43 protein-coding genes are annotated in these 57671 nt (G+C 69.2%); 18 read left to right on the forward strand and 25 right to left on the reverse strand.

Annotated features, from left to right (window positions below):
- Positions 1–193: 193 nt before the first annotated feature.
- From FQ330_RS00510 to FQ330_RS00525, 4 genes are all read right to left on the reverse strand, one after another.
- A complete protein-coding gene (locus FQ330_RS00510) occupies positions 194–1816 on the reverse strand; it encodes an SIR2 family NAD-dependent protein deacylase (RefSeq protein WP_146354323.1) in 1623 nt (540 codons plus the stop codon).
- A gap of 9 nt (positions 1817–1825) precedes the next feature.
- Complete coding sequence (locus tag FQ330_RS00515) at positions 1826–2569, reverse strand: N-formylglutamate amidohydrolase (protein ID WP_192575790.1); 744 nt, start codon at positions 2567–2569, stop codon at positions 1826–1828.
- A 77-nt stretch (positions 2570–2646) separates the two neighbouring features.
- The gene (locus FQ330_RS00520; RefSeq protein ID WP_146354325.1) at positions 2647–3366 is read right to left on the reverse strand and encodes a TY-Chap2 family putative peptide chaperone; all 720 of its coding nucleotides are present in this window, start codon (positions 3364–3366) and stop codon (positions 2647–2649) included.
- A complete protein-coding gene (locus tag FQ330_RS00525; protein ID WP_146354327.1) occupies positions 3363–4787 on the reverse strand; it encodes an ADP-ribosylglycohydrolase family protein in 1425 nt (474 codons plus the stop codon). The genes FQ330_RS00520 and FQ330_RS00525 overlap by 4 nt, the downstream gene beginning before the upstream one ends.
- A 91-nt stretch (positions 4788–4878) precedes the next feature.
- Here FQ330_RS00525 and FQ330_RS00530 point away from each other — a divergent pair, with 91 nt between their 5' ends.
- Positions 4879–5511: an NUDIX hydrolase gene (locus FQ330_RS00530; RefSeq protein WP_146354329.1), complete on the forward strand. Its 633-nt coding sequence runs from the start codon at positions 4879–4881 to the stop codon at positions 5509–5511.
- A 124-nt stretch (positions 5512–5635) separates the two neighbouring features.
- On the opposite strand, the gene FQ330_RS00535 is transcribed toward FQ330_RS00530, so the two are convergent.
- Positions 5636–7978, reverse strand: a complete 2343-nt coding sequence (locus FQ330_RS00535) for a DUF262 domain-containing protein (protein ID WP_146354331.1) — start codon at positions 7976–7978, stop codon at positions 5636–5638.
- Between the two features lie 260 nt (positions 7979–8238).
- Between FQ330_RS00535 and FQ330_RS00540 the strand changes: the two genes are divergently transcribed.
- From FQ330_RS00540 to FQ330_RS00550, 3 genes are all read left to right on the forward strand, one after another.
- Positions 8239–8886 (forward strand): vWA domain-containing protein, encoded by a 648-nt coding sequence (locus tag FQ330_RS00540; protein WP_146354333.1) that lies wholly within the window; start codon positions 8239–8241, stop codon positions 8884–8886.
- Between the two features lie 36 nt (positions 8887–8922).
- Positions 8923–12351: a TM0106 family RecB-like putative nuclease gene (locus tag FQ330_RS00545; protein ID WP_146354335.1), complete on the forward strand. Its 3429-nt coding sequence runs from the start codon at positions 8923–8925 to the stop codon at positions 12349–12351.
- 108 nt (positions 12352–12459) lie between these two features.
- A complete protein-coding gene (locus tag FQ330_RS00550) occupies positions 12460–18738 on the forward strand; it encodes a DUF4011 domain-containing protein (protein WP_146354337.1) in 6279 nt (2092 codons plus the stop codon).
- A gap of 748 nt (positions 18739–19486) precedes the next feature.
- On the opposite strand, the gene FQ330_RS00555 is transcribed toward FQ330_RS00550, so the two are convergent.
- The 4 genes from FQ330_RS00555 to FQ330_RS00570 are packed head-to-tail and all read right to left on the reverse strand — an operon-like array spanning position 19487 to position 28477.
- A complete protein-coding gene (locus FQ330_RS00555; protein WP_146354339.1) occupies positions 19487–22567 on the reverse strand; it encodes a type III restriction-modification system endonuclease in 3081 nt (1026 codons plus the stop codon).
- Positions 22568–22569: 2 nt separating this feature from the next.
- A complete protein-coding gene (locus FQ330_RS00560) occupies positions 22570–24519 on the reverse strand; it encodes a site-specific DNA-methyltransferase (RefSeq protein ID WP_225792614.1) in 1950 nt (649 codons plus the stop codon).
- 17 nt (positions 24520–24536) lie between these two features.
- A complete protein-coding gene (locus tag FQ330_RS00565) occupies positions 24537–25208 on the reverse strand; it encodes a DUF4391 domain-containing protein (protein WP_146354343.1) in 672 nt (223 codons plus the stop codon).
- The gene (locus tag FQ330_RS00570) at positions 25205–28477 is read right to left on the reverse strand and encodes a helicase-related protein (protein ID WP_146354345.1); all 3273 of its coding nucleotides are present in this window, start codon (positions 28475–28477) and stop codon (positions 25205–25207) included. The genes FQ330_RS00565 and FQ330_RS00570 overlap by 4 nt, the downstream gene beginning before the upstream one ends.
- 400 nt (positions 28478–28877) lie before the next feature.
- On the opposite strand from FQ330_RS00570, the gene FQ330_RS00575 reads away from it, so the two are divergent.
- The 3 genes from FQ330_RS00575 to FQ330_RS00585 all read left to right on the forward strand — a co-directional run bounded on the left by FQ330_RS00575 (position 28878) and on the right by FQ330_RS00585 (position 33101).
- The gene (locus tag FQ330_RS00575; protein WP_146354347.1) at positions 28878–29708 is read left to right on the forward strand and encodes a hypothetical protein; all 831 of its coding nucleotides are present in this window, start codon (positions 28878–28880) and stop codon (positions 29706–29708) included.
- Between the two features lie 165 nt (positions 29709–29873).
- Complete coding sequence (locus FQ330_RS00580) at positions 29874–31667, forward strand: GmrSD restriction endonuclease domain-containing protein (RefSeq protein ID WP_146354349.1); 1794 nt, start codon at positions 29874–29876, stop codon at positions 31665–31667.
- A 282-nt stretch (positions 31668–31949) separates the two neighbouring features.
- Positions 31950–33101, forward strand: a complete 1152-nt coding sequence (locus tag FQ330_RS00585; RefSeq protein ID WP_146354351.1) for an NINE protein — start codon at positions 31950–31952, stop codon at positions 33099–33101.
- A gap of 77 nt (positions 33102–33178) precedes the next feature.
- Here FQ330_RS00585 and FQ330_RS00590 read toward each other — a convergent pair whose 3' ends face one another.
- On the reverse strand, positions 33179–33976 hold the full coding sequence (locus FQ330_RS00590) for a nitrilase-related carbon-nitrogen hydrolase (RefSeq protein ID WP_146354353.1): 798 nt from the start codon (positions 33974–33976) through the stop codon (positions 33179–33181).
- Positions 33977–34118: 142 nt separating this feature from the next.
- On the opposite strand from FQ330_RS00590, the gene FQ330_RS00595 reads away from it, so the two are divergent.
- Genes FQ330_RS00595 through FQ330_RS00610 form a run of 4 tightly spaced genes read left to right on the forward strand, consistent with a single transcriptional unit; the run spans position 34119 to position 37506 of the window.
- Positions 34119–34355: a hypothetical protein gene (locus FQ330_RS00595; RefSeq protein ID WP_128188913.1), complete on the forward strand. Its 237-nt coding sequence runs from the start codon at positions 34119–34121 to the stop codon at positions 34353–34355.
- Positions 34352–35782, forward strand: coding sequence for a purine-cytosine permease family protein (locus FQ330_RS00600; protein WP_225792615.1), 1431 nt, complete (start codon positions 34352–34354; stop codon positions 35780–35782). Before FQ330_RS00595 ends, FQ330_RS00600 begins: the two co-directional genes overlap by 4 nt.
- Positions 35782–36873, forward strand: a complete 1092-nt coding sequence (locus FQ330_RS00605; RefSeq protein WP_146354355.1) for an alcohol dehydrogenase catalytic domain-containing protein — start codon at positions 35782–35784, stop codon at positions 36871–36873. Before FQ330_RS00600 ends, FQ330_RS00605 begins: the two co-directional genes overlap by 1 nt.
- 15 nt (positions 36874–36888) lie before the next feature.
- Positions 36889–37506, forward strand: a complete 618-nt coding sequence (locus FQ330_RS00610) for a TetR/AcrR family transcriptional regulator (RefSeq protein WP_146354357.1) — start codon at positions 36889–36891, stop codon at positions 37504–37506.
- Between the two features lie 20 nt (positions 37507–37526).
- On the opposite strand, the gene FQ330_RS00615 is transcribed toward FQ330_RS00610, so the two are convergent.
- Genes FQ330_RS00615 through FQ330_RS00630 form a run of 4 tightly spaced genes read right to left on the reverse strand, consistent with a single transcriptional unit; the run spans position 37527 to position 39043 of the window.
- Positions 37527–37787 carry a type II toxin-antitoxin system RelE family toxin gene (locus tag FQ330_RS00615; protein ID WP_146354359.1) on the reverse strand — a complete coding sequence of 87 codons (261 nt, stop codon included), beginning with the start codon at positions 37785–37787 and terminating at the stop codon, positions 37527–37529.
- Entirely contained in the window at positions 37784–38047 is a 264-nt protein-coding gene (locus FQ330_RS00620; protein ID WP_146354361.1) for a type II toxin-antitoxin system prevent-host-death family antitoxin, read from the reverse strand. Before FQ330_RS00620 ends, FQ330_RS00615 begins: the two co-directional genes overlap by 4 nt.
- A gap of 57 nt (positions 38048–38104) precedes the next feature.
- Positions 38105–38692, reverse strand: coding sequence for a hypothetical protein (locus FQ330_RS00625; protein ID WP_146354363.1), 588 nt, complete (start codon positions 38690–38692; stop codon positions 38105–38107).
- A 45-nt stretch (positions 38693–38737) separates the two neighbouring features.
- The gene (locus FQ330_RS00630) at positions 38738–39043 is read right to left on the reverse strand and encodes a putative quinol monooxygenase (RefSeq protein ID WP_225792616.1); all 306 of its coding nucleotides are present in this window, start codon (positions 39041–39043) and stop codon (positions 38738–38740) included.
- Positions 39044–39127: 84 nt separating this feature from the next.
- On the opposite strand from FQ330_RS00630, the gene FQ330_RS00635 reads away from it, so the two are divergent.
- Positions 39128–39628, forward strand: coding sequence for a hypothetical protein (locus FQ330_RS00635; RefSeq protein ID WP_146354367.1), 501 nt, complete (start codon positions 39128–39130; stop codon positions 39626–39628).
- 15 nt (positions 39629–39643) lie between these two features.
- On the opposite strand, the gene FQ330_RS00640 is transcribed toward FQ330_RS00635, so the two are convergent.
- Positions 39644–40159: a hypothetical protein gene (locus tag FQ330_RS00640; protein WP_146354369.1), complete on the reverse strand. Its 516-nt coding sequence runs from the start codon at positions 40157–40159 to the stop codon at positions 39644–39646.
- A gap of 200 nt (positions 40160–40359) precedes the next feature.
- Between FQ330_RS00640 and FQ330_RS00645 the strand changes: the two genes are divergently transcribed.
- Positions 40360–41787, forward strand: coding sequence for a phytoene desaturase family protein (locus FQ330_RS00645; protein WP_146354371.1), 1428 nt, complete (start codon positions 40360–40362; stop codon positions 41785–41787).
- Between the two features lie 13 nt (positions 41788–41800).
- Here FQ330_RS00645 and FQ330_RS00650 read toward each other — a convergent pair whose 3' ends face one another.
- A complete protein-coding gene (locus tag FQ330_RS00650; RefSeq protein WP_146354373.1) occupies positions 41801–43231 on the reverse strand; it encodes an ATP-binding protein in 1431 nt (476 codons plus the stop codon).
- 128 nt (positions 43232–43359) lie between these two features.
- On the opposite strand from FQ330_RS00650, the gene FQ330_RS00655 reads away from it, so the two are divergent.
- A complete protein-coding gene (locus FQ330_RS00655; RefSeq protein ID WP_146354375.1) occupies positions 43360–44880 on the forward strand; it encodes a lipase maturation factor family protein in 1521 nt (506 codons plus the stop codon).
- Positions 44881–45222: 342 nt separating this feature from the next.
- Here the strand turns inward: FQ330_RS00655 and FQ330_RS00660 are convergent, their stop codons facing one another.
- Entirely contained in the window at positions 45223–46377 is a 1155-nt protein-coding gene (locus tag FQ330_RS00660) for an FUSC family protein (protein WP_146354377.1), read from the reverse strand.
- 120 nt (positions 46378–46497) lie between these two features.
- Positions 46498–46689 carry a hypothetical protein gene (locus FQ330_RS00665; protein ID WP_146354379.1) on the reverse strand — a complete coding sequence of 64 codons (192 nt, stop codon included), beginning with the start codon at positions 46687–46689 and terminating at the stop codon, positions 46498–46500.
- Positions 46690–47330: 641 nt separating this feature from the next.
- On the opposite strand from FQ330_RS00665, the gene FQ330_RS00670 reads away from it, so the two are divergent.
- From FQ330_RS00670 to FQ330_RS00685, 4 genes are all read left to right on the forward strand, one after another.
- Positions 47331–48044 carry a FadR/GntR family transcriptional regulator gene (locus FQ330_RS00670; protein WP_225792617.1) on the forward strand — a complete coding sequence of 238 codons (714 nt, stop codon included), beginning with the start codon at positions 47331–47333 and terminating at the stop codon, positions 48042–48044.
- The gene (locus tag FQ330_RS00675; RefSeq protein ID WP_146354383.1) at positions 48041–48907 is read left to right on the forward strand and encodes an NAD(P)-dependent oxidoreductase; all 867 of its coding nucleotides are present in this window, start codon (positions 48041–48043) and stop codon (positions 48905–48907) included. The genes FQ330_RS00670 and FQ330_RS00675 overlap by 4 nt, the downstream gene beginning before the upstream one ends.
- A gap of 73 nt (positions 48908–48980) precedes the next feature.
- Positions 48981–49913, forward strand: a complete 933-nt coding sequence (locus FQ330_RS00680; RefSeq protein WP_146354385.1) for a transketolase — start codon at positions 48981–48983, stop codon at positions 49911–49913.
- Positions 49910–50905 (forward strand): transketolase family protein, encoded by a 996-nt coding sequence (locus tag FQ330_RS00685; RefSeq protein WP_146354387.1) that lies wholly within the window; start codon positions 49910–49912, stop codon positions 50903–50905. The genes FQ330_RS00680 and FQ330_RS00685 overlap by 4 nt, the downstream gene beginning before the upstream one ends.
- A gap of 190 nt (positions 50906–51095) precedes the next feature.
- Here FQ330_RS00685 and FQ330_RS00690 read toward each other — a convergent pair whose 3' ends face one another.
- The 7 genes from FQ330_RS00690 to FQ330_RS00720 all read right to left on the reverse strand — a co-directional run bounded on the left by FQ330_RS00690 (position 51096) and on the right by FQ330_RS00720 (position 57578).
- Positions 51096–52388 (reverse strand): cation:proton antiporter, encoded by a 1293-nt coding sequence (locus FQ330_RS00690; protein WP_146354389.1) that lies wholly within the window; start codon positions 52386–52388, stop codon positions 51096–51098.
- A 120-nt stretch (positions 52389–52508) separates the two neighbouring features.
- The gene (locus FQ330_RS00695) at positions 52509–53198 is read right to left on the reverse strand and encodes a GntR family transcriptional regulator (protein WP_225792618.1); all 690 of its coding nucleotides are present in this window, start codon (positions 53196–53198) and stop codon (positions 52509–52511) included.
- A gap of 89 nt (positions 53199–53287) precedes the next feature.
- Entirely contained in the window at positions 53288–54064 is a 777-nt protein-coding gene (locus FQ330_RS00700; protein WP_146354391.1) for an SDR family NAD(P)-dependent oxidoreductase, read from the reverse strand.
- Positions 54061–54990, reverse strand: coding sequence for a sugar phosphate isomerase/epimerase family protein (locus FQ330_RS00705; RefSeq protein ID WP_146354393.1), 930 nt, complete (start codon positions 54988–54990; stop codon positions 54061–54063). The genes FQ330_RS00700 and FQ330_RS00705 overlap by 4 nt, the downstream gene beginning before the upstream one ends.
- Positions 54987–55313, reverse strand: coding sequence for a putative quinol monooxygenase (locus tag FQ330_RS00710; protein ID WP_146354395.1), 327 nt, complete (start codon positions 55311–55313; stop codon positions 54987–54989). Before FQ330_RS00710 ends, FQ330_RS00705 begins: the two co-directional genes overlap by 4 nt.
- Positions 55310–56224 (reverse strand): NAD(P)-dependent oxidoreductase, encoded by a 915-nt coding sequence (locus tag FQ330_RS00715; protein WP_146354397.1) that lies wholly within the window; start codon positions 56222–56224, stop codon positions 55310–55312. The genes FQ330_RS00710 and FQ330_RS00715 overlap by 4 nt, the downstream gene beginning before the upstream one ends.
- Before the next feature lie 10 nt (positions 56225–56234).
- A complete protein-coding gene (locus tag FQ330_RS00720; protein ID WP_146354399.1) occupies positions 56235–57578 on the reverse strand; it encodes an NAD(P)H-dependent oxidoreductase in 1344 nt (447 codons plus the stop codon).
- Positions 57579–57671 lie beyond the last annotated feature (93 nt).

Consider the following 57671-nt stretch of genomic DNA (forward strand, 5'->3'; position numbering starts at 1 on the left):
AGCCATCGTGCGTTGTGTCTTCCTGTGAGTAGCTTTAGTCGGTTCTCACTGACCATCGCACGATGGCTCACCACGTTCACGACGTGACACTCGAGCTGAGAACTACACCACCCCAGGGGACGTGACCCAACGGCGGCCTCCGCGCACCTGAAGCTCGTTGCTCTAAAGTTGCCGGGCTTTGGACGACGGCTGCCTAGAGGGGATGAGCGCGCTCGTCCCCAGCAACATCACCGCGGAGGGGTGATCGCGCCGCCCTCGGCATCGCTCCCAAGTCGTCGAGCAACGCGACCACCTGCTCGCGCCCTCCGGTACCGACCGGGATGAGGTCGAGCGTGCGGCTGAGTGCTTGCATCGCCTCGCGCAGACGCAGCTCGTCGGGATTGAGCGACGCCGCGAAGTCGTCGTCGAGGAGGTAGGAATGCGCGTCGGTCGCCAGAGCCACGAGCACATCGAGGAAGACCTCCACGGGTCGGCCGTCGGGTTCGGACCCCGCGCCGAGAGGCAGCATCCGCACCTGCCCCCGCCATAGCGCCGCCGCGATCCGGTCATCGTGCAGCGTCAGCGCCGTGGCACGCTCTTCCAACGACACGTGCGGGGGCAGCGCTCGACGCACGTCGTGCACGATCCTGTGGAAGTGCTCGTCGGCTAGCCCGAAGCCCACGAACAGCAGATGGTGCGTCAGGAGGTTCGCCTTCACGATCGCCGACAGCGCCTCGCGCTGCGTCGCGTAGCCGAGGTAGTCGTCGCGCGTCAGCACGATCGACTGAGGGTCGTCGACGGAGCCGTGCAGCTTCAGCAGCCACGGGCCGCTATCCGGCCCCGAGCCCGAGTGCGGGATGCTGACTCGAGGCACCCCCGCATCGGCCGACGCCGTTTCGAACAGTCGGTCGTAGTTCAGCGTGATCGCCTGCGGCGTTCGCAAGCTGGCCAGCAGTGCTGGCGCGAGGCCGTAGCGACGCACATCGACGAGCTCGACGACGGCTGCAGCGAAGGCCCTCGCGCCCTCCTCCTCGGCGCCGCCCGCCCGCACCCGCTCCTCGATCGCTCGTTGCCGCAGGAATGCAGCGCGGTCGAGCTCACCCCAGCGCCCGAGCGCCTGCTGCTCCTCCTCAGTGAGCCCTGCACGCTGCGCCAGCCGCTCGAGCAGCTGCGACCAGCTCGGAGCGCCTGCGCTCATGCTGGTGCCGGCGCCGAGGAAGGGCACCAGCCTCCCGGCTCGCGCCCGGGTCGCCAGACGCGCAGCCTCGGCGCGCTGTGCGGCGGCGAGTGCGCCGTTCCACCCCTCGCGTCGCTTCCGCAGTTCCTGCATCCGCGCGAAGCTGCGCTCATCGCGCAGCACGATCGCGATGTCGATGTCGTGCTCGATCGCGGCTCGCGCGCAGACTTCGAGCAGCCGCTCGGCGAGCTGCCCGCGCAGGCTCGCCCCGCCGCCCTCTCCTGTCCCGAAGCTCGGCAAGGCAAGCAGTCGCTTCGAGCGGCCGTGCCGTGGGGCGTCGGTGATGTCGACGGCGACCCGCACGAACTCGCGCACCGAGACCTCGATGTGCTCGATGCCAGATGCGTCGAGCACGCCCTCGAGCGGGACGGTCGCGAGCACCACAGCGGGGCAGTCAGCCTCGCCCGCGAGCGGGGACGCCTGCGCCTGCCGGTACATCAGGTCTGATGCGTCGGTGCGCGCCAGCCGCTCGCGCAGTCCCGGGATCGCGCTGTACCACCCGTCGGAGATCGCGAGCCGCTCGTCCGTCGGCAGCAACCACGCGTCCACCTCCATGTGTGTGACGTCGCCCATGGTGATGAAGACGTGGCCGCGGCTCATGGCCGCAATCTATCCGGACGCCGCGACTGCTTCCGCGAGCTGCGCGATCGCGTCGCCCAGCGCATCCACAGCCGCTCGATCAAGGCGGCCGTTCCCCTCGTCCATGTAGTGGTCGCGGCGCAGCTCGAGCATCACCGACTGCACCCGGGAATCGAGCCCGAAGTGCTTGAGCGGCACGTACGAGCCGGCGAACGGCTCGTTGTCGACCTGCTCGAGATCCCGGAACGCGTCACGCACGTGGCCGAGCAGCGAGTGCGTCATGTGCCGCTCGTCGTGGCCGACGCACAGCGGCGGCCGCTGGTCGCCGGCGTGCAGCTCGTAGGGCAGCGGGCGGCTCGCGTAGGAGTGCACGTCGACGATCACCGCGCGTCCATGCTGCTCGAGAGCGCGGTCGACGAGCTGCCCGATCCCGAAGGAGTAGCACTCGAAGTGCCCCATCAGCTCGGCACGCGCCTCGTCGGGCACCTCGCGGATGCGCTCGCGCCACGCGCCGTGCGTGTAGAGCACGCCCATGCCGACCGCGTTCATCTCCTCCTCGTCGCCGGGGAAGCGCTCGACGTCGACCACGAGGCGCGAGACCCCGGCGATGACGGCGGATGCGTCGCACGACTCGAGCGCGCGCCGCACCATGCGGTCGACGCCGTGGTCGGTGAGCGCGAGCAGCTCGCGCTCGAGCGCTGCGTCGTCGATCACGAAGTGGCCGCGGAACGCGGGCGGGATGCGCATCGAGCCGTGGGGTGCGTGCAGGATCACGGGAGAGCGATCCGTCGCGTCGACGATCGTCGGAGCGAGCTCGCGAGCGCCGCCGACACCGATCGTGCCGCCGGCGCTCATCCGCGCGTCGCGCCCGCGAGCTCGAGCACTCGCACCGCCAGCCGGTCGATGTCGCGGCCCACCTCGTCGTACATGGGCAGCAGCGGCCGCGCGCCCAGCTGGCGCGCATGCATGAAGCCGTCGGTGTCGAGCACGAAGGTCGCCTCGACGTCGCGCGTCATCGCCCAGAGCCAAGGCCTCACCTGCACCGACCTCGGGTCGCCGAATCGCTTCGTCGCGTCGGCACGGTGGTCGTGCACATCGCGATGCACGGTCTCGAAGCCGAGCAGGAGCGGATCGTCCTCCGGCTCGACAAGACCGTGAACCATCGCCTGCACATCGAGCGGCACGGGCACCCAGGGGCGCGACGCGTCGAGGTGCATGGCGAGCAGCCGCGCGACGAGCCGGTAGACGATCGAGCGCGCACTCGTCGCCGGCGCCCGGCGCGGGACGCCGAGACCGCTGCTCGCCTCGATGCGCTTGAGCATGTCGTGCGCGCCAGGGCACTGCAGCACCGTCTCCCACGACCAGTGCGACTCGCTCTCGCCGCGGTACGCGCGCACGCCCGCCTGCAGGTCGAAGAACACTCGCGCCTGCGCGTCGTCACCTGCCTCGACGGCGACGAGCACCGGCCCCGTCGTGTGCATGAAGCGCTCCACCCACACGTTCGGGTGGCGCCGGCCGAGCTCGCTCGCGAGCCACCACGACTGCTGCAGCTTGAACCGGTCGGCGCTCATCGTGCCCCCTCAAGTGCGAGGCGACGCACCGCATCCACCAGGAACCGCTGAGGCCCGAATCGCTCCATCGATCGCGAGAGCGCCGAGAGCGCCTCGTCGACGCCGACGTGGAGGTGCCGCACCGCGTAGAGCGCTGCCACCGCCGCCGTGCGCGAGCGCGACTCGTAGCAGTGCAGGAGCACCTCGCGGCTCTCCGCTCGCAAGGTGGCGACGGCGTCCGCGGCGTCGGTCAGCACTGCGTCGAGGTGCGGGTTCATGCCGTCGGCATCGATGAGCCGGATCTCTGCGTGGTTCGGGCGATCGACCGCCGCCTGCGTATTGCCGACGCGGCAGAGCGAGACGACTCCGTCGACGGTGGAGGGCATCGAGTCGAGCGACGCGAGGTCGCCGAGCCACACCCCATCGTCGAGCGGGTGGCGCACCAGCGTTGGACGCAGATCCGACGGGAAGGTCGCGGCGGTCGGCCAGCCCTTGCTGTCGGCTCGGCCGTTGAGCGCGAGCATCGTCCATTCGACGAGCGTGCGCCGATCGCCGACCATCCCGTCGTCGGCCCATCCGTGCAGGTGCCGCTGCAACGACCACGGCAGCGCAGAGGCTCCGTAGACGGCGCCGGCGAGCGACCCGGCGATGGCGGCGACCGTGTCGGTGTCGTTGCCGCACCGCACCGCGAGCTCGAGGGTCGCGGCGAGGGTGTCGGCGTGCGTGATCGCCGACCACGCTGCCTGGAACGCGCCGACCACCCAGCCGTTGTTCGCGCTCAGCTCCCACGGCATCCGCCCCTCGGCCTCGGCTGCGAGACCGCGCCACCGCTGCTGCCGCTCGGCGGGGATGCCGCCGATGCCGGCGTCGAGGTCGAGCTCGCCCGTCTCGATCGCGTGCAGGATCGCGAGGGTCCAGATGACGGATGCGTCACCTGCGTCGACGTCGAAGTGCGTGAGGTCGCTGATGGCTCGGGCCGCGCGCGCCGCGCCGGCCGCGTCTCCGAGGTAGCCGAGCGCGACCGGGCCAGTGCGCATGAGCGAGCCGTTGCCGCCGGAGCGCCCGCGAGTGTGGTGCACGGCTTCGGCAGTTGCCCGGGCGGACTCGGCGGTGCGCACCGGCAGCGCGTCAAGCACCGCACCGATCTGGATGCCCACGTCCTTTGCCCCGTTCCTCCAGCCAGCCCAGTCGCGGACGACCAGGTCGAGCGTCGCCTCGTCGTCGAGCGACCGTCCCTCGGCGAGCGCCCGCAGGATGGGCATCGCCATCGCGGTGTCGTCGGTCCACTCGCCGAGCTCCCACCCCCCACCGGCGCGCACGGTGATCGGCATCGGCGGCAGCACTGCGGCATTGAACTCGTAGGGGGCTCCGAGCGCGTCGCCGGCGGCGGCGCCGAGGACAGCGCCGACTGCGCGATCCGTCTGGAAGGGGGTGGAAGCCATGGCGGCTCCTTTCGATCGATGCGAGCGGTTTGCTCACTCTTGATCTAATCCGAGGCCACTGACATTAGCGCGGATCTGCTTGAATGCGAGCATGGCCGCGACTGATCGGAAACCCAAGACCCTCGCCCACTACCCGCGGCCGTCGGTGGCTGTCGACACCGCCGTGCTGACGGTGGCCGACGGGCAGCTCTGCGTCGGCGTGCTGCGCGACCCACGCTCCGCGCGCCTCAGGTTGCCGGGCACGTTCCTGCACGAGGGAGAGACGTTGGCGGATGCGGTGCGTCGCTCACTGCGCGAGAAGGCCGGCATCGAGGGCGTCGAGCCAGCGCAGCTGCATGTCTTCGATGCGCCGGGGCGCGACTCGCGCGGCTGGGTGCTGTCTGTCGCGCACGTCGCGGTCGTGCCCGCTACAGGGCTCAGGGAACTCCAGCCCCGAGCCGTGACCGAGGCTATGGGTCTCGACTTCGACCACGACGAGATCGTGCGGCTCGCGGTATCCCTGCTGCGGGCCGATTATGCCGAGCACCCCGATCCAGCCCGACTGCTCCCCGAGCCGTTCACAGTCACAGCGTTGCGCGAGGTGCACGACGCAGTCGCCGGGGAGCGTCTGCTGCCCGACTCATTCCGGAGGCGGATGCTGCCGATGCTGCGTCGCACGGGTGAGCTGCAGCGGGGTGGAGTAGGAAAGCCGGCGGCGCTGTACCGACGGACCACGACAAGCTAGCGTCGCCGGCCGGGCAGAGAAGACCGGGTCGCAATCGCGCGGTGAACGAGCTCCTCTCGTGCCAACAGCGGTCCGCCCGCCGGCCCGATGCGACGTTTCGGTCGAAAGCAGCGTGAACTTCCAGCTATTGCCTGGGATGCAATGCCTCTACTCGCTCCACCTCGGACATGAACTGCTCAACGATCTCGTGGTCGGTGTCTGCCCAGCGTGCGAGCGGCAAGTGGTCGAACTCCGGGTACACAGCGCCAGGTCGGTCGCGCCGAGGGTAGGCCTTGATCTGGACGGAGACTCCGCCTGCGGATTCCCACTGCAGCATCAGTTCGATGCAATTGCCGCCTGCCAGTGCGAAGCACGCGAATGCCCTTTCGAGCCGACCGCCGCCACGTGAATTCCAGAGCCAGGAGTCCTCGAGCTGCCGCTCGGCCCCGAGCCGTGGAGCGATGAGGTTGAACAGTCGCTGCGCGCGATGCCTGAGTCTGTGCCGTGCCTCGTCCCGGTCAACCGAATGCAGATCGAGATCCCCAACTTCGAGGCCGAGCGCTCCTCGATAGTCATAGAGCAGAGGGCTCGGGTCGCGTTTCGCTCCGAGCGGATCTGCCGCGAAGAGATCGATGGCCGGAAACCGGCGGCGGGCCTCATCGAGGAGGCGGAGAGCGCGGCCGTGCACGGTCGAGCGGAAGAGTTCCATGGCGTTGTTGATGCTCTCGGGCTCATCATTCAGTCCCTCATTGACGGCCACGAAGTTCGCGATCTCCCCGGGCGTGATCGACCACCGTTGCTCTTCCCAGATCTGCCGACCGTTCCCCTCGTCCAGCCACTCCCGGAGCCGAGCGAACTTCTCGTCGCCGACCATGTCCTTGAGGCTTCGGTTCGCCGAGCTCGTGAGTGCCCAGAAGTTCCCTGTCGAGTGCACCAGGTGCCTGTGCTCGTGGTGAAGTGCGCGCCCGTACTTACCTGGCTTCCACATCCGATGGGCTTGGCCCTGCGGGAAGATGTGGTCCCAGTCGAAGGTGTCCGCTGGGGCTGAGGTATATGGGATGCGCTGCGCGAGCGCTGTGAGGGTACGCCCGTGTCTGCTCGCCAGTGTCAGCCGCTCGTCTTCCGACCCGAGGCCGATGACGGCCCGGCCCCTGCCGCCCCGCAGTTCGGTCTTCGCGCGAGTCGCCGCGACGATCTGCTCCAATGGGAAGTCATCGCCCAAGCTTCCTGCATGCAGGACCTCGCCGAATGACAGACGCCGGAAGGTGTCCCCCATGACCTGGCGATACTGGAACAGGGTCGCCCCCAGCAGGTAGGCGTCGATAGCCTCGATATTGCGCTCGAACCGCGCCTCATCCGCGTCAGGCGATGCGGCGACCCACGCCAAGACGTCCTCCCACAGCTCGGGCCCGACTTCGTGCAGCACGTAGCCGAGCTCCGACTTCTCTGTGAACCAAGGTACGAACGCTGCCAGCTTGGCGCGGACATCGTCGTCCGGAGCCGCCAGCTCGGTGAGCGCTTCGCGCAAGAGCGCACCCTTCGGCCCAGCAAGCCTCTCGACCGTCATCGGCAGCACGTCGCTCTGGCCGAGGCCCCGCGCTGCCAGCCGCGAGAGGAAACGCAGAGTACTAACGCGATCGCGCAGCACCGGAACGCTGGAGAGGAAGTCGTCGATACGCCGCTCGGCATCCGGCCAGAACGTCTTGACGCCGGCGAAGTAGACGTCCGCGCCGGCCACATCGACACCACCGAGGTTGATCCGCGTGAACACCTCAAGCACGTCGAGCGGCGTGTCGACGCGCGCGCGGAGGACCGGGATGCGCTTCTTCCAGGCACGCAGCAGGCGGCGCAGGTTATCAGCGGCGGTCTCCGCTTCTTGAGGGGACAGCTGACCCTCGAAGAGGGGGTCCAGATCGCGAAGGAGCGAGGCGACCGAAGTTGCATCGAGCTCAGACAGGTCTACGCCGCCTCGAGCGGTCATCCATCCGAACCAATTCGACAGATCGATGCAGCTGGCTCGTTGCGCCAATTCCTCATCGGCGCTACTCAAGTGATGGATGTGTGGAATCGCTCGTTCCTTCGCTCGGCGAATCTGCGCGGGCTGGGGCGCCGGTCGCACCATGAGCATGTCGAGGAGGAAGCGGCCGTAATGTCCGCGATCTGTGAAGACCGAGAAGAGGGCGTTGATGCGTTGCTGGCCGTCCAGCACTTGCCAGGAACCGGCGACAGCGTCCTCTTCGAACCTCGCACCACCGGCCTCCACAACTACCTGCCGGGTCGGTTCGGCGACGCTGCTCAACAAGATCGCGCCGATCGGGTAATCGGCCAGCAGCGAATCCAGAAGGTGACGCATACGCAACTCGTCCCAGACCTCGGCGCGTTGCACCAGCGCAAGGTTCCACCTGTCGGTGGGGCTCGACCGTTGCTCCACGAGCTCGGCGACAGAAATCGCGACCTCGCCGTCATCTTCCGGGTGGAATGCGCACATGTTGCGATCCTTCCGGTGCTACCAGCCGACGACAAGCATTCGGTCCGATTTCGTCCGGCGCGGCGCAGACGGCCCGGAGCGAGTGCCCTCCCTCAGCTCATCGGACGATAAGCGCTTTCACAATGGCTCTTAGTCGAGGCATTGTCAGTGGGTGGGCACAGACTGAGTTCACCGCTAGGGCCGCACGGCCTTGGACGTCAAACTCTCACGGCGCCCCGCGTCCAGAGCCCCCGTCCGATCCCTCAACGAAGGAGCTGGCCATGGCCGATCCCAACTACACCGCGCTGCTGATCGTGCTGGACCGATCCGGTTCGATGTCCAGCATCCGCGACGACATGGTCGGCGGACTCGAGCGCATGCTCCATGAGCAGGCAGCACAGCCCGGGATTCTCACGGTCGACGTCGTCACGTTCGACGACCAGATCGAGCACACGCACGTCTCGGCCGCGCCCGAGGATGTGCGCATCGAGCTGCAGCCACGCGGCGGGACGGCGCTGTACGACGCCGTCGGCATCGCCGTGAACGGATTCCACGAGCGCCTCTCCGCGCTGCCCGAGCACGCGCGCCCCGCCACCGTGCAGGTGATCGTCGTTACCGACGGCCACGAGAACAGCAGCGGGGAGTACACCGCGGCGACCGTCCGGGCGCTGATCGAGCAGCGACGGAAGCAGTCGGGCTGGGACTTCGTGTTCCTCGGGGCCGACCAGGATGCGGTGCTCACCGCCCGTGGCCTCGGCATCGCGGCGGACCGCTCGATGACCTACGCGCGCGGCGCCCACAACGTCGACGCCATGGCATCGTCGGTCAGCCGGCACCTGACGCAGACGCGGCGACAGGAGCAGGCGCACGGCTTCACGGAGGCCGAGCGGGCGGCAGCAGTCGAGGACGACCTCGACGACGAGTCCTGACGCGCGCACGCGCATCCCGGACAGGTCGGAGCGATCGTGATCCTCGAAGACGAGACCCTGCTGCTCACCGCGAGCGACCTGACCCGAGCGAGCGGATGCGAGTGGCAGATCCTGACCGCGCTCGACGCCAAGTTCGGCCGGCGCGAGCCGGTGCCCGAGGAGCAGGATGCGATGCTCGAGCGCACGGCCGTGTTGGGCGACCTGCACGAGGCGAAAATCCTGGAGGCCCTGCGAGCCAACGGCGAGGTGGTCGAGATCGAGAAGGGGCTCGATCGAGCAGGCCGTGAGGCGGCGGTCGCAACGACTCGCGCTGCGCTCGCTCGGCGCGCGCCCGTGATCTTGCAGGCCGCGTTCGAGGGCGAGCGCTTCTTCGGCTACGCGGACTTCGTCGAGCTCGTCGACGGGGAGTACGTGGTCTCGGATGCGAAGCTCGCCCGGCGGGCGAAGGTCACGGCATTGCTACAGCTCGCCGCCTACGCACGGGCTCTCCGTGCGATGGGCGCGCCGGTGGCGGATGAGGTGCGTCTGTTGCTCGGCGACGGGACCATCAACGTCCACCGGCTCCGCGACATCGAGCCGGTGCTGCTCGAGCGGCGCTCCAGGCTCGAGCAGATCGTCGACGAGCGCCTGTCCGCTGAGGCGGCTCTGCAATGGGGCGTCGATGGCGTCCTTGCGTGCGGCAAGTGCGCCGCCTGCGAGGAGCAGTTCGCGTCGCACGACGACCTCTTCCAGCTCGCCGGCATCCGACGCGACCAGCGACAGCGTCTTCGCGCCGCCGGAATCGGCACGGTCGCGGCACTCGCGACCGCAGCCGAAGGGCCGTCGGGCATGGCTGCAGCGACGTTCGCCTCGCTGCAGCGCCAGGCTCGCGCGCAGCTGCGATCGCTCGATGAGGGCGCACTCGCGTTCGAGGTCGTCGACCCCACCCCGATCCGCGAGCTGCCGCGGTCCTCCCCCGGAGATCTCTTCTTCGACTTCGAGGGCGATCCACTGTGGCAGGAGGGCCCGTTCTGGGGCCTTGACTACCTGTTCGGCGTGCGCGACGCATCGGGCGCGTTCCGCGGCTTCTGGGCGCACTCGCTCACCGAGGAGAAGCAAGCGCTCGTCGACTTCCTCGACTTCGTCCGCGAGCGCCGAGCGCAGCACCCCGATCTGCACATCTACCACTACGCCTCGTACGAGCGCACGCACCTGCTGAGCATCGCCGCCCGGCACGGCGTCGGTGAGGAGGAGGTCGACGACCTGCTGCGTGCGGGGGTGCTCGTGGACCTCTACCCGGTCGTGAAGCGCTCGCTCGTAATCGGCAGCGCGAGCTACTCGCTGAAGAAGCTCGAGCCGCTCTACATGCCCGCCGAGCGCGCCGGCGAGGTGACGAATGCTGGGGATTCGATCGTGTGGTTCCAGCAGGCCACGGAGCTGCGCGAGCACGGCGAGCACGAGGACGCTGACCGCCTCTTCGCGCAGATCGAGGACTACAACGCCTACGACGTTGAATCGACGCATGGGCTGCGCGACTGGCTACGGGGCCTGGTACCGAGGACGAGGGCGGAGCGGCTAGCGGCTGCACCCAAGGAGCTCCCGCCTGAGCGCGCCGAAATCGTCGCTGCCCGCGAGCGGCTGGTGGAGCGGCTGCTCGCGCGGGCCGGCGACGGCCCAGCCCACCGGGACGCCGAGCAGACCGCGCTCTGGCTCGCCGCGGCAGTAGTCGGCTTCCACGTGCGGGAGCGCAAGACCTTCTGGTGGGAGCACTTCTCGCGACTCGACGGGCTCATCGATGAGTGGCGCGACCAGCGTGACGTGGTGACGGTTGACGAGGTGCTCGAGGTCGGCGGCTGGGAGCGGGAGCCCCGCAAGCAGAGCCCATCGCGCCGGATTCGCTTCCGGGGCACCGTGGCGCCCGGCTCGCGGCTCGGCGACGAAGCCACGGGCATGCACGCCGTCTACACCCGTCCGAGCCCGGTCGACCCAGATGCCACGACAGAGATGCGTGCCCACAGCAGGACGACGCTGACGGCGATCGATGGAGATGAGTTCGAGCTCGTGGAACAAGCAGGCAAGGGCAACTCGCCCTGGGACGCGTATCCGATCGCGCTCACGCCGGCGCAGCCGCCGAACGCCGGCCCGCTCACCGATTCGATCGAAGCGTGGGCAGAACGCGTGGCCGCGGCGATCGACACCGATAGGCCGCTGCCGGAGTGCCTTCCTGACGGCGCCGCGCTCGACGTCCTCCGCCGACGCGCCCCGAACGCGCTGGCGACCCAGCTCGAGGGTGACCAGGCGACGATCACTGCGATCGCCGAGTCCCTCTGCGGGCTGGACGCGCGGTTCGTCGCGGTTCAGGGACCTCCTGGCACGGGGAAGACCTACACCGGTGCACGGGTGATCGCGCGCCTCGTCGAACGCGGCTGGCGGATCGGCGTGGTCGCACAGTCGCACGCGACGGTCGAGCACATGCTCGAGGGCGTCATCGAAGCCGGTGTGTCCGCCGACCGCGTGCTGAAGAAGCGGAAGGATGGCGATACGGCCACGCACTCCTGGACGCCGTCCTCCGATCCCGAGGACGAGCTCGGCGCCGCGGGCGGCGTCGTCGGCGGCACCGCCTGGACGTTCGCGGGCCTCGCGAACAAGCGCCGGGCGCCGCTCGACCTGCTGGTGATCGACGAAGCGGGACAGTTCTCGCTCGCCAACACGATCGCAGCGGGACGTGCAGCGAAGCGCCTGCTGCTCATCGGCGACCCGCAGCAACTGCCGCAGGTGAGCCAGGGCACGCACCCGGCGCCTGTCGATGACTCGGCGCTCGGATGGTTGTGCGACGGCGCCGCGGTCGTGCCGCCGGAGTTCGGCTACTTCCTCGGCACCTCGTGGCGAATGCATCCGGCTCTGTGCGAGGCGGTGTCCGACCTCGCGTACGACGGCAGGCTCGGCGCGCACGAATCGCAGCGCGACATGCCCGGCGTCGATCCGGGGCTCGTGCCGGTGCCGGTCGAGCACAGCGGCTGCACGACCGCCTCGCCGGAGGAGACGGAGCAGGTCGTGCGCATCGTGCGCGAGCTCGTCGGTCGTGCGTGGATCGACAAGCACGGGCGACGGACGCTCACCGCGGCCGACGTCATCGTGGTCGCGCCGTACAACGCGCAGGTCGGGTTGCTCCAGGATCGCCTTCGATCAGCGGGGCTCGGCGCGGCGGCGGTGGGAACGGTCGATAGGTTCCAGGGCCGGGAGGCCGCGGTCGTCATCGTCTCGCTCTCGGCGTCGAGCGCCGCCGAGGTGCCGCGCGGCATCGAGTTCCTGCTGTCGATCAATCGGCTGAACGTCGCGATCTCACGCGGACAGTGGCTCGCGTACCTCGTGCACTCGCCCGGGCTGCGAGCGCACCTGCCGCCGACCCCCGGAGGCGTCGCGCAGCTTAGCGCGTTCCTGCGGCTGCTAGGTCGGGCCGTACCCGCTCGCCCATTCCGCGTCTGACGTACTCGAATTTCTCTCGACAGACAATACGATCGGAAACACGTGCACCAAAGCGGTGTGGCAGTCGCTCGGGGGATTTCCATGACACGGCTTCATCGATCGCAGCTCATGCTTGAGGAGCTCCTGCGCGCAGTAGACGAACTCGTCATCGAACGAATCTCCAGCGCGATGCCGGAAGGCGGCGACGCCATCGCTCCAGAGCATTGGCCGATTCTGCTCCATCCCGACATGGCAGTGCTCGAAGCTGAGCGATTCCGTAGGTCGTCGAGCCTTCTAAGCGCCGCAGCCCGAATCTGCGGTGTCGACGCTCGACAGATCGTGCCCCCGCTCGACCGCCTGCTCAGCGCGCTGCCGCTGTCGACGGAGAGCGCGAGACGTGCTGAACTCGACATCCAACTGCTTGCAGACTCCTTCGAGATCGTCCTTGACATCGGCTCTGAGGTGCCCGAGGGAGAGGCACAACCGCAGAGCGCGACGGTCGAAGTGCGTGTCGATGGCGAGCTGACGTTCGCTCGGGCCATCAGCGGCTGGCCCCTGATCGACATGGTCCGAGTCGACGCGGGCGGACTCGATCTTCGGGAGAGCGCGCTCTCGATCGAGATCATCGCCGCGGGAGGCAGCGTTTCACAGCCATGGCGCCGCGCGATCAGCCTCGCACCGGGCGAGTCGGAGCAGCTCCTCGAGGTCGACGTGCTGCTCGACCCGGCGCTCGCGCTCCAGGTGACGACCGCGCAACGGGCGACCGTGCGAGCCAGCGTCGTCGACGCTTCGGGCACTGATCTCGTGGTCGGTACTGCGAACACCGTCCTGCACGGACCTCACCAGTGGGCACGCCAGCGCCCGACCGCGATCTCGAGCGCCATGCTCGCCGCTCATGTGCAGCCACACGCGAAGGGCGTGCAAGAGCTGCTGCCTGCGGTCGACGCACGGCTCAAGGAGCGCACTGGAAATGGAGGATTCGACCTCTATCAGAATGATGATCCCGCTCGAGTCGACGCGACGGCGTATGCGGCGTTCGAGGTCATCGCGGGTCTGGGTCTGACGTACGCGGATCCGCCCGCCGCGTGGGGCGAGTTCCAGCTCATCCGCACGCCGGACGAGGCGGTGTCGTCTCGTTTCGGGACATGCATGGATACCACGGTGCTCGTCGCGTCTCTCCTCGAGGCCATCGGCATCAACTCCATGATGATCTTGATGCCCGGCCACATCAACCTCGCCTACTGGCGCAAGGATCCTACTGACGTCGACGCACCGTTCGCACGACAGACAGTGACGAGCGGCCCGGACGCGGCCGCGACGGTCGAGAGCAGGCTCCGAAGGGTTGAGACGACGGCACTCACCGGGGAAGGCACGGCAGAGCAGAAGGTGCGTCGCGCGCTCACGGCGCCGCCGGCGGCGGAATCGTTCGAGGCGCTCGAGGTGAGCGACGTCATCGACGTGCGAGCCGCGCGGCACGCCGGCGTCCGGCCCCTGCCTGCGCGCGTCGTCGCCCCCGACGGATCTGTGCAGATCATCGAGTTCGCCGGCGATCTGTTCAGTGCTACAAATCCCGCGCCAGTCGAGTTCGTGGGCGCCCATCAGCGGCCGCGATCCGCCAAGCCGCCTCGCATCGAGTCATGGAAGAGCGCTCTGCTCGACTTGAGCCTGCGCAACAAGCTCCTCAACTACCCGGTCAGGCAACGCGTCCGACTCATGGTGTCCCCTGGTCACCTGCACGATCTCGAGGACGCGCTGAACGCGGACGCGATCGTGACGATCGCTGCGAGCCTTCCTCTCGATCCCGCGACCTACGCTCGATACGAGCGCCGGCGCGAATTAGGCGACCGCGAGGCAGCGGAAGCCTTCATCCACGAGCAACGGGGCGCCGTGTTCGAGGCCCGCCGCACGTGCGAGCTCGAGTTCGGCGATCGCGTCCGACGCGAGACCGCCTCAGGCATTCGCATCGTCGAGCGGTTCGCTCGCCCTGAGCCGGAGCGCTTCGCGAAGACGCTCCGCAAGATGATGAACGACGCGGCGCAGATCGAGCGTGAGACCGGCACGCACAACCTTTACCTCGCCTTCGGCCTCCTGCATTGGGAGAACAAGAAGGGTCAGAAGCTCCAGGCACCGCTGATCCTGGTGCCCGTCCGCATCCGGCCGTCCAACAAGGCTGGCTCCGCGTTCAAGGTCCAGATAGATCAGTCCGGCGCCTCCACCCCGAACTTCGCGCTGCACGAGAAGCTCAAGGTCGAGCTCGGGATCACGGTGCCGGCTCTGGTCGACCCGCCGACCGACAAGTCCGGCATCGACCTCGCCGCGACATTCGCCGCTGTCCGCGAGACTCTCGCCAGAGCCGACAAGCACTTCGAGATCGAGGAGGTCGCCTCGCTCGGCCTCTTCCAGTTCGGCACCTTCCGCCTCTGGAAGGACCTCGACGAAAACTGGGAGCACTTCCAGAGATCGCCGCTCGTCAAGCACATGATCGAGAACCCTTCGAAGCCGTTCGAGGATCCGGTGCCGCCGCCTCCCGAGGTCGACCTCGACGACCTCGCGGCGCAGAGCCCGCTTCCCCCGGATGCTTCGCAGCTCGAGGCCGTCGCAGCGGCAGTACACGGCTCGACCTTCGTGCTCGAGGGGCCTCCGGGCACCGGCAAGTCCCAGACCATCACCAACCTCATGGCCCATGCGATGACCTCCGGCAAGCGCGTCCTCTTCGTGGCGGAGAAGGCCGAGGCCCTCGAGGTCGTCGCGAAGCGAATGCGCGATTCGGGCCTGAGCGATCTGATGCTCAATCTCCATCACGATGCCGCGACGCCGGCATCGGTGCGCGCGCAGCTGCTCGCGGCGCTCGACACGAGCCCAGGGTTCGATGCCGCGGGAATGGACGCCCAACGGTCGACGATCGACAGCAGTCAGAGCCGCCTGCAGCGATACGCCAAGCAAGTGCACGAGCCGAACAACGCCGGTCTCTCGCTGCACACCGCTCGGGACGGCGCGCTGGCCGGCGCGTTGGCTGGCCACCACGCCCTCCAGCTGCCCCCGTCGGTCGTCGAGCGCACCGGCGAGGATCTCGCCGCAGTGAGGGCGTCGCTGCGGGCGGCGGTCGCGCCGCTGCTCGACGCGGCCCCGCGTCCGGGACACCCGTGGTCGTTCATCGACCGCGGGCCGTCGCGCCCTGCTGAGATCCGCGACGCAGCAGTCGCGCTGGACCGAGCTGTGCTGGACGCGCAGCGGGAGGCGCCGGCTCTGCTGGCAGCGACCGCGGCGGAGGCGATGCAGGTTGTCGTCGACGCCGCCCGCGGCCCCGTCTTCGACCCCAACCTCGTGGCGCGGTGGGCGGAAGGCGCACCGGACGACTACCTCGCCGCAGTGCGAACGACCCTCGACGCGATCAACGCGGATACCGGCGTCTGGCGGCAGACGCACCGGGGCGCCCTCGCCGCAGTCGACGAGCGATGGTTCGAAGAGGCGGAAGCCGCCGATCGCGGCAACCCCTTCACTCGCGGTCGTCGACGTCGTGAGGTGCTCTCACGCGTGGCCGACCAGCAGCTTCAGGGCGACGCCCTGGCGCCCGGCCATCTGAAGGCGACAGCGGAGTCGCTGCGCGGCAGCGTCCATCGCCTCCGCGCCTTCCGGGAAGCACTGCGAGGCCTTCCACTGCCGGGCTTGCAGAACGCGAACCCGTTCGAGGACGCGGACCGGTTGCTGGTCGAGTCGGCGGTCAGCTGGCTGCGATTCCAGCTCGAGCTCGTGCGCCGCGCGCGGCAGGGGGATGCGATGGCGCACGCCGCGTTGGAGGCCGGGGCCACCTCTCGACTGCCGGTGTGGGGCGCGCTCGCGTCGAGGCTGCAGGAGACGTGGCGAGCGCTTGAGAGCGTGCTCGGCGAGAAGCCGCAGCTCGGCTCCGCGCCTCTTCAGGGATGGAGGGACCTTCGGCTCGCTTCGGGGGCGCCCATCGTCAGCGGCGACGACTCCTGGACCGAGCTCGTCCGCGCGCTGGAACCGCTCCGCCTGCTCGGCTTCGACGACCTCCGTGCCAGGCTCATGCACGGAGAGGCGCGGGACCCGGAAGAGCTCGAGTCGTCCTGGCAGCAGGCGCTCCATGAGCTGTCGGTGGCGGAACGGCAGCGGGCGACGCGCCTCGACGACTTCGACCGTGCCGCGCACGAGCGAGCGATCACCCGCTTCGTCGAGAGCACGATGCAGCTTCGGCGCATGCTGCCGGAGCGCATACCCACCGCCGTCGTCGAGCACCGGACCTTCGACTCGTCGACGCGCTCCGGGCGCATCGGGGAGCTGAGGCGAGTCCTTGCGCAGCAGCGCCGGGGTGCGACCGTGCGAGAGATCATGCTGCAGTTCAGCGACCTCATCACCCAGCTCACCCCGTGCGTGCTCGCAAGCCCTGACGGAGCCGCGAGATTCCTGCCACCGGAGCGAGACCTGTTCGACATCGTCGTGTTCGACGAGGCGTCGCAGATCAAGGTGTCGCACGCAATCGGCGCACTCGGTCGCGCGAAGTCGGCGGTCATCGCGGGCGACACCATGCAGATGCCGCCCAGCTCCGGGTTCGGCGGCGCGGCGGTGATTGACGATGCCGCGGCCGCGGAGGACGAGATCCCGCTCCTCGACGAGGCGTCGATCCTCGCCGAGGCCGTGAAGTCTCAAGTGGAGCAGCGATGGCTCGCCCGCCACTACCGCAGCCAGGACGAGTCTCTGATCGCTTTCTCGATCGAGAAGTACTACCCGTCGAAGCTGACCTCGTTCCCCGCGCCGCAGGCGGAGTCGCCGCTCGGGCTCAGCTTCCGACGCGTCGACGGCGAGTTCGTACGGACGAGGGGACGGCAGGGCTACCGGACGAATCCGGCGGAGGCAGCAGCGATCGTCGAGGAGGTCGAGCAGCGTCACCGTGCGGCTGCCGACGAGCGAGCGATCCCGGACATCGGTGTCATCACGCTCAACATGGAGCAGCGCAAGCACATCGAGGCGCTCCTGCAGGAGTCGCAGGTGCCGACCGTCGCCGCGATGATGCAGGACCCGGACGACATGCGCCTCTGGGTGCGCAATCTCGAGAGTGTGCAGGGCATGGAGAGCGACATTGTGCTCTTCTCGATCGCCTTCTCGAAGTCCAACGGCGCGGTGCCGTTGAACTTCGGCCCCACCAACCAAGACGGCGGTCACAAGCGACTGAACGTCGCGGTGACCCGGGCGAAGCAGCAGACCATCGTGTTCTGCTCCTTCGAGCCGGAGGAGCTGCAGGCTGAACGATCGAGCAGCAAGGGGCTGCAGCATCTGAAGGAGTACCTGCTGCGAGCGAAGCACGGCGTGACCGAGGACGACGAGCGCATCCTCCGACGGAGGGTACAGGATCGTCATCGCGACGAGATCGCCGTCGCGCTCGCCGGCCGAGGACTCATCGTGCACACCGATCGGGGCCTCTCGGACTTCCGAATCGAGATCACGCTCGCGCATCGCGACGCCCCAGAGCGCGAGCTCGTCGCCGTGCTGCTCGATGGGCCCGCCTGGCTCGCCCGCCGCACCGTAGGCGATCGAGACGGCCTGCCGATCAGCGTGCTGCGCTCCGCACGCGGGTGGCCCTCGGTGGAGCGCGTCTGGCTGCCGGAGTGGCTGACTGCCCGCGAATCGGTCCTCGATCGGCTGGAGCGCGCACTGGATGCCGCGCACCGAGGCGAGACGATCGGGGCCACCCCGGATGATGAGCCGGCTCCGCCGAGCGCGACGCAGGCACGCACCCATGAGGCTGTCTTCGAGCGGCCAGAGGGCGGGACGGTGCGATCGGCATCGTCTGCGCGCACGACGGCGACCTCCAGGTCGGCCGACCTGCTCGCGCGTCATACGGTCGTCTACCGCAGCGTCGGCATCGAGCGACACAGCTGGCCAGAGGACTTCGATCGGATGAGCGACCACGCGCTCGGCGGATTCGTCGCGGCGAACACTCCCACGCTCCTCGACACCGAGGGGCCGATGCTCCGCGCTCGGCTCGCCCGCGTCTTCGCGGAGAGCTTCGGCTTCGACCGGCTCACTGCTCGCATCGAGCGGAGGATCGTGGGGCTCGTGCCGAAGGAGTACATCAGGACGGCGTCGCCCGACTTCTTCTGGCCGCTCGGGGTCGACCCGGAGCGATACCTCACGGTGCGCCGCAACACGGAGACAGCGTCTCGCCCACTCGAGCACATCCCGCTCGAGGAGATCGCTAACGCGATGGCGCTCGCGGCCGCAGCGGGCGGCGGAGGGACCCCGGAGGCACTCGCGCGCGATGCACTCGAGATGTTCGATCTGAAGCGTATGACGCAGAAGGTGCAGGCACGGCTCGAGGGCGCCTACGCAGTGGGAATCGAGAGCGGCAGACTCAAGGAGCGGGACGGCAACGTCCACGCTGGCAAGCACTGACGGGGGATCGGTCGCGATTCGGCTGGGCCCGCGGTGGCAGTATTCAGCCGCCCCTGCCCCCAGACACGATCTGACGAACGATCAATGGGGGCCGCTTGTCCTTCTTCTTCTGCTTCGCAGATTCAGCACGCTTGATTCGCTCGACTGCCTGTCGTTCCAGCTGCACTTGCTCCGCCCGTCGGCGAGCCTGTCGGGCCTTGCGAGAGTGCTGCTCGTCACGCTCAATCTGAGCTGCCGGGCTAGGTCGCTCAGGGGCGGCCGGCCTCGAGCGCTCCGAGTTCGCCCGTGGTGGGTGGACAGACCCCGCAGGCGATGCGGTCGATCCCCGCGGTGGCTGGTTCCCGAGCACCACGAGAGACATCACTCTGCCGTTCATGCGACCGCTCCCGGGGCACTTCGCACCCCGCGCGCCATGCCTCGGGACTGCGACGTAACTGCGGTCGCGAATCGTCGTCGCGCCGCACACCCCGCAAACGACACGGCCGTCGCCTTGTGCGGGGCGCACCGCGGCGCCACTTGCGGGGCACATCCGTCCTCCGTCCTGGTGCGTCACGATCCTGTGTGAGCGGTCGACGCGGACGACAGCGTCACATCGTGGACAGCTGAACCGACCTGGGAAGAGGTCGCCATTCGTCGACTTCGACACGGAGTGCTCCTATTGCGGCTTGTTCGACGCTCTCCATTGTGGCGACCGCCGCTGAAACTGCAGGCGACACCACACGCCACGGCGGCTCACATCATCTCCGGATCACCGCGTCGGCGACACCAACTGCATGAGGTCGCCGTAATCGGTCGCGACTCCATATCGGATCGAGCCGTCCGACATCTCCGCCAGCTTCTCGAAGAACTTCCTCGCGCTCTCGATCTTCGCGTCCTCGGCTCCCTTGAGTTGCAGGCTCGACAACGAACCTTTGGTCTCTGCAACGAAGTAGATGTGCTTCACGCTGCCGTCGTGGAACGCAATGGCCCAGTCCGGGTTGTAATTGCCGACCGGCGTCGGGATGACGAACCCTCGCGGCAGCTTCGCATAGACGGCGACCTCAGCGCTGGTGTCGAGATCCTCGACGAAGGCGCGCTCGACCTTCGAATCCGTCACCACATAGTCGTAGACGTGCTTCGTGAGCTTGGACCCTGCATGCGCGAAGTCCTGCTTCGCCTGACCGTCGGTGAAGATGCTGGAGTCATACCTGGCCTCGAGTGGGTGGTACGTCAGGTGCTGCACGATCACCCCAGCCTTCTGCTCGTTGATCAGTCGCGACGCCTCCGTCAGGAACTGCTCCGGGTTCGATTTGAAGTGAGCGAAGGTAGACGGACGGATGCCGCGGAGGATCGCCGACACGGTGCGTCTCGTCAGCTCGACGCGCTCAGCCATCTCGCCTAGGAGGTCGTACTGCACCTCCGACCCGGAGACCCCGACCGCAAGATGCGTCTCGACCTTCTCAGCCGCGAAGGCGCTTCCGGCCTTCAGATCGTCAGCGTCGATCTCCTCGAGCTGTGCACCCGAGCGAACGACGTACTGCATCGGCGATACCTTCAGGTGCTTGTCCAGGGCGTCGATGCAGTGCTCGACCAGCTCCGCGGAGTCGAACTCGACCTGGTAGGCCGCCTTCTGATTGATGCGCGACCAGAGCTGCTGGAACTCGCGCCTCTCGAAGTTCGCCACGTTCAGCGGGATTCGCTTCGCGGCCCGACCGTCGGACAGCGGGATCTCGACATGGAGCGCGTCCACGAGCGGCCAGATGGCGTCCATGTGCGGAACCAGCGGCCCGGTGACGGGCACGTTGAGCAGGCCTGCCGCGCGGTCCTCGTGATACTGCTCGGTGAGGAGCCCGTCGAAGTCGACGTACCCGCTCCCGATCAAGTGGTGCATGATCGCCGCCGCGAGCTTGCCCTCGACCTGCGATTCGCCGTCTGGCGTGGTGAACGTCTTGCCGAGGAAGTACTTCTCGGTCGCCTTCCTCGGGCGACTGCTGAGCGACTCAGCGATCTCGCGCTGCAGGCCCGCGACGAAGTCGGTGTATGACTCGTCGGTGACGACGGTGAGCTCGTTGATATCGTGCACCATGCCGGGAGCGTCCATCCGCTCGCCGAGCTGATTGACCGCGAGTCGCAGGCCGCGGCCGATCTCCTGCCTCCGCGAGACCACGTTCTCACTCTTCTTGAGCATCCCCATGACGAAGACGTTGGGATTGTCCCAACCCTCTCGAAGCGCCGAGTGCGAGAACAGGAAGCGCACTGGCTCTTCCAGCGAGAGGAGTCGCTCCTTGTCCTTCAGGATGAGGTCGTAGGCGTCGACGTCGCCCGACTGCCCTCGCTCGTCGCCGGTCTTCTTGATCGCGGCCGAATTGTCGATCTGCCGCTTCGTCTTCTTGTCGATCGAGAAGTAGCCGGCGTGCACCGCCGAAGGCTCGTCGCGCTCCAGATATCGCAGGAACGCCCCATCGGCATGGTCGACCGCGAGCTGGTCCAGGATTTCCGCCCGAACGCCGCGATACTCGGACTCGAACCAGCGCGCATACTCGCCGAGCGTGTCCTCCTGCTCGTAGTCGCGATACTTCGCCACCTCGTCGATGAAGAAGAGCGAGAGCACCTTGACGCCCTGCGTGAAGAGCTGCCGCTCCTTCTCGAGGTGCGCACGGATGACCTCGCGGATCTGGATCTGCCTCTTGGCATCTTCCGTCACGTCGTTGGCCGCTACCGCACCGGCGGCGAGCTCCGTGCCGTCGCTGAGGACCACGAGATCGCGCACGGGATCGACGTCCGCGACCAGCAGTGCAGCTCCGTTCGGCTTGTATGCCTCGAGGCCGTTCGAGATGTCGTGGAGGTTCGATCCTTGATCGACGAGCCGTGTCACACGCTTGACGGCACCGCTCTTCAGCTGCACCTGCAGCTCGACTCGCGCGCGCGGCTTCGCCCCCTTCGAGACGATGATGCTGTCGACGTACAGGTAGGCGGAGCCGCCTGCGAGCCCTCGCACCGTGATGCCGCGCACCGCGATTTTCTTGACGAGCTTGTCGTTGTATGCGTCGAGCGCATCCAGCCGATGGACCTTGACGTGCTCCTTCTTGTGCGTCGCGGAGTAGCGCAGCACCATCAGCGCGTTGAACTTCGCCAACGACTCAAGCGACTTCGGGGCGCCGATCTTCTGCGGCTCATCGATGATCACGATCGGCCGGTTCGCGGCGATGACATCGATCGGCTTGCGAGAGCGGAACTCGTCCAGCTCGGTGGCGATGCGACGCGCGTCCTTGCCCTGCGCGTTGAACGCCTGGATGTTGATGATCATCACCTGGATGCCAGGGTCCGAGCTGAACTGCTCGATGTCGTGCAGCTGGGAAGAGTTGTAGATGAAGGCGCGCGGCTTCGTCCCGTACTGCTGCTGGAAGTGGTCAGCCGTGATCTCGAAGGTCTTCATGACACCCTCGCGGATCGCGACCGACGGCACGACCACAATGTACTTCGACCACCCGTAGCGCTTGTTCAGCTCCATGAGGGTCTTGATGTAGACGTATGTTTTGCCGGTACCGGTCTCCATCTCGATGTCGAGATTGGGGCGGTTGGGGGCAGCGACGCTCGAGACCATCGACGCCGAGATCGGCAGGTTCGCAGAGCGCTGGATCGCCTGCACGTTCGCGAGCAGCTGCGAGGAAGGGACCACGATGTCAGCGTTGCGCGCTCCGTACTCGGCATAGAGCGACGACTGCCCCCGCGCCACGCCTGGGTCAATGCGGTACCGCGCGCCCGCGTCCCGCGGCTGCCCCTCGAACACATCGACCACGGCACGCACCGCCGCTGTCTGATGCGGCTGGACCTTGAACTGCAACTTCATCGTCAGAGCACCCGGAGATCGGTAGAGGGCGAGAGCTCGGCGAAGATCTGGCCGACGTTGATGCGCGGCGAGTCGGTGCTGAAGGCGGAGTCGAGGAACACCGCACGGAGCGGCTCCTGCCTGGCGATCGCCCGTGCCGTGGCGACATCGACGTTGCGCTCGAAGCATGCGATCAGTGCGCCATCGTCCACGGAATAGGCGATGCGACCTTCGATGTTCAGTTCCTCGACCCCCAGCGAGAGGTCGAGACCCCAGTCCAGGAGCACCTGAAACAGCAGGTCGTGTCCGCTGCGGTCGTCCTTGACGTTTTCCTCGAGCGCGCCCAGATCCAGCTGCTCCAAGCTGGCTGCGTCTCGTAGGACATCCCGCATGTTTGTCGTGTCGACCCGGAGCGCCCGATACCCCGCATCGAGCGAGGCAGCCTTCGCCGTGCTCGTCGCGATCACATTCGCCGCCCTCTTGATGCGCTCACGGGCCACAGCCGCGATGGTCGAGTACCCCTGCTTCGATGCCTCCGAATCGGGCGCTGGCGTCTCATCGAGCTGCACCATGATGAACCGACGCGCATGACCGTCCTGCGCGTTCTGCGCCAGCACCGCATGCGCCGTAGAGCCAGAGCCCGCGAACAAGTCCAGGACGATGTCGTCTCCGTCGGTGGTCATCGCGATCAGTGTCTGCAGGACCGTCTCATCCTTCGGGAAGTCGAACACCTGTCCGTTCATCAGCGTGCGCAAGCGCTTCGACGCGGCGCGACCGTCCTGGTAGAAGACGCTGTAGGAGACTTCACTCTCGGTGTCGTGCAGGTAGCGCTTGAACGTTGGCACGCTGAGCTCGTCCGCGCCGAATCCCACTCGGTCGTCGGCAACGTGTCGCTCCATCGCTGCGGACTGGAACAGCCAGCCGCGCGACGGAACCTTGACAGGCTTGCGCGTAACCGGGTGGAGTACGTCGTACCTCGGCCCGCCGCCGCCTGGCCAAGAGATGTTGTCTGCGAAGTACACCCCTCGCGCATCGATGTTCGAGTAATGCTTGTGACGCTTTGCCTCCGCCGAATCGGGAAGCGACGAGAACCACGCCTTCAGGGCCTTGCTCGCGGCGGCGAAGTCGTCCCGCGATGTTTTGCGGATCCGTGCCGCTTCCGCGTAGATCTCCGCCAGGCCCTTCTTCTTCACCTTCCACGTGACACCAGCCTCTTTCAGCGCCGCCTTGTTGCGCGCGAAGCACACGATGTACTCGTGCGACGCTGAGATGAACTTGGAGTCGTTCTTCCGCCCCGCGGCCCACACCATGGTGCCGATGAAGTTCGCCTCGCCGAAGATTTCCTTGCCGATGCGCAGCAGGTTGTCGAGCTCGGCGTCGTCGATCGACATGAAGATGGCACCGTCCTGCGTCAGGAGGTTGCGAGCCAGCTTCAGCCGCGGGTACATCATGCTCAGCCAGTCGGAGTGGAACCGTCCGTTCGTTTCGAGGTTCGCCCTGAACCGGTTTCCCTCCTCGTCGATCTGTCCCGAGCCTGCGAGGTACTCCGCAGTCGACTGCGCGAAGTCGTCTCGGTACACGAAGTCGTTGCCCGTGTTGTACGGCGGGTCGATGTAGATGAGCTTGACCTTGCCGAGGTACGACTCCTGCAGGAGCTTGAGCGCATCGAGGTTGTCGCCCTCGATGAAGAGGTTCCTGGTCGAGTCGAAGTCCACCGACTCGTCGGCTTCTGGCCGCAGCGTCTTCGCGATCGGCGTGTTGGCGGCGAACGCCGCCGCCCGCTTCCCAGGCCAATCGAGCTGATACCGCTCCTCCGGCCCGTCGACCACGACGTCCGATAGCTCCTGGCGCAGCAGGTCGAAGTCGATCGACATGGCGACGGTGCCGTCTTCCCGAATCGTCTCCGTCGCGACGCTCGGGAACAGTTCCAGCAGCTTCTCGACGTTCACCTGTGTCAGGTCGGGCGACGTCATCCGCATCTTTTCCACGGTCACCTCAGCAACTCCCGTTCCTCTTGCTTGCTTCGCAGCTCGCGCCGAAGCTCGAGCTTCCTGTTGAGCTGCGGCTCGGACCGCATCTTCCGTTCCAGTGCGGCGATCACACGATCGAGCGCTGCCGCTGCTCGAAGCCGTCGCTCCGCCGCCTCGACGCTCTCGGATGCGCGTCGTTCCGTGCCGAGGAGCGGTGCCAGCAGCAGGTCGTGCAGCGCGTCGAGCGTCGGTGCGACAGGGAGCGGCCGACGGTCTCTCGTTCCATCGATCCACCCCGAGCGATGATACGGGCCGTGTGCGAGAGCGCCCTTCTCAGAGACGGTCTTCGTCGCGCCGAGCACGAGGACTTCACCCATCGCGGAGTCCCCGGCGCGCAGCTCGAAGATCACCGGATGCGCGATCGCGGAGTCCAGCGCATCGATGAGAGCCTCAGGAACGAACCGACCCTTCAGGCCGAGTTCGATGACCTGGATCTCGGCGATGCGAGCGCCGGCCGGAACGCCCGTCGTCGTGGGCGACAGCTTGTACGCCCAGCTCGCCTCTCGCACATCGTCCGTCAGGCTCCGACGCACGCGTGGCTGTAGGTCGGCGAGCCGTTCGAGCTGCGCCTTCGGCATCCTGCGCTGGAACTTCGCGCTCTGCGGCCACCGGAAGAGGGCGGCCTCCGTCACTCCGACGCCCCTTCGGGGTCGACGATGGCGAGGAAGGCGATCAGCTCGAAGTCATCGAGCCCGCCGATATCCTGGGTCAGCGCCGACGTCGGCCCCGCGCTGAAGAGGCTCTCGATGTCGAGCTCGTCGGTCCTCGACGTCATCGAGCCGATCGCCTCGGCGAGCAGCGCCGAGTAGGCCGTCATGTCGACGCCATCGTCGGTGGCGCGGTTGAAGGGCCGGTACGCCTCAGGCACGGGCTCGTCCCGTCCCGCGCTCGCCGCCCGCAGCATGTCCAGCACTTCCTTCACCTGGGTGTGGTCGACCCGGATCGTGCCGTCGTCCCGCACGTAGACGAGGTAATGCGGGTGGAGACGATTCCCTCGGTCGCCGGCTGTCTGGACGTTGCGGTCCAGCAGCACGAAGATCACGCCCGGCTCGAGACCGGTCGCGCGGTCGCTGGGCACGACGGCGTGCAGCCCTCGTGGCGCGGTCGTGAGGTCGCCGTACCGCTTGGTTGACTCCAGCAGATCCATGCGGAAGTCGTTCAGGCCGAGATCGACGATGGAGACGCCCGCCTTCGCATCCTCGAGCTCGATCACCTCGTCCTGGAGCTTTCGCAGCTGCTCGCGGCGGTACTCCGCGTCGCTGTGCTCGTCGCTCAGCAGGTTGTCGTCCGCCGCTCCTGCGAGGTCGGCGATGACCATGCGGTTCTCGACGCGCTCCTTGAGGTTGATGTACTCGTCGAGCGAGATGTCGGGCCAGAAGTTGACGAGCTGCACCTGCGCGTTCGTGGAACCGATGCGGTCGATGCGGCCGAAGCGCTGCACGATGCGCACAGGATTCCAGTGGATGTCGTAGTTGATCAGGTAGTCGCAGTCCTGGAGGTTCTGTCCCTCGCTGATGCAGTCGGTGCCGATGAGGATCTCGATCTCTCTCGACTCATCGGGCATCACCAGGTCGCGCTTCTTTGACCGAGGCGAGAAGAGCGTGAGCACCTCCTGCAGTCCGAGCGGCGACCCAAGCGTGGTCGAGGGATTGCCCTGGCCCGTGATGAGCGCCGCGTGGCTCTCGCGCGGGACCGCATCCTTGATGCACTCGTAGAGGTACTTCGCCGTGTCCGCGAATGCGGTGAAGATCAGCACCTTGCGATTGCCGTCGTTGATGGGGCGCTCGCGCTTCTCGTCTATGAGGCGCATGAGCTCTCGAAGCTTCACGTCCCGATCGGGTGTAACCGGTTCGAGACTCCTCAGCAGCCCGCGGACGATGTCCCGGTCACTCGTCAGGTCTCGGAGGAAGCTCTCCGAGTCGAGGTCATCGAGGCGTATGCGGACCTTGTCGCCGATCGCTGCCCCGGCCTCGAGCTCGTCGTCGTCCGCCTCTGCGCCGGCCAGCGGCGCGCCGAGATCATCGATCGTCGCTCGGCCGTGCTGCACCGCGTCGATCGTCGCCTCGACCGTGTCCGCGAGGCGCTCCAGCGTCATCCGGAAGGCCTGCACAGAGCTCTCAAGGCGCTTGAGCAGGTTCACCGTCATGAGCCTGTGGATGCCCTGCTGGCGCCCCGCGACCCAGCGAGCGGCGAGCTCCGACTGGTCCTCCGCTGCTTGCATGCCTTTCGGCACGACCCCGTACTCCTCTGCGTACCTGCTCGCCCTGCTGGCGAGCACGTACTGCAACGGGGTGTAGACGGCCAACGTCAGACCGGCAAGTTGCTCGTAGAGTGCGTCAAACGAAGGGACGCTCGGAACATCGGTGAGCGGTGGTCGGATCGCGATCGGGCGGAGCCGCTCCGGGAACGTGCCGATCTCCGCGGTGTCGTAGAAGGAGGTGATGTGCTTACGCGAGCGCGCGATCGTCACCGCGTCCAGCAGCTCGAAGAATTCGAAGTCGAGCTTGCCGAGCAACGCGTCTGCCGTCCGCTCAGAGCTTTGCAGGCGCGACCACTCGTTGAACACCGCTTGCGCGTCGCGGAACACCTGCTCGACCGACGTAGAGAGATCCAGCCGGCGCGCGAAGCTCGTCGCGTCGCCCTCGTACGCGAGTGCAAGTTGGTGCTTGAGGTCGTTGAAGTCGTTGTTCACCGGCGTCGCCGACAGCATCAGGACCTTCGTCTGCACGCCGGCGCGCATCACCATTCGCATCAGCCGCTCATATCGCGACTCTCCCTCGCCGCTGGTCACCGCGTTGCGGAAGTTGTGCGACTCGTCGATGACGACGAGGTCGTAGTTACCCCAGTTCACACGATCGAGCGGAATGCCCATCGACTCGCCCCGCGTTCGCGACAGGTCGGTGTGAGCCAGCACGTCGTAGTTGAAACGGTCGGACGCGAACTCGTTCGTCACGAGGTTCTTGTTGTAGTTCGTCCAGTTGTCGGCAAGCTTCTTCGGCGCGAGGACCAGGACCGACTTGTTCCGCAGCTCGTAGTACTTGATTACGGCAAGCGCTGTGAACGTCTTACCGAGACCGACGCTATCGGCGAGAATGCAGCCGTTGAACGACTCCAGCTTGTTGATCGCACCGCGGGCGGCGTCACGTTGGAATGCGTAGAGGCTCTGCCATATCTGAGTGTCGAGGAACCCAGTCCGCTCGTTCGGCAGCACGTCCTCGCTCACCTCGTCGAGGAACTCCGAGAACAGATGGGCGAGAATGAGGAAGTAGATGCGTTCCGGCGAGTTCTCACGGTAGGCGGACTCGATGTGCTCGGTGACCGCGGCCGTCACGTCCTCGAGCGCCTCAGGATCACGCCACACGGCGTTGAAGCTCTCCAAGAACTGCCGCGACTCATCGACACCTTCGAACTTCGTCGAGATGGGCATGAGCGATTCACCTGGCTCGAAGCCCAGGTCGGCGGTGGTGAAGCCCTGCACCGGATAGTAGAAGTCATCGTCGATGGCGATTGACCCGAGCATCGGTCGCCCGGATGCGTTCGCCCGGAAGACCGCCTTCTTGCGTATCCACGCTGCGCACTCGCGCGCGATGGCACGCTGCGTGAGCTTGTTCCTGAGCCGGATCTCCAAATCGGAGGCAACCACGGATTCTTGCCCTCGCCGCGATGAAGGAACGAAGAACTCGCGACGTTGCTTGGACAAGCCCGCGAGGCTGGCATCCGAAGCGAATGAGGGAGCGGTGAAGAGGAAGCGGAGTTCGTCGACCGACTCCAGTTCTGCTCGCAACGCCTCGAAGGCGAAGATGGAGAAGGTGGCCGCGGCGATGCTTACCTTCGACCCGGGCTGCAGCGTGGCGCGCAGGTCATCGCCCAACTTCTCGTTGAGATTGTCGATCTGCTTCATGGAAGGCTCCCGGTTCGCCATTGACATGCTAGCGAGCACTCGACATCGACTCCGATCAATGCTCAGTTCGCGTGTCAGAGACGCCCGCGACAGTCTCGCTGCAACTATCGGCATGACGAGAGGCGAGGACTGAAATGACAGATGGCAGGAGCGCGGTCGGCTCCGCGTTGGATGCGCTGCGCCAGAGGCTCGACCCTCTCCTCGCCGCTGGGCTGGCGGATTAGCTCGGAGGCTTGCCGTGGACTGCGCTGCTTGAGCAGCTCGACGCGCTCAAAGGACGCAAGCACCTGCGCCACGACGCCATGGATCTGCAGTCTCAGCTCCGACTGATGACGGAGCGGCTAGGCAACCTCGGATACCCCGCGAACGAAACGCGTCAAGGCTCGCCGGAGAGTTGCGCGTGGTCAGGAACGGCTGGGCGCGCGGACGCGAGTTCGATGTGAAGGAAACCTGGCGAGCGCTCGACTATGGAGTTCGACTTCTCGACACACTCGGCGATACGCATGGAGCCGACGTGCTGGCGCTGCAGCGAGACCGATGGTGGGGTGGATGCGACGTCGAACCGGCGACCGTCGACCGCGTAACCACTCCGATTCGACTTGACGTCACCGGCGACTCCGACGAACTGACCCATCCGGCGCGGCCCGGACCAGCACCCCGGTTCGCGGTCTCGCCTGCATCCAGCCAAGACGCTGCGGCGGCTGCGGACACAATCTTGACGGGCGGTGGTGAACCACTGCCTTACGAGCCGTGGGCCGTAGTGGAAGTCGGAGACCCCAGCGTTCTCGACTCACTGCGGCATCGAGCGTCGAAGGAAGCGGTACGCGCGGTCATCGGCGAGATCGTCGAGTTCGAAGGTCCCACCTCGCTGCGGCGGCTCGTCTGGCTCGTCGCGCGTTCGTTCGGCGTGCGGCGTCTCCATCGTGATCGCGAACGGCAGCTCGAGCACCAGGTCAAGCAGAGTGGCGTCGCAGTGGACGCTGACAGCTTTGTGTGGCCGAGCACACTAAACCGTGAGGCGTGGAGCGGGTACCGTCCCACACCCCCTGGGGTTGATCGCCCTCTCCCGGACGTCAGCCCGCTTGAGATCGCCAACGTGGTTCGTTACTTGGCAAAGAGCGCTAGTGCCTCGGATATGGAGAGCGCGATGCTTTCGACCTTTCGCGTCAAGCGCCGAGGTCAGCAGGTGGCAGCGCAACTCGATCGCGCGAAGGCTCTCCTGGAGAGCTGAGTGCGGCTACGACCACGAACCGAGGTGTCTTCGTTGCGGCGCGCAAGACGGATTCGGGCAGCGAGACCGGGCGTCTGATGGCCCAACGCGCTAGCCGGAAGGCCTTCATGCTAATGACGTACTCTCGAAGAGTTATTGACCTGCATTGCCGGACGAAGGACCCCGATGACGCACACCGTTACACAGCATTCGATCAACACGATCCTCAGCTGGGTGCAAGGTGGACAGGTCGCGATCCCTGAGATCCAGCGACCATTCGTATGGAACTCGACAAAGGTTCGCGATCTCATCGACTCTCTCTACCGCGGATACCCGGTCGGCTTCCTCATCACCTGGAACACCCACGACGTCCGGCTCAAGGACGGGAGCAGTCCCGTCGCGAGACAGATCCTGATCGACGGGCAGCAGCGTGTGACAGCCTTGACCACCGCACTTGTCGGGCTTCCGGTCGTCGATAAGAACTACGCACGGCGCCGAATGCAGATAGCCTTCAATCCGCTTGAGGAGCGTTTCGAGACTTTCACCCCTGTGATGCGGAATGATCCCGCCTGGATCAAAGACGTCGCCGAGATGATGTCCCCCACGGCACCGCTCACGCTCGTGCCGGAGTATCTTGCGGCGAACCCCGGCGTAGACCAGAACCTCACGATCGCCCGGATCGCACGCCTTCTGGAGGTCAAGAACCGTCAGGTCGGGGTCATCAATCTGGACGCCGCGCTCGACATCGAGACAGTCTCAGAGATTTTCGTCCGCATCAACTCGAGCGGGGCCAGACTCACGCCGGCGGATTTTGCGATGAGCCGCATAGCTTCGTACGGCGAGCGCGGATCGCGCCTTCGTAAGCAGATCGACTATTTCAGCCATCTCGCTGAAGCCCCGGCCGCGGCCGATCTCCTCGAGAGTAACGACCCGGAGTTCGCCGCGAGTCCAGAGTTTCGCCGAATCGCGTGGCTTCGGAGCGACTCGAGCGACCTGTACGACCCGAAGTACCAGGACATCCTCAGGGTCGCCGGTCTCGTCGGATTCCATCGGGGTCGGATGTCCGCGGTCGTCAGTGCCCTCTCGGGAACCGACCCTGCGACGAAGAAGGTTCGCACCGGGCTTGCCGACGAATCGTTCGACCGGCTGGATGCCGCCCTCACTGCGTTCTCGAATGAGCACGACTTCAAGCACTTCCGCATGGTGCTCGCCTCCGCTGGCTACACCTCGGCAGGACTGCTCACCTCGACCAACGCTGTGAACTTTGCCTACGCGCTTTACCTTATTCTTCGCCGAGATCGGCTCCCGCATCCCACAATCCAGAGCATCGTGCGCAGATGGTTCGTCATGTCCATGCTCACAGGACGGTCCTCAGGCTCGTTCGAGACGCAGTGGGAGTTGGACTTGCGCCGCATTGACGAGATCGGCGCAGAGGCGCACCTGGATTCCATCGAACGCAGTGAGCTCAGCGACGGTTTCTGGACCGAAGCGATGCCGCTTAATATGCAGACGTCGAGCACTCGAAGCCCATTTTTCACGGCTTTTCTCGCCGCGCAGATCCGCGACGGCAGCACCGGATTCCTATCGGATAGCGTGTCGGTCGCAAGCATGTTGGGCGATACTGGCCAGGGTGATATCCACCACCTATTTCCGAAGGCTTACCTGACATCCAGCGGAATCAACGATCGGACACTCCTCAACCAGGTTGCAAACTATGTGGTCACCGAGACACCGGTGAACATACGGATCGGCGAACTCTCCCCTTCGGCCTACATGGAGCGGGTGGTCGCTCAACTCGAAACCGAAACGCCCGACATCGGGGCGATCAGATCTCGTGAGCAACTCGACCACAACTTCCGCGCCAACGCCGTGCCTCTAGAACTAGCCGAGTTCGGGGCCGACCGGTACTTGGAGTTTCTCGAACTGCGGCGGCGCACGATGGCTGATCGCGTGCGCGGCTTCTACGAGTCGCTGCGTTAAGCACAGGCGGCCCCTCCCGTTGCGGGGGCCCGAAACGGCGCTCGTCGCGTTCGAACCCCGGGCCGGGTGCAGGGCGAGAGCGGTGAGCGCTGGCGCGCTAGCACCAAGGGTCGTGCGGGCAGTGATCCGCGCGCCCTTAAGAGGGCTCAACCCCTCCGGTCACACCATGTCAGTGCCCCCCTCTAGCTTTCGTCACAAGCCGAGATGTCCTCAGCATCGACGCCCATCTCTCCCACCGACTGCCCTGGCCGGCGGGTTCACCCTTGTCACGAGAGAGACACCATGTCCACCTCCCTCCCCCCGCAGGGCTACGGCGCTTCGCCGCAGCAGCCTGCCCCGCACGTCCCTCCGACGGGCTACGCGCCCGCGCCGGGCACCGCATCCGCCCCGCAGTACAACGGAGCACCGCAGTACGGCGGCGCCCCGCAGTTCGGCTCCGCGTTCCAGCCGCCGCAGAAGAGCTTCCTCGTCACGTGGCTGCTCTCGCTGATCATCGGCGTGCTCGGCGCCGACCGGTTCTACCTCGGCAAGATCGGCACCGGCATCGCAAAGCTGCTCACCGTCGGCGGCTTCGGCATCTGGTGGCTGGTCGACCTGATCATCACCCTCACCGGCAACCAGACCGACAAGCAGCGCCGCCCGCTCGCCGGCTACGACCAGCACAAGAAGGTGGCCTGGATCGTCTCAGCGATCTGGGTCGTGCTCAGCATGGTCTTCGGCGCGATCAACGGCGCGGCCACCGCCGGGCGGGTGACGGATGCCGCTCCCGGTGTCACGCAGCCCGTGGCGGTCGAGGAGGAGACCGAAGTCGAGCCGGTGAACGCCGTGCCCGAGGCCACCGATGAGGCTGCACCGGAGGCGGAGCCGGTCGAGGAACCTGCTGGCGCGGGCGACTGGGCGAGCGACACGTTCGGCACGTTCGAGCCGCTCATGCAGGAGGGCTCGGGCGACACGCTCATCGAGCTGCCTGCGAGCGCCGGCTTCGTCACCGCATCGCACAACGGGTCGGCGAACTTCATCGTGCAAGTGCTCGACGCGAACAACGAGTCGACCGGCGAGCTGCTCGTCAACACGATCGGCGCGTACTCGGGCCAGACCGCGTTCGGGCTCAACGCCTTCGGCGAGGGTGCTCGCCTGCAGGTGACCGCGGATGGCGCGTGGAGCCTCACCATCGCGCCGCTGGCCGACGCGCCCGAGCTGGCCCCGAGCGGCTCCGGGGATGGTGTCTTCCTCTATGCCGGGGACGCCGGCGCGCTCGCAATCACGCACGACGGGCAGGGCAACTTCATCGTCATGGAGCACAACGACTCCATGTTCTCGATGGGGCTGCTCGTCAACGAGATCGGCTCGTACTCGGGCACGGTGCCGCTGAGCGCCGGCCCGTCAGTCGTGACCGTCATGGCCGACGGCGCGTGGACGCTGTCGCAGCAGTAGCGCGACCAAGCGGGCGGGCGTCGGGTGCACACCCGGCGCCCGCCCGTCATGCCGCGCGGCGGTGACCGCGCTCGGGCTCAGACGTCCCGCAAGTACGTGTTCAGCGCCCGCGCCCGCTCCAGCGCCTCCGGCGGCACTTCGAGCACCCCCAGCCCCGGCTCATCGCCGAGCAGCACCGCATTCCGCCCGAACGGCGTCGCGATGCACGAGCGGCCCGTGAACCCCGGCCCGCAGTGGTTCGCGTAGGCGACGACCACGCCGTTCTCGAGCGCGCGCGCCGGCACCTGCAGCGTCGACGTCTGCGTCGCCGAGTAGTGCCACGCCTCGCCCAACCCGGCGATGCCCTCCTCCACCGTCGGCACCGCCGTCGGCACGAGCAGCACGTCGGCGCCGGCAACAGCCAGAGCACGCGCGAACTCGGGGAACTCCACGTCGTAGCAGATGCCGACGCCCCACTCGAGGCCCTGCCACCCCACGACCGAGCCGTAGTCCGCGGCGGGCGTCATCCACTGCTGTTCGACCGGCCCGAAGAGATGGCGCTTGTGCACGCGCTGCAGCTCGCCGCCGTCGGCGTCGAACATCGAGGCGGCAATTCGGTGCGAGCCGTCAACAGAGTCGACGCTCGAGCCCACCAGCGCCACCCGATACCGCCCCGCGACCTCCGCGAGCGCCGCGCGCACAGCCTCGCCGTCATGCTTCCACGCGCGATCGGGTGCATAGCCGGTGGCGAAGAGCTCGGGCGTCACGACCACGTCGGCGCCCCGCGCCGCGGCCTCGGCGACGAGCCCAGACAGCGTCTCGAGGTTGCGATCCACGTCGTCGACGACGGCCGCCGCCTGCGCGACGGCGACGGTGCGGCTTGCCTGGGCGCTCATGAGCCCATCCTCCCTGCTCGACGCGATCGAGGCATCCGCTGTTGACGAGCAGCACCAGCGTGCCGCATCATGACGCTAAACCCAACTGGTTTTGGTTTAGCGATCCGCGATCACGACCCCGAGCTCGGCGAAGGAGCCAGCCATGACGTCACCCCGGCCCGACGCGCCCCAGGCGCCCGCCACCGACTTCCAGGAGGCGCTGCGCGCCCGCGGCACCGACTCGGCGATCGCCGCCGAGCTCGAGCGCCGCATCGAGCTCATCGAGCACGAGGAGTACGAGGATGCGTCGCGGCTGCCGCTCACGGCGCGCGAGGTCGTCGCCTACGTCGGCGTGACGCTGGGCGCCATCGCGCTCGGCCTGCTGGTCGTCGTCCTGTGAGCGAGCGGAAGGCCCTGGCGGCCGACCCGATGCTCTCGAGCGAGCACGTCTTCGGCACGTTCCCGCTGCTGAAGAAGGAGCGCACCTGGAGCGCGCTCGACTTCACCTGGGTCAACACCGCCCTCGCGATCGCGACCTGGGCGTTCCTCGTCGGCGGCTCCACGGCGCTGCTCGTCGGCTTCCAGGACGGCATCGCCGCGATGATCATCGGCAACGCGATCGGCCTGTGCTTCATGGTGCTCGCCTCGGTCGTCGCCTCGCAGCGCTGGGGCAGCGAGCAGTACCTGCTGCTGCGCGGCGCCTTCGGCGTCGTCGGCGTCGGCGCGCTGGTCTTCACCGTCATCCTCATCACCGAGATGGGCTGGTCGTCGCTGCTCGCCGTCATGGCCGGCCGCGCCACGAGCCAGGTCGTCTCGACCATGGCCGGCGCCGATCTCGGCCAGTACGGCCCGGTCGTCACGATCGGCGGCCTCATCGCGATCGCGATCGCCTGGTGGGTGCTCTCCCGCGGCCCCGTCACGATCGGCCGCTTCAACGCGATCATCGCGCCCGGGCTCGCCGTGATCACCATCGTGATGATGGTCTTCCTCGTCATCAACACCTCGTGGGACGCGCTCTTCGCCGCCTCCCCCATCGCGCCGTTCGACGACGCGACGCTCAACTTCATGGTCGCCGTCGAGTTCAACGTCGGCGTGGGCGTCTCCTGGTACCCGGTGATGGGCTCGCTCGCCCGCATGACCCGCTCGCGCAAGGCGGCCGTCTGGCCCGCCTACGGCGGCCTCCTCATCGCCACGCTCGTCGCGCAGATCGTCGGCATGGCCGCGGCGCTCACGCTCGGCGACTCCGACCCGACCGTCTGGATGGTGCCGTTCGGCGGCGCCGTGCTCGGCGTCGCGGTGCTCATCTTCATCGCCTTCGCCAACATCACGTCGATGTCGTCGATCGTCTACTCGACGATCCTCGCGATCCGGCAGTCGTCGGGCGGCCTCCTGGCCCGCGTGCCCTGGAAGGTGCTCACCGCATCCTTCTTCATCCTCCCCGCGATCATGACCTTCTTCCCGCAGTTCATGTACGAGCAGTTCATGATCTTCGTCTCGGTCTCGGGCGCCTTCCTCACGGCGGTCTGCGGCATCGCGCTCGCCGACTACTTCGTGCTGCGCAAGCAGCGCATCGACCTGCGCGAGATGCACCTGGGCCAGCAGGGCACGCTCTACGCCTACCCGGCGGGCATCAACTGGGCCGGCATCATCGCGCTCGTCGCCGGCGCCGCGTTCTACCTGTGGCTCTACAACCCGATCACGCTCGAGACGCAGGCCGTCTTCTCGGTGATCACCGCATCCCTGCCCGCCGCCATCGTCGCCGCGCTCGTCTATCTCGGCCTGTCGGCCGTGCTGCACCGCGGCCGCGCCATGGTGGGGGCGCGCTGATGGCGACGACGCGAGCGGCGGTCTACGACGGGGATGCGCGCCTGACGGTCAGGGACGTCGAGCTGCGGGAGCCGGGGCGCGGCGAGGTGCTCGTGCGCATCGGCGCCTCGGGCGTCTGCGGCTCCGACCGGCACGTGCTCGACGGCGACTGGCAGATGCCGCAGCCGACGATCATGGGCCACGAGGGCGCGGGCGTCGTCGAGGCGGTCGGCCCCGGCGTGCGCTCGCTCGAGCCCGGCGACCACGTGATCATGACGTGGTTCTACCCCTGCGGCACGTGCTCGGCCTGCCGCCAGGGCCGCACCTGGGTGTGCACGGGCTCCCGCTCGGAGGAGTGCCTGCTGCCCGACGGCTCGACGCCGATGCAGCTCGACGGCGCCGTGGCCTACCCGTACCTCGCGGTCGGCTCGATGAGCGAGCGCGTCGTGGTCGCCGAGCAGGCGGCCGTGCGGGTGCCGAAGGAGCTGCCGTTCGACGTGGCCGCGCTCATCGGCTGCTCGATCGCCACCGGCGTCGGCGCGGTCGTCAACGACGCCGAGGTGAAGCCCGGCCGCTCGGCGCTCGTCATCGGCGCGGGCGGCGTGGGCCTCAGCATCATCATGGGCCTGAAGCTCGCGGGCGCGAGCCCGATCATCGCCGCCGACGTCACCGACGAGTCGCTCGAGCTCGCGCGCCAGTTCGGCGCGACGCACACGGTGCCGTCGGGGGCGGATCTCGCGGAGCAGGTGCGGTCGATCGTGCCGGACGGGGTGGATGTCGCCTTCGAGGCCATCGGCCGGCCGGAGACCATCGCGCTCATGCCCGCGGCTCTCCAGCGCGGCGGCGCCGCCGTGATCGTCGGCCTCCCGCCGCAGGACCGGCCCGTGCCGATCGACGCGCTCGCGCTCGCCGAGGAGGGCAAGTCGCTGCTCGGCTCGAACTACGGCTCGACGGTACCGGCGCGCGACTTCCCGATGCTCGGCTGGCTCTACCTCGACGGCAAGCTGCCCATCGACGAGCTCATCACCAACCGGTGCTCGCTCGACGAGGTCAACGACGCCTTCGACCTCATGCGCTCCGGCGCGCGGGGGCGCAGCGTCATCGTCTTCTGATGCCACGCTGAACCGATGGCCAGACCGAAGCACAACATCCTCTCCCCCGGGTCGATCGCGCGGGCCGCGCTGCGGCAGGTGGCGGCGAACGGCGACTTCACCATCCCCGGCATCGCCAAGGTGCTGGGCGTGCACCCGTCGTCGCTCTACCACCACCTGCCCGGCGGGCGCCTCGCGATCGTGCACCGCATGCGCGAGGAGCTCTACGCCGGCGTCGACCTCGCACCGCTGCTCGACCCCACGGTCGCACCGCTCGACCGGCTCGCGCGCTGGATGCGGTCGTACCGGGATGCGACGGCCCAGGTGCCGACGGTCGTGCCGGTGCTGGTGGGGGCGCCGGTGGAGGACGCCCGCACCCTCGAGATCTACGAAGCGCTCTTCGTGATCCTGCGGGATGCGGGGGTGCCGGAGGAGGAGCGCGTCGCGTTCTCGGCGATGATCGACGCGGTCGTGCTGGGCTCGGCCGTCGACGCGGCGTCGCCGTCGCCGCTGTGGCGCATCGAGGGGCACGAGGTGCCGGAGCTGCGGGCCGCCGCGGCGCGGGGCGACGACGCGGGGCGTGCTGCGGCCGGGTTCGAGTTGGCGGTGGCGACCGTGGTGGATGCGGTGGGGCGGAGCGCGGCGGGGCGCTGACCGCCGTTGGCCTCCGGTCGTCAATAGACCTCGCGCCGATGGGCGATGCGGAAGACCGCCACCGTGACCACGCGGTCGTCGACCTCGTAGAGCACCCGGTAGTCGCCGACGCGGATGCGCCAGGCGTGCTGCTCGCCGGCGATCTTGCGGCAGCCAGGGGGCCGCGGGTCGTCTGCGAGCGCGCGGACCTTCTCGAGGATCTTGTCCCTGGCTGCTCGTGGCTCGAGCTTCTTGAGCTCGCGGGCTGCGGCGGTCGTGAACTCGACCGAGTAGGGGGTCACTCAGCGAGCTCGGCTGCCAGCTCGTCCAGCGAGATCCGGGAGCCGTCGTCGGCGGCCTTGGCGGCACGGAACTCGGCCAGGTCACGCGCATCCTCGAGCTGCTCGAGCAGCTCGAGGTCCTCCACACTGATCACCACGGCCGCGAGCTTGCCGTAGCGCGTGACGCCCACGCGCTCCTTGCCATAGCTCACCCGGCCGACCACCTCGGCGAAGCCGGTGACGAGATCTCCCGTGCTGACGCTGCGGCTGATGGTGTTCATGGCTCGAGTCTACCCCGTTTCGTGTAAAACGGGAGAAACATGTGGAATTGCGGTTCGTCAGTCGCCAGCCGGGAGCGGCTCGCCGCAGTCGCGGCAGGTCGCGGCGGCAGGCACGACCATGAAGCAGTTCGGGCAGGTCGTCTCACGCATCGCCGGCCGCGGCGCGGCGGACGCCCGCGGAGCGCTGGCGCGCGTGGCGCGGCTGCGCGGGCGACGCTCGGGAAGCGGCGCGAGCACGACCGGCTGCCCGCCGTCGGCGGGCATTGTCGCGCCGAAGAAGCGGTAGCACTCGAGGCGGTCCTCGGCAGCAACGCGCTCACGCGTGCGCTCATCGGTGCCGGCGGGCACACCCGGATAGCCATCACCGATGCGGCGCTCGGCCGTGACGCACACCGACGTGAGTCGAGGCTCTCCGCGCGTTTCTGCATCCGCCGCGACGGCGCCGAGCACCCGCCCGATCCAGTGCGCCATCAGCTGACTCGTCGTGATGCCCGTCCGCGCCTGGATGCGGTCGCTCAGGTCCTGGTAGGTGATCCATCCGCCGTACTCGCTAGCGGTCTCGATGAGCACCTCACGGGCGGCCGGCCACCACTGCCGCACGGCGTCGGCCCCCGAGACGTACTTGCCGTTCGCGAGCTCTGGCATAGGTGTCCTCCTCGGTAACCGTCAGCTCCAACGGTATCGGCGCCGTCAGGCGATGACCCCGTCGCCCTCGTACCCGACGACCACGCGGCTCTCGAGCAGCGGGATGATCTGCATCTTGCCGATCGACGCGAAGTGGGCGCTCTCGCGGTGCGCGGTGAACGCATCCGCGTCCTGGTAGACCTCGACGATCGTGAACACGTTCGGGTGCTCGAGGTCGCGGGCGACCGAGTAGGAGATGTTGCCCTCCTCCGCGCGGCTGGCGGCGGCCAGCTGCGGCAGCAGCAGCGCGACCTGCTCGGTCGCGTCAGGCTTGGCGGTGTACGTGGCCACGGCGATGTAGTGCTGCGTCATGCGATCCATCCTGCTCCTACGATCTTGTGTGCAGGGTCGCAACGCGAGAGCCTGACGCCAGTCCACCGAGTCGAGGAGGCAGCCGTGGCCGACCGCCGCACCGAGTCCGACGAGCACCTCGCCGCCTACCTCAACGAGCACCTGCTCGCCGGCGAGGGCGGCGTGCAGGCGTTCCACGCGGCCGCCAGGACGTTCGAGGGCTCGTCGCACGAGCGGGCGCTGCTCGCCCTCGCCGACGAGATCGCGCGGGATCGACGCGACCTGGCCCGGATCATCCACCGCCTCGGCTTCCGGCCCGCCGGCTGGAAGCGCATCCTCACGCTTGCCATCAAGGCGGCCGGCAGCATCAACCCCGTCAACCTGCTGCGGCAGCGGCGCAGCTCGATGGCGCAGTTCGAGCTCGACTTCCTCACCGGCGCCGTGCGCGCGAAGCTCTCGATGTGGGAGGCGCTGCTCGAGCTGAGCGAGAGCGACGACCGCTTCGACCGCGCCCTGCTGCTCGACCTCGAGCGTCGTGCCGAGGGACAGATCGCCGAGATCCAGCGCATCAACCGCGAGACGGTGCGGGAGCGCTTCCTGGGCTGACCCGCCGCAGCCCCGCTACTCGACGACGGGCGGCGCGACGCGCGGCGCGGGCTTGCGCGTCGCCTGCACCGCGACCGCCCACTCGACCATGAGCGCGAGCCAGCCGACGAGCCACGCGATCAGCGCGGCCCATCCGATGCCCGCCGAGAGCTCGTGCAGCGGCGACGGGCTCGTCGGCGCGCCGAGCAGCAGCGTGAGCGTCGACTGCACCGACTCGCGAGTGTCGCCGCCGTCGATCGCGGTGAGCCCGAGCACCACCACGCCGACCGACGTCAGCCACGCCCAGATGCGCGCCCGCGAGCGCCGCTCCTGCCGCCGCAGCACGCCCTGCCGACGCAGCATGCCGCGCGCGGCGGCCAGCACGACCGCCACGTAGCCGGCGACGAGCAGCGGGCTCCAGAAGAGGAGGAACACCGCGAGCCAGCCCGCCGACGCGAGCTTGAGCGCGATGCCGACGAGCGGCGCGAGGATCGCGACCCACGCCGTGAGCGGCATTGGTGGGGCGGATGCGGGGGCGGGCGTCGGGTGCACGGGGACAGTGTGGCGGATGGGGGTGCGAAGTGGTCTCGACTCGACGGCCCGAAGGGCCGTCGGCTCGACCAGCGGTGCGGGGGCTCGACCAGGGGGGCGGCGGAGGGAGCGGGGAGGTTGTGCGCGTAGCCTGCCCGCGCAAGGCTTGCGAACGTACGGGCAGAGCCCCGCATCCGCCGACCCGACCGCCAGGAGGCCGCATGACCACCGCCGTCGTCGTCGGCGCAGGGCCCAACGGCCTGACCGCCGCAGCCGTGCTCGCGCGCGCAGGGCTCGAGGTGACGGTGCTCGAGCGGCTGCCGTACGTCGGCGGTGCGAGCGCATCGATCGCCGCGTTCGGCGACCAGGCGATCATCGACCCGGGCGCCTCGGGGCACCCGTTCGGCATCACGAGCCCCGCGTTCCGCGCGCTCGGCCTCACCGACCACGGGCTCGAGTGGGTGCACGCCGACTACCCGATGGCGCATCCGCTGCCGGGCGGCCGCGCCGCGATCCTGCACCAGGACGCCGAGCGCACCGCCCGCGAGCTGGGCGTCGACGCCCGCGCCTGGCTGCGCATGCACCAGCCGGCGACCGACGACCCGGAAGGCACGGCCGAGGCCATCCTGGGGCCGCTGCTGCGCATCCCCGACGACCCGCTGCTGCTCGCGCGCATCGGGCTGCGCGGCGCGTGGCCGGCCACGCTGCTCGCACGCACCGCGTTCCGCTCCGGCGCCGCGCAGGCGCTCTTCGCGGGCAGCGTCACCCACGCGACGCTCCCGCTCGGCCACCTGATGACAAGCGCCTTCGGCGTCGCGTTCGGCGGCGTCGGCCACTCGGCCGGATGGCCGTTCGCGAAGGGCGGGTCGCAGTCGATCGCGGATGCGCTGCGTCGCGTCGCCGAGGCGGCCGGGGCCCGCATCGAGACCGGCGTCGACGTGACCGACCTGCGCGAGCTGCCGCAGGCCGACCTGATCCTGCTCGACGTGACCCCGCACCAGCTGGCGCGCATGGCGGGCGATCGCATCGAGGGGCCGTATGCGTCGCGCATCCGCACCTGGAAGTACGGGCCGGCCGTGTCGAAGCTCGACCTGCTGCTCGACGGCCCGGTGCCGTGGGAGGACGAGCGCGTCGCCGGCGCCGGCACCGTGCACCTCGGCGGCACCTTCGCCGAGATCATCGACGCCGAGCACGCCGTGGCCGTCGGCCGCATGCCCGAGCGACCGTTCGTGCTCGCGACCCAGCCGACCGCCGCCGACCCCGAGCGCGCGCCCGCGGGGAAGCATCTGCTGTGGGCCTACGCCCATGTGCCGCACGGCTGGCCGGGCGACGCATCCGCCGCCATCGAGGCGCAGATCGAGCGCTTCGCCCCGGGCTTCCGCGACCGCATCCTCGAGCGGCGGCCGATGACGCCGGCGGCGCTCGAACTGTGGAACCCCAACCTCGTCGGCGGCTCGATCGGCGGCGGCACGCTCGCCGGCACGCAGCAGCTCGCCCGCCCCGTGCTCGCGCACCCCTACCGCGTGCCGATGCCCGGCCGCGTCTTCCTCTGCTCGTCTTCGACCCCGCCCGGCGGCGGCGTGCACGGCATGAGCGGCTGGCACGCGGCGCACGCGGCGCTGCGCGAGATCGGCGTGCACGAGGGCTGAACGCGACCGCTCATCAATCGAAGGCAATCTCCCAGGTGGCGCGAGGGTCTTTTTCGCTCTGTCCCCGCCACGCGACGAGCCCCTCGTCCCGAAGCGCGCGCAAGTGCCGAACTACGGTCGGTCGTGCCCACCCGAGTGCCTCCTGAACCTCGCCGGTACCAAGAGGGCGTCGCGACCTCCGCAGTGCGTTCAGCACGCTCTCGGCGTTTCTCGGCAGCCGGTCCGCAACCGCCGCCGGAATTCTGGCATCAGCGGCCAGCGTCAGCTTCACGCTCGCCTGAGTCTGCGTGAAGACGGGGTCGGTCAACCCTGCGAGCCGCATCTCATCAACCATGCGGCGTATGCCTTCACCCAGTTCTCGCCCGATGCTGAGATCAGCGCAGACGCGAGCGATTCGCGGATTCCTCGCATAGCGAGAAATGCCGTCCAGGTTCTTCGGGTCGACCAGCCCTGGGAAGCGGCCGGGACTCTCGATCTCGATCCGATTCGGAAAGATCTCGACGCGCACGTGGTCGCCGACGATGCTGTATGCGCGGTGCACCACGGCGTTCACGATGCCCTCGAGCCAGGCGTCTCGCGGCACGATGGGGATCGGCTCGAATCGTCCATCGGCAGAGAGCGCATCGCGGCTCGGTAGCCACTCGTCGACCAGCCGCGCCGCCTCCATGATGACGTCGGGGATCCTGCCCTCCACACGTATGTCCTTGCCGGAGATCACAGAATGGCGCGACCCGGTGCCCCGCTCGATGGAGCCGTACTGCATGACGCGCACGTGCGCGTGCGGCATCGTCGACTGAGGTAGCGCAGCGAACAGCAGCCATGCGGCCACCGTCAGCTCGCCTTCGCGCGTCAGGAGGCTGCGAGCTTGCAGGAGGCGCTGGTACGTCGACTGCGCGCGGGCAGCCTGACGGTACGCGGAAAGGGCAGCCTGATCCAGGTCCTGCTGAATGGAGCCCGCGACTCGGGTGCCGTCGTAGACGCTCACTCCTCGGTCGTACTCGAGTTGCGTTCGCAGCGTCTGAGTCAGCTTTCGGGACTCATCACCAATACGCAGGTAGCAGTCGCCGGTATGGGTCTCGTGAACGCCCTCGCTAGGCGGTATGCGGAGGAGCAGCAGCGCATCCGTAGAGCCGTCAGCTCGCCGGACGCCTACCTGATCCGCATGCATGCGGACAGGCGGCACAGTGAAGTCGATCGACGCCTGTCGTAGTGCGTTCACATGCGAAGCGTGTCGCTTGACGCCCTCTACCTCGCCGTCGTTCAGACCGATGACTATCGTTCCGCCCTCGGCGTTCGCGAAGGCCACGAGCGCTTTCGCGAGGGTCTTCGGGTCGATCCGGACCGACTTCCGGTCGAACCACTGGTCCTCCGGAAGTTCAGCGAGTCGGGTAGCTCGTTCCTCGATCGGTGCGCCGAGCGCCACATCCACTTCGTTCTCGGACATGTACCTACTCTAACTTTTTTAGAGTAGTTGCGAGTACGCAACACGGAACACGCTCCGCGCTTGCTACACCCGGCTTTTCGCGTCACGCTTGCACCGCCTGACGCGATGTGGTGCGGGAGGAGCGACCGATGGACTGGGCAGCGCTCACGACCTGGCTCGACGCCCCGCACGCCGAGCTCGCCCGCCAGGTGATCCAGCGCGGCACGGCCGCGATCTTCGCAGTCGCGTTCCTCTCGACGCTCCTGCAGTTCCCGGCGCTGCTCGGCGAGCGGGGCCTCCTGCCCGCCCCGCGCTACATCACCGCGGGCGGTCTCGACGGCCAGCCCAGCCTCTTCCGGTGGCACTACTCCGACCGGATGCTGCGCATCCTCTGCCTCGTCTCCATCGCGATCGCCTTCGCGCTGGTCGCGGGCCTGCCGCAGCTCGGCCCGCCATGGCTGCCGATGCTCGCGTTCCTGACGCTCTGGATCGTCTACCTCTCGATCCTCCCCATCGGGCAGGTGTTCTACGGCTTCGGGTGGGAGCTGCTGCTGTGCGAGGCGGGGTTCCTCGTCGCCTTCCTCGGCTCGAACGCGACCGCTCCCCCGACGCTCGCCCTGCTGCTCATCGTCTGGCTTGTCTTCCGGCTCGAGTTCGGCGCGGGCATGATCAAGATCCGCGGCGGCCGCGAGTGGCGCGACCTCACGGCGCTCATGTACCACCACGAGACGCAGCCGATGCCGGGACCGCTCAGCCGCTGGGCGCACCTCGCGCCCGCGTGGTGGCACCGCACCGAGGTGGTCGTCAACCACGTCGCGCAGCTGGTCGCGCCGTGGCTCCTGCTCGTCGGCGTGCTCGGGGCGATCGTGACGGATGCGGTGGCCGGCCCGAGCGGCGCGGACGGCGCATCGCTCGGGTTCGCAGCGATCGCCACCGGCGCTGCCGCGGTGATGATCCTCACCCAGGGCTGGCTCGTGCTCACCGGCAACTTCGCCTGGCTCAACTGGATCACCATCGTGCTCGCCTTCGCAGCGGTCGACGACCGCGCGGTCGGGTGGCTGCTGCCCGGCCTGCCGCTTGACGACGCGTACGCGCCGACGCCGGCCTGGTGGAGCATCCTCGTCGCCGTCGTCTTCGTCGCGTACCTGTGGCTCAGCATCCCGTCGGTGCGCAACCTCGCCTCGCGCCGCCAGCTCATGAACGCGTCGTTCAACCGGCTGCGGCTCGCGAACGCCTACGGCGCGTTCGGCACCGTCACGAAGCGACGCGACGAGATCGTCATCGAGGGGACGATGGCGGATGCCCCGGCCGACGACGAGTGGGTCGAGTACGGCTTCAAGGGCAAGCCGGGCGATGTGCGGCGCGTGCCCGGCTGGTTCGCGCCGTACCACCTGCGGCTCGACTGGCTGATGTGGTTCCTCGCGCTCGGGTCGCACGGGCCGTGGTTCCGGATGCTCCTCCTGCGCCTGCTCGAGGCCGACCGGCCGACGCTGCGGCTGCTCGCCGACGACCCCTTCGACGGACGTCGCCCGAGGTGGGTGCGGGCCCGCGTCTACCGGTACCGGTTCGCGACGCGCGCCGAGCACCGCGAGACGGGCCAGATCTGGATGCGCGAGGACCGCGGGCTGCTGGTGGCGCCGATGCGGGGCCGGACCTCCTCCGCTGGTTGAGCCGCTGCGGCGCTCCGCTTCCGCTGGTTGTGCCGCTCCGCGCGCGGAGCGCGCAGAGCGAGTCGAAACCACTGCCGCGCGGGCTGCGGAGTGGTCTCGACTCGGGCGGCCGCCTTCGGCGGCAGCCCGGCTCGACCAGCGGAGGCTCGCCCCGATCGTCGAGTAGCGCCCGAAGGGCGCGTATCGAGACGAGGGAGGCTCCCCGGTCGTCGAGTAGCGCCCGAAGGGCGCGTATCGAGACGAGGACCGGCGCACGCGGCGGCGGGCGTGATCTCGATACGCCCGGCTCCGCCGGGCTACTCGATCAGCGGAAGGGGGGGCCGGCTCCGCCGGGCTACTCGATCAGCGGGGCGGGGAGGAAGCCGCCTCCGCCTCCTCCTCGCGCTCCGCCTCCGCCGCGCGGTCGATGCGCTCGCGCATCGCGCGCAACGCGAAGACGAGCGTGGCCATGCCCGACTCCGGCTCGTCGTGGGCGATGATCCGCCGGTAGAGCCGTTCGATCGCCTCGCCCGAGGCTGCGGACGCCTCCTCGGCCCCGCCGGTGCCGGCCCATGCCCGCAGGTGCTCGGCCAGCGCATCCATCGCCCGCGCCGTCAGCCGCCGCTCGTCGTCCTCCATCTCGACCTCGAGCGGCGACTCCCACGCGGCGGCCGCGATCGCGTCGAGCACGTCGATCATGCGGTGCGACACCGAGCGCACCGTCGCGACGCTGCGCTCGTCGCGGGCGAGGTCGTGGTGCCGCCACATCGAGCGCACGTTCAGCACGCGGCTCTCGCGCGCGGCGACCACCTCCTGCGACAGCTCCTCCACGCTCCCCTGCAGCTCGAGCCCCCAGTCGACCCACGACTCGTCCTTCGGCGGCCACTCCCCGCGCAGCATCTCGGCGAGCTGCTCGACGCGATCGGCGGTCCGTCGCACCTCGCCGCGGATGCGCTCGCGCGCCTCGCGGTCGTAGAGGGGCGGCATCACGAGCATGTTCACGATCACGCCCACGACGAGGCCGACCGAGAACTGCCCCACGTAGGCGACGGCGTACCCGTCGGCGTCGACGCCGCCGAAGATGATGACGAGCACGGCGACGACCGGCACGACGCCGGCGCCGATGCCGAGCGCGCCCGCGCCCTGCAGCAACACGCCGATGACGGCGATGATGCCGATCTTCAGCAGCCCGTGGATGTCGACCGCCAGCATCGCGAGCCCCACGGCCGCGCCGATCGCGAGCCCGACGGCCTGCTGCAGCGCCGTGCGGGCGATCGTGAACACGGTGGTGCCGGTCGCGATGAAGGCGCCGAGCGGCGCGGCGTAGGCGTACTCGGCGAAGTCGGCCGGCAGCTGCGTGCCGAGCAGCCACGCGGCCATGGCGGCGAGCGCGGCGCGCACGGCGTTCGCGATGCGGGCGGGCGGCAGCCAGCGGTGCAGCGCCCGCTCGGTCTTCGCGGTGACCGAGGCGTCGATGATCTCCGACGGTTCGGTCGGCGGATGCTCGGAACGTGCCACGAGGCCAACGGTAACCCCGGGCGGGCGGCCCGGGAAGTCGAGTTCCGCTCGGCCGCCGCGCACCCTCGGGCGCACGAGAACGGGGCCGCCCCGGTGTGGGACGGCCCCGTTCGACTGCGGTCATCGCAGCAGGTTGCGAGCGAGTGCGTCCAGGCGGTGCTGGGCGCGGGCCTCGAGCGCCTGCTCGTAGGCCATCGCCTCGCGCCGCCGCTGGTCGCGGTGCTGGGCCCGCATGGCCCACCGCTCGAGCTGCCGCGATGCGCTCAGTGCGAGCCGGCGCGGAGCCGGCATCGCGAGCATCGAGTTCGACATGGTGTTCTGCTTCCTGGCATGGCGATATCGCCCTCGGAATGGGCGTGGGATATCGCAGGTGAATTGCGGAGAATTGTGCGCGCCGAATTGCACCGCGAAGGTGCTGCGGATGCGCGACGGTGCACGGCGCCGAAAGTGCGGCCACAGAGGTGGCCGGCGCGGCAGCCGCGATCAGCGGGCGACGGGGCGGGAGGAAGCGCAGGGCTCAGATGCCTGCAGTGGCCTGGCCAGTCGCGCGCTCATCGGCGTGACGCCGACGAGCTCCGCGGACCAGCGGCCCGTGCGCTTCGCCGCTAGCGGACCCCACCGGGAAGGAGGGCTGCAGCGGCAGTGATCGTGATGAACATGGCGAGCTCCTCCTTTCGACTCGGGGCATGGAAGTTCGCGTGATGAAGATATACCGATGCGCGCGAGAATTGCAAGCCTGGATCGGGACTTCTTGCGGGAATTCTTGGGTGGGGGACAATTCGAGCCGCTCGAGGTGGTCTCGACTCGGTCGTCGCGCTCCGCGCGGCGACCGGCTCGACCAGCGGAGGAGGGAGATTGGTCAGACCAATGTTGACAGCGAGCGCGCGCGTGCCGTAGCGTGCTCGACATTGGTCGTACCAATCGGTGCGGCCGCTCGACGGCGAGGAGGCGACGTGCACGACACGCTCGAGGCGTTCGCGATCCAGCTCATCGACCTCTCGCATCCGGAGCCCGACGGCTCCCGCCGCCTCATCCCCGAGCGCGAGCTCTGCGCCCGGCTCGACGTGAGCCGCGGCGCGCTCCGCGAGCGCCTCTCGCAGCTCGAGTACATCGGCGTGCTCTCGCGCCGGCAGGGCCACGGCACCTACCTGCAGGCGCCCGGCCCCGATGTCATCCGCACGTACTTCACCACGATGCGCGCACTCGGCTTCCTCGACTCGACCGAGATCGCCGAGGCGCGCGAGATGCTCGAGACGGTCGTCGCCGTGCAGGCCGCCCGCCGCGCGACCGCCGCCGACGCCGAGCGCCTCCGCGCCCTCGTCGACGAGATGGTCGCGTGCACCGCCGCCGGCGACCACGACGCCGCGACCGAGGCCGACCTCGCCTTCCACGCTGGCCTGTTCCGCATCGTCGACAACCCCGTCTTCACGATGGTGCACACCGGTCTCGCCTACGCGCTGCAGCAGGCGATGCACGAGCGCCGCGCCCGCGCGATCGCCGCCGAGACGCCCGACGCCGACGGGCGCACCGAGACTGACACCATCCACTACCCGGTCGTCGACGCGATCGCCGCGAACGACCCCGATGCGGCCCGCGACGCGATCCGGCGCCACTTCGAGATCCACTCGCTCATCACGCTCGACACCGCCGAGGAGGCCCCCGCGTGACCACCCACTCCCCCGCCGTCTTCGTCGGCCTCGGCGCCATCGGCACCCCGATGTCGCAGCGCCTCGCCGACGCCGGCTTCCGCGTCACGGGCGTCGACCCGTTCGAGGCGGCACGCGAGCGCGCCGTCGCGGCCGGCATCGACGCCGTCGCGAGCATCGCCGACGCCCCGGCCGAGGGCCCCGTCGTCGTGATGGTGGCGACTCCCGACCAGCTCGACGCCCTCGTCGCCGAGGCGACGGGCGCATCCGTCGTCGCCGACCGCACGTGGGTGCTCATGTCGACGGTGGGGCCGGATGCGGTGCGTCGCGCAGGCGCGGCGCTCACGTCGGCGGGCGCCCGCGTCGTCGACGCCCCGGTCACCGGCGGCGTCGCCCGCGCAACGACGGGCGAGCTCATCATCTTCGCCTCCGGCGCCGAGGCAGACCTCGCCGAGGTCGCCGACCTGCTCGCGCCGCTCGGCGCGGTGCACGTCGTCGGCGCCGAGCTCGGGCAGGGCCAGTCGGTCAAGGTCGTCAACCAGCACCTGTGCTCGGTGCACATCGTCGCCGCTGCCGAGGCGCTCGCGCTCGGCGAGGCGCTCGGCCTCGACAAGGCCGACGTGCTCGACCTCATCGGCGGCGGCGCCGCCGGCAGCTGGATGCTCGCCGACCGCGGCCCGCGCATGCTGCAGGGCGCCGACGCACCCGTCACGAGCACGATCGGCATCTTCGTGAAGGACTCCGGCCTCGTGGCCGACGCCGCCGCGACCGTCGGCGCCGAGGTGCCGGTGCTCGCCGCGGCCCGCGAGCGCTACCTGCTCGCCGCATCCGCCGGCCTCGAGCGCCGCGACGACAGCAGCGTCATCGAGACCTACCAGCACTAGACCCCACACCCCACCGCCGCCCGGACCACCCCGGCGGCCGATCGACCGAGCCCGAAGGCTTCGAGGAGGAAGCATGTCCGCGACCGACACCGCGCAGGGCAGCACCGGCGCACGCATTACCGGCGGACGCACGGCCGGCCACGTCGGCCGCGACCGCGCCGAGCGCATCCGCGCCGTGCAGGAGGCCGCCTACCGCGCCCGCCACCACGCGATCGACATGGGCGAGGTGCAGGGGCAGGGCTACGTCGGCCAGGCGCTCGGCGCCGCCGACATGCTCGCCGCCGTCTACGCCGACCAGCTGCGCTTCGACCCGGCCGACGAGCACTGGGCCGGCCGCGACCGGTTCCTGCTCTCGACCGGCCACTACGCGATCGGGCTCTACGCGGCGCTCGCCGAGGCGGGCATCGTGCCCGTCGACGAGCTCGTCACCTACGCGGCCGACGACTCGCGGCTGCCGATGTCGGGCATGGCCTCGTACACGCCCGGCATGGAGATCTCGGGCGGCTCGCTCGGCCACGGCCTGACCGTCGCGGTCGGCATGGCGCTGGGCCTTCGGCTGCAGGGGCAGACCGAGCAGCGCGTGATCAACTTCCTCTCCGACGGCGAGCTCGACGAGGGCTCGACCTGGGAGGCGGCGATGGGCGCCGCCCACCACCGGCTCGGCAACCTCACCGCGCTCGTCGACATGAACGCGCTGCAGGCCGACGGCCCCACCGCCGACGTGCTGCGCATCGAGCCCGTCGAGGAGAAGTGGCGCGCGTTCGGCTGGCACGCCGTGCGCGTCGACGGCAACGACGCGGGCGCGCTCATCGACGCGTTCGACGAGTGCCGCGCGCTCGCCGCCGCCGACGGGCAGCCGCAGGTGATCATCTGCGACACCCGCGTCGGCCGGGGCGTGCCGCTGCTCGAGCAGCGGGAGAAGGCGCACTTCATGCGCATCGAGGAGCACGAGTGGCAGCTCTGCCGCGAGCAGCTCACCGCAGGCAACGAGGAGGCAGCGCGATGACCACCACCGCCACGCGCAAGGGTCCGAGCACGAGCGCGATGATCGCATCCATCGCCGAGCCCGACCAGCGCACCGAGACCGCTCCCTTCGGGCACGCGCTCGCCGCGGCCGCCGAGGCCGACCCGCGCATCGTCGGCCTCACCGCCGACCTCGGCAAGTACACCGACATGCACATCTTCGCGAAGGCGCACCCCGAGCGCTTCTTCCAGATGGGCATGAGCGAGCAGCTGCTCTTCGGCGCCGCAGCGGGCATGGCAGAGACCGGCCTCGTGCCGTTCGCCTCGACCTACTCGGTGTTCGCCGCCCGCCGCGCGTACGACTTCATCGCGCTCGACATCGCCGAGCCCGGCCTCAACGTCAACGTCGTCGGCGGCCTCCCCGGGCTCACGACCGGCTACGGGCCGAGCCACCAGGCCACCGAGGACATGGCCATCTTCCGCGGCCTGCCGAACCTCACGATCGTCGACCCGTGCGACGCGCTCGACCTCGCACAGGCGGTGCCGCAGCTCGCCGCGCACGAGGGCCCCACCTACCTGCGCCTGCTGCGCGGCAAGGTGCCGCTCGTGCTCGACGAGTACGACTACGCGTTCGAGCTCGGCAAGGCGAAGGTGCTGCGGGGCGGCGCCGACGTCGTGCTCGTCTCGTCGGGCCTCATGACGATGCGGGCGCTGCAGGCGGCGGATGCGCTGGCGCGCCACAAGGTCGACGTGGCGGTCGTGCACTCCCCCACGATCAAGCCGTTCGACGCCGAGACGGTGCTGCGCGAGCTCGACACCCCGCGCCTCGCGGTGACGCTCGAGAACCACACGGTGATCGGCGGGCTCTTCTCGGCCGTCGCCGACGCGGCCGTGCGCCGCGGGCTCGGCACGCGCATCGTGCCGATCGCGCTGCCCGACGAGTTCCTCGACGCGGGCGCGCTGCCCACGCTGCACGACCGCTACGGCCTCTCGAAGGACCGCATCGTCGAGCGGGTGCTGGCCGAGCTCGGCTGAGCCCCTCCGCTGGTCGAGCCGCGCGGCGCAGCCTCCCCCGCTGGTCGAGCCGCGCGGCGCCGCCCCTCCGCTGGTCGAGCCGCGCGGCGCAGCCGCGCGAGTCGAGACCACGCCCGGCCACGCGCCTCCTCCGCTGGTCGAGCCGCGCGGCGCAGCCGCGCGAGTCGAGACCACACCCGGCCCCACAGCCTCACACCGGCGTCGCCTCCGTCGGCCCCGGGCGCCGCTCCGCCCGCCGCTCGCGCACGCGGTCGAGGTAGCGCATCACGGGCGTCGCGGCGACGCCGTGCACGAGGATCGACCCGACGATCACCGCCCCGGCGATCGCCCACAGCCGCTCCCCGTCGGGGAAGTCGCCCTCCTGCAGCGCGTACGCGATGTAGAACAGCGAGCCGACGCCGCGCACGCCGAAGAACGCGATGACTCCCCGCTCGCGCGGGCCCGTCTTCCCGGGCGTGAGCCCGAGCCAGCCCGTGAGCGGCCGCACGACGAACAGCAGGATGACGACGAGCAGGATGTCGGCCGGCTCGAGCGATTCGAACAGCCCGCGCGCGATCGCGCCGCCGAGCAGCACGAGCACCGCGACGGTCAGCAGCCGCTCGATCTGCTCGACGAACTTGTGCAGCACCGCGTGGAAGCCGTGCGTGCTCTCGGCCGCGCGGATCGTCGTCGCGCACACGAACACGGCGATGAACCCGTAGCCCTCGGCCATCTCGGCGACCCCGTAGGCGAGGAAGGTCGCGGCGAGCGCGATGAACCCCTCGGCCTTCTCGGTGAGCCCCAGCCCGTCGGCCCACGACGAGAAGAACAGGCGCCGCAGCAGCCAGCCGGCGCCGAGCCCCACGGCGACGCCGACGACGAGCCGCCACCCGACGTCGACGAGCAGCCACTCCCCGAGCCACGCCGACGGCGCGATCCCGACGAGGCTCACCGCGATCGCCGCGTAGGTGAACGGGAACGCGAGCCCGTCGTTGAGCCCCGCCTCGGAGGTGATCGCGAAGCGCGCCTCGTCGTCGTCGGCGTCCTCGTCGTCGGTGATCGGCTCGCTCACCTGCACCTCGGTCGCGAGCACGGGGTCGGTCGGCGCGAGCGCGGCGCCGAGCAGCATGGCGCTCGCGATCCCCAGCCCGAGGCCGGCCCAGCCGAGCAGCGCGACGGCGATGATCGACAGCGGCATCGTGATCGCGAGCAGCCGCCAGGTCGTCGACCATCGCCGCCAGCCGATCGCGCGGTTGACGGCGAGCCCCGCGCCCATGAGCGAGACGATGACGCACAGCTCGGTCAGGTGCAGCGCGAACCCGGACTGCTCGATCGGGTCGGGCTCGGGCAGGTCGGGCAGCAGCGCGAACGCGATGATGCCGGCCGCGACGAAGACCATCGGCATCGAGACGGGCACGCGTCCGAGCACGCGCGGCAGCAGCGCGGCGGCGAGCGTCGCGACGCCGATCGCGGCATAGATCGTGCCGACTTCATCCAGCGCCATGGTCGGCCTCCTGCCTCGATGGGGAGAGCATTCCACAGCGGTCGCCGACGGAGCCGGGAGGATGCGGGCCGGTCTCGACTCGCGCGGCTCCGCCGCGCGGCTCGACCGGCGGAGGGGGCCTCAGCGCGCCAGCGCCGCCTCCATGCGCGCGACGATGTTGTCGCGGGCCGAGGTGTTGTGCTCGCGCAGCACCTCGCGGGCGTGCGCGGCGTCGCCGCTCGCGATCGCCTCGACGATCGGCGCGTGCCGGGCGGCCGACATGTTCGCGATCGCGGTCTCGCGGCCCGCGGCGGTGATCACGGCGCGCGCGAGCCCGCTCACGCGGCGCCACGACTCGACGAGCGTGCGGTTGCCGCTCGCGGTGCAGAGCGCCTCGTGGAAGGCGAGGTCGGCGGCGACCTGCTCGGCGATGCCGACGTCCTCGCTCTCCTCGAGCCGCTCGAGGGCGGCCCGCAGCTGCGGCACGACGTCGGCGAGGTCCTCGCGCTCGCAGACGACCTCGGCGGCCGCCGACTCGAGCGCGAAGCGCACGTCGAAGATCTCGCGCACCTCGGCCGGCGTGACGACGCGCACCGAGAGCCGGCCGCGCGCATCCTTCGACAGCAGCCCCTCCTCCTCGAGGTGCCGCAGCGCCTCGCGGAGCGTGCCGCGCGAGACTCCGAGCGACGTGCTCAGCTCGGTCTCGGCGAGGTGGGTGCCCGGCGCGAGCTCGCCGCTCGTGACGGCCGAGCGCAGTCGGTCGAGGATGAGCTCCCGCCGCGTGACGCGCTCGATCGATCCGAGGGATCGGAACTGCGCTTCCATCGTCATGTCGATCACGGTACCCGAGCACTTCCTTGGGTTCTCCCGGCGCGAGCCGGGGTGGGCGGAGCCGGCCGCGGGTGCGGCCGGCAGTGCGGTCAGTGCAGGTGGCTCGCGCCGTTGATGTCGATGTTCGACCCCTGCAGGTAGGCGGCGTCGTCGCTCGAGAGGAACGCGAACACGGCCGCGATCTCCTCGGTGGTCGCGACGCGGCCGATGGGGATGTCGGCGGCGAGCTTCGCCTCCGACTCGGGCGTCGCGCCGACGCGGATGTTCGTGTCGACCGCACCCGGCGTGACCGAGTTGATCGTCACGCCCGACGACGCGATCTCGCGGGCGAGCGCCTTCGTGAAGCCGAGGATCGCGGCCTTCGCGGCCGAGTAGGGCACCTTGCCGAAGACGCCGCCGCCGCGCTGCGCCGACACCGACGACATGTTGACGATGCGGCCCCAGCCAGCCTCGAGCATCCCGGGCAGGAACGCCTTCGTGGCGAGGTAGGTGCCGGTCGCGTTCACGGCCATGACCGTGTTCCAGAGCTTGAGGTCGGTCTCGAGGAACGGCACGGGCGAGGTGATGCCGGCGATGTTCGCGAGCGCGCCGACCACGGGCAGGCGGCGCGCCTCGACCTCGGCCTGCACGGCGGCCTGCGCGGCGGCGACCGCGTCCTCGTCGGCGACGTTCACGGCCGCGCCGAAGGCGGGCACGCCGTGGCGCTCGCCGATCTCGGCGGCGACCTGCGCGGCGCGCTCGCCGTCGAGGTCGAGGATGACGACGGCCCAGCCGTCGCGCGCGTAGCGGTCGGCGACGGTCATGCCGATGCCGCGCTCGGAGGTGGCGCCGGTGATGACGGCGGTGCGCTGGGTGCGCTCGGTCATGATGCTCCTTCGGTGGTCAGAGACTCGGTGGTCAGCGACGGATGCGTGAGGTCGAGGCCCGCGACGAGCGGCGCCATGCGCGCGGCCGCATCGCGGATCGCGTCGACGCGGGCTGCGCGAGCGGCGTCGTCCATGGCGCCGGTCGCGTCGTCGACGTAGGCGCGCGAGGGCAGCTCGAGCGCGAAGCCGCCGGCGTAGCCGATGTCGGCGAGCGCCCGGAAGGCCGCGGGGAAGTCGATCGATCCGCCGCCGATGGGCCGCGAGAACTCGCCCGGCACCGCGTCGCGCAGGTGCACGTGGGCGATGTCGGCGCCCCACGCGCGGATCGTCGCCGGCAGGTCGTCGCCCGCGGCGACCACGTGGGCGACGTCGAGGATCGGGCGCACGCCGCTGCCGGCGAGCAGCGCGTGCAGCGCCTCGGCCCGCTCGCGGTCGAAGCAGAGCCTGAGGAAGTGCAGCGACTCGACCCACACCTCGACGCCGTGCGCCGACGCCGCGTCGGCCGCCCGGGCGAGCGCGGCCGCGACCCGCTCCAGGTCGGCGTCGAGCGAGTCGAGCGGCTCGTGGCCGAGCGCGCCGCACGGCAGCACGAGGGCGTCGGCGCCGACGGCCGCGGTGAGCGCGAGCAGCCGGTCGACGTGCGCGGCCTGCGCCGACGCATCCGCCCCCGGGTCGTTGAAGGCGCCGACGTCGCCGTTGACGCTGCGCACCCGCAGGCCGCTCGCGGCGATGCTCGCGGCGACCTGGGCGATCGCGGCGTCGTCGAGCTCGAACGGCACGTGGTCGCAGACGCCGGGCAGCGCGCCGAGGTCGACCTCGGCGAAGCCCAGGCGCTCGATCTCGGCCAGCGCACCCTCGAGGGGCAGGTGCTGGAACGAGATGGTCGAGCAGCCGAGGCGCTGCGGCAGGTCTGCGGGCGGCGTCATGGCAGCACGACGCCCTTGCGTGCGTCGCCCACCGGGATCGGCGTCCAGCGCACGACCTCGACGGGGCTCGCGAGCAGGCCCTCGAGCTCGGCGTTGAAGTCGGCGACGGGCTCGCCCGCGCCGTGCTCGTCGAGCAGCTCGGCGGAGTCCCAGTGCTCGATCATCGCGATCGTGCCGTCCTCGGCCTCCTGGATCGCGTAGAGGTTGCAGCCGGCCTCCTCGTGCACGCGCGGGATGACGCGCTCCATGGCGGCGAGCACCTGCTCGCGCGCGCCCGGGACGGGGCGGAAGATGGCGGTGACGACCAGCGGTGCGTCGGTCATGGCTGCTCCTTGGTTCGGATGATGGTGCGGTAGACACCGGAGTGGTCGAGGGCGCCGTCGCCGGCGTCGGATGCGGCTTCGAACAGCGCGAGGGCGGTACGGGCCGCGTCGAGCGTGAGCCCCGCCTCGTCGGCGGCCTCGCGCGCGAAGCGGAGGTCCTTCACCTGGTAGTCGATGGAGCCGCCGGCCTCGAACGACTCGTCGACCCAGTGGTGCCGCTTCTGCCGCAGCACCTCGCTCGCGGCGAGGCCCGAGCCGAGCGCGTCGGCGAGGGTCGCCGCGTCGATGCCCGCGGCGCGGGCGAGCGCGAAGGCCTCCGACAGGGCGGTGATCGTCTCGGCGACGACCAGCTGGTTGCAGAGCTTCGCCATCGCACCCGTGCCGGTGCCGCCCATCCGCGTCACCCGCGAGGCGCACGGCGCGAGCAGCTCGGCGAGCTCGGCGACCTGGGCCTCGGTGCCGCCGACGAAGAAGCTGATGCGCCCCTCGGCGGCCCCGAGCACGCCGCCTGACATCGGGGCGTCGACGACCTCGACGCCGCCCGGCACATCCGCCGTCGCCAGCTCGTCGGCCAGCGCGCGCAGCGCCACGGGCGACACGGTGCCGCAGACGACGAGCATGGGGCGCCGGACGCCCGCGGCGCGCCAGCCGGCCAGCAGGCCGTCGGGGCCCTCGAGCACGGCGCGCACCTGGGGGAGGTCGGGCAGAGCCGTCAGCACCACCTCGCGGGCGGCGTCCGCGGGCGTCGCGGCGACGGTCGCGCCGGTCTCGAGCCCGAGCGCTTGGGCGCGCGGTGCGCTGCGGTTCCAGACCGTCAGCGCACCGCCGCCCTCACGGGAGCGCGCGGCGAGCCTGCGCGCCATCGGCAGGCCCATCGCGCCGAGCCCGAGGAGGCTCAGCGAACGGGTCATGACAGCCTGCTCACAGCGCCGACGCGGCCGCGAGCGCCTCGGTCTCGCGGCGGAGCTCGATAGCCTGCGCGAGCGAGTCGTCGATCTCGACGTCGTCCCAGCGCACGCTCTCGCCGGCGGCGATGTCGCGCTTGAGGGGCACGTGGTGGGCGAGCGCGACCGGCAGGTAGCCCTCGGCGACCGAGGTGCGGGCCGAGACGAGCTTGCCGTAGACCGCGAAGCCGCCCTCGCCGTCGAGCGTGTCGCCCGCCGCGAGATCCTTCTTCGCCGTCGCCACGACATCCGCCGTGAAGCCCACGGCCGTGCCGGTCGCGATGCCGCGCAGCACCGCGTTGGCGATCGAGACGTTGAGCTCGAGGCCGACGTAGTGGTACGGGCGGTAGAGCGCCGCGTACTGGCCGGTGGGGTCGGGGTGCCACGGGTACTCCTGGAAGCAGCCCGAGACGTAGTCGTTCGTCGCCTTCACGACCACGAACACGCCCTCCTGGGTGTTGTGGGGGATCCAGTCGCCCTCGCGGGTGTAGCTCGACATCACGTCGACCGTGCCCTCGTGGGAGAGCACGCCGCCGACCTCCTTCGGGCGGCAGACCGTGGCGATCTCCTCGAGGTTGCCCGGCGTGAAGCTGAGGCCCTCGTCGCTCGGCACGAGCGCTGCGGCGTTGGCGACCGCGGCCATCTCGATCGCGGCCTTCGTGCCGTCGCGGAACGAGGTGTGCATGTAGGGGTTGAGCTGGCCCGACTGCTTCAGCTCGTCCGAGAACTCCCAGTGGTCCCACACGTTGTCGGGGTTCATCTGGTTGTAGCCGGGCAGGTACTTGGCGCCCTTGCCGGCGCAGACGACGTCGAAGCCCGAGGTGCGGGCCCAGTCGACGAGCTCCCAGATGAGCGCGGGCTGGTCGCCGAACGCCATCGAGTAGACGACGCCCGCCTCCTTCGCGCGCTTCGCGAGCGCGGGGCCGGCGAGCGCGTCGGCCTCGACGGTGACCATCATCACGTGCTTGCCGCTGTCGATGGCTGCGAGGGCGTGCTTGATGCCGACGATCGGGTTGCCGGTCGCCTCGACGATCACGTCGATGTCGGTGCGGAAGAGGTCCATCGCGTCGGCGATGACGGCGGTCTTGCCGTCGGTGAGGTCGTCGACCGAGTCGACGATGTCGCCCTCGGGCCAGCCGACGCGGGCGAGCGACTCGCGGGCGCGGGCGGTGTTGATGTCGGCGATCGCGAGCACGCGCACGCCGGGGATGTTGCGGGCCTGCGAGAGGTACATCGTGCCGAACCGGCCGGAGCCGATCAGGCCGACGCGGATCGGCTGGCCCTCTGCTTCGCGCTCCTTGAGCAGCTCGTGCAGGTTCATGGTGTCTCTCTCCTGAGATGTCGGATGCGCGGGGGCGCCGGGGGTGGTGTCGCAGGTGGTGTCGCACCGCCTGGGTGCTCGGTGCGACGGGTG

It is taken from the genome of Agrococcus sediminis (assembly GCF_007923295.1).
Lineage (GTDB): Bacteria > Actinomycetota > Actinomycetes > Actinomycetales > Microbacteriaceae > Agrococcus > Agrococcus sediminis.

Excerpts from the sequence above, each read along its gene's own strand:
- FQ330_RS00510 (WP_146354323.1), bottom strand. The coding sequence starts at position 1,816 with ATGAGCCGCGGCCACGTCTTCATCACCATGGGCGACGTCACACACATG.
- FQ330_RS00520 (WP_146354325.1), bottom strand. The coding sequence starts at position 3,366 with ATGAGCGCCGACCGGTTCAAGCTGCAGCAGTCGTGGTGGCTCGCGAGC.
- FQ330_RS00525 (WP_146354327.1), bottom strand. The coding sequence starts at position 4,787 with ATGGCTTCCACCCCCTTCCAGACGGATCGCGCAGTCGGCGCTGTCCTC.
- FQ330_RS00530 (WP_146354329.1), top strand. The coding sequence starts at position 4,879 with ATGGCCGCGACTGATCGGAAACCCAAGACCCTCGCCCACTACCCGCGG.
- FQ330_RS00535 (WP_146354331.1), bottom strand. The coding sequence starts at position 7,978 with ATGTGCGCATTCCACCCGGAAGATGACGGCGAGGTCGCGATTTCTGTC.
- FQ330_RS00540 (WP_146354333.1), top strand. The coding sequence starts at position 8,239 with ATGGCCGATCCCAACTACACCGCGCTGCTGATCGTGCTGGACCGATCC.
- FQ330_RS00550 (WP_146354337.1), top strand. The coding sequence starts at position 12,460 with ATGCTTGAGGAGCTCCTGCGCGCAGTAGACGAACTCGTCATCGAACGA.
- FQ330_RS00555 (WP_146354339.1), bottom strand. The coding sequence starts at position 22,567 with ATGAAGTTGCAGTTCAAGGTCCAGCCGCATCAGACAGCGGCGGTGCGT.
- FQ330_RS00560 (WP_225792614.1), bottom strand. The coding sequence starts at position 24,519 with ATGACGTCGCCCGACCTGACACAGGTGAACGTCGAGAAGCTGCTGGAA.
- FQ330_RS00570 (WP_146354345.1), bottom strand. The coding sequence starts at position 28,477 with ATGAAGCAGATCGACAATCTCAACGAGAAGTTGGGCGATGACCTGCGC.
- FQ330_RS00580 (WP_146354349.1), top strand. The coding sequence starts at position 29,874 with ATGACGCACACCGTTACACAGCATTCGATCAACACGATCCTCAGCTGG.
- FQ330_RS00585 (WP_146354351.1), top strand. The coding sequence starts at position 31,950 with ATGTCCACCTCCCTCCCCCCGCAGGGCTACGGCGCTTCGCCGCAGCAG.
- FQ330_RS00590 (WP_146354353.1), bottom strand. The coding sequence starts at position 33,976 with ATGAGCGCCCAGGCAAGCCGCACCGTCGCCGTCGCGCAGGCGGCGGCC.
- FQ330_RS00595 (WP_128188913.1), top strand. The coding sequence starts at position 34,119 with ATGACGTCACCCCGGCCCGACGCGCCCCAGGCGCCCGCCACCGACTTC.
- FQ330_RS00605 (WP_146354355.1), top strand. The coding sequence starts at position 35,782 with ATGGCGACGACGCGAGCGGCGGTCTACGACGGGGATGCGCGCCTGACG.
- FQ330_RS00610 (WP_146354357.1), top strand. The coding sequence starts at position 36,889 with ATGGCCAGACCGAAGCACAACATCCTCTCCCCCGGGTCGATCGCGCGG.
- FQ330_RS00620 (WP_146354361.1), bottom strand. The coding sequence starts at position 38,047 with ATGAACACCATCAGCCGCAGCGTCAGCACGGGAGATCTCGTCACCGGC.
- FQ330_RS00625 (WP_146354363.1), bottom strand. The coding sequence starts at position 38,692 with ATGCCAGAGCTCGCGAACGGCAAGTACGTCTCGGGGGCCGACGCCGTG.
- FQ330_RS00630 (WP_225792616.1), bottom strand. The coding sequence starts at position 39,043 with ATGACGCAGCACTACATCGCCGTGGCCACGTACACCGCCAAGCCTGAC.
- FQ330_RS00645 (WP_146354371.1), top strand. The coding sequence starts at position 40,360 with ATGACCACCGCCGTCGTCGTCGGCGCAGGGCCCAACGGCCTGACCGCC.
- FQ330_RS00650 (WP_146354373.1), bottom strand. The coding sequence starts at position 43,231 with ATGTCCGAGAACGAAGTGGATGTGGCGCTCGGCGCACCGATCGAGGAA.
- FQ330_RS00655 (WP_146354375.1), top strand. The coding sequence starts at position 43,360 with ATGGACTGGGCAGCGCTCACGACCTGGCTCGACGCCCCGCACGCCGAG.
- FQ330_RS00665 (WP_146354379.1), bottom strand. The coding sequence starts at position 46,689 with ATGTCGAACTCGATGCTCGCGATGCCGGCTCCGCGCCGGCTCGCACTG.
- FQ330_RS00680 (WP_146354385.1), top strand. The coding sequence starts at position 48,981 with ATGTCCGCGACCGACACCGCGCAGGGCAGCACCGGCGCACGCATTACC.
- FQ330_RS00685 (WP_146354387.1), top strand. The coding sequence starts at position 49,910 with ATGACCACCACCGCCACGCGCAAGGGTCCGAGCACGAGCGCGATGATC.
- FQ330_RS00690 (WP_146354389.1), bottom strand. The coding sequence starts at position 52,388 with ATGGCGCTGGATGAAGTCGGCACGATCTATGCCGCGATCGGCGTCGCG.
- FQ330_RS00695 (WP_225792618.1), bottom strand. The coding sequence starts at position 53,198 with ATGACGATGGAAGCGCAGTTCCGATCCCTCGGATCGATCGAGCGCGTC.
- FQ330_RS00700 (WP_146354391.1), bottom strand. The coding sequence starts at position 54,064 with ATGACCGAGCGCACCCAGCGCACCGCCGTCATCACCGGCGCCACCTCC.
- FQ330_RS00705 (WP_146354393.1), bottom strand. The coding sequence starts at position 54,990 with ATGACGCCGCCCGCAGACCTGCCGCAGCGCCTCGGCTGCTCGACCATC.
- FQ330_RS00710 (WP_146354395.1), bottom strand. The coding sequence starts at position 55,313 with ATGACCGACGCACCGCTGGTCGTCACCGCCATCTTCCGCCCCGTCCCG.
- FQ330_RS00715 (WP_146354397.1), bottom strand. The coding sequence starts at position 56,224 with ATGACCCGTTCGCTGAGCCTCCTCGGGCTCGGCGCGATGGGCCTGCCG.
- FQ330_RS00720 (WP_146354399.1), bottom strand. The coding sequence starts at position 57,578 with ATGAACCTGCACGAGCTGCTCAAGGAGCGCGAAGCAGAGGGCCAGCCG.